Here is a 56,910-nt window from a genome sequence, read left to right on the forward strand (position 1 = left end):
GAGTGGTAGAACTCCTCGAACCTGAACGCCTGACTTCTCGCTACGACGAAGCCCGCGTCGAACAGATCCCGCGCAACCCGCTCCGCCAGGGGTTGCGCCCCCTCACCGCAAGGTGAGGAGGCGCGCCGACGGCTCATTCCGGGCCGTGGGAGCGGCCGGCCGCCTGGGCCCCGACGGGCACCGCGGGGGCGGAGCCACCCTGCTCGGAGGGTCCGCCGCCGGATCTCCCGGTCGGCCGGAAGGCCCACTCCATCCGCGGCTCCATCGCGAACCGGAACATCCGCTGGACGGGTGGTGTGCACAGGGCGGTCACCACGGCCACGGCCACCGCCGTCACCACGATCTCCCCCAGCGGCCGGTGCAGCCACGGGTGGTCGTACCAGTCCCAGAAGCGGGAGCCCTTGGCGAGGAAGCCGTGCAGCAGATAGCCGTACAGCGTCCCGGCGCCGAGCACCGTGAACCACATCCGGCGCCGGGGCACCCAGGCGAGGAAGCACACGGTGAGCACCATGGAGCAGCCGAAGAGGGCGAACGTCATCACCGTGCCGACCCACCACGGCGCACCGAGCTCCTGCGCGCTGTCCCGGCGGTAGAACCACTCCGGGTTCATCCGCGGTACGGCCCAGTAGGCAAAGACCAGCGCGGCGGCGACCACCGGCACCGACAGCCGTCTGACCGCACGCCGCCGGATCATCCGGAAGTGCTCCGGCCGCATATGCAGCCCCACCACGAAGAAGGGCAGGAACTGGAGCACCCGCTGGAGATCGAGGTCGTCACCGATGTTCGGTGAGCAGGCGGCGAGCGCGGCGACACCGAGAGCCAGCGCCACCGGCCACCGCACGATCCGCCACAGCGGTGTCGTCAGCCGCCAGACGAAGAGCGCGATCAGGAACCAGGTCAGATACCAGGGGTCGAGCAGACTGATCGGATAGGACGGATCGTCGTCCGCCCACCGCTTGAAGAAGGTGTACGCGACCTCGAAGAGGACGTACGGGACGGCGATACCCGTGATCAGTCGTTTGAGCCGGTCCGGCCGGAGATCGAAATTCCGGGAGAAGTACCCGGAGATGAGAATGAACGCCGGCATATGGAACGTGTAGACGGTCATATAGAGCGCGGACGCCGCTCTGCTGCCGCCGCGCAGGGGCTCCCACGCATGCCCCATCGCGACCAGCACGATCGCCAGGTACTTGGCGTTGTCGAAGAACGCGTCACGTTGTTTCGGCGCGGGGGACGAGGCCGGTGCGGCCTCGGGGGGCGGGGACGCCGGTGCCCGCCGCGCGGGCAGTAAGGACGAGACGTTCATCACATACAGCCTCCCGGGGAACCTGCGGGGGAAATGCTGCCTCTTTCTAGGTTTCGGCGGAGGGTTGCGGAGTGGAACATTCCATGCACCATAGTGGCGCCCGCCGAGCCTCGCCCCAAAAGGCTCAGCTCTCGCGTACAAGGGTTTACGCCCAGCCCAGCGCATCCGTCACCTCCTCGACTTGGGAACTTGTTTACCTCTCCGGGTAGTTCACAGAGTGACGAAGGGGGCCGATCCGCCCCGCCTTGACCGGCCCCGCCTGCTAGCTTCTACACAACTGTAGATCCTAACCACCGTATGGAGAGTGAGTGGCCATGGCCCTGTGGGACCGCATCAAGGAGTCCGCCCAGACGATGCAGACTCAGCTCGTCTCGAAGAAGAACGACTTGAAGAGCGGTGCGTTCCGCGATGCGAGCATGGCGATGTGTGCCCTGGTGGCGGCGGCGGACGGCTCGGTCGACCCGTCCGAGCGGCAGCGTGTCGCCCAGCTGATCGCCACCAACGAGGTGCTTCAGAACTTCCCGGCCGACGACCTACAGCGGCGCTTCAACGACTACGTCAACAAGCTCACCGCGGACTTCGAGTTCGGCAAGGTGAGCGTGATGCAGGAGGTCGCCAAGGCCAAGAAGAAGCCCGCCGAGGCGCGCGCCGTCGTCCAGATCGGCATCGTCATCGGCGGCGCCGACGGCAACTTCGACAAGAGCGAGCAGGCCATGGTCCGCGAGGCGTGCTACACCCTGGACCTCCCGCCCGCCGAGTTCGACCTGTAAGCCGTAAGGCGGTCCGGTAAACCGTAAGGCGGTCCCGTAAGCCCTGAGGCGGCCTCACCAGCCGTAAGGCGGCCCTCAAGCCGTAAGGCCGCCCCGCAGACCACAAAGCCGCCGGCCGCAGACCGTAGGGGCGCGGCCTAGAGCGGGGTCGCCGCGTGCAGGACGAGGACCAGGGCGACCGCCGCGTTCGCCGAGGACAGCGCGGACGCGGCGGTGCCCACCGCCGCTATCCACAGGGCCAGCCCCGCCGCCGTCCACGTCGGCGGCCAGTGCCGGGGTGGCGGCACCGGCCCCAGCAGCGCCGCGACCCTGCGCGGCACCGGCCCCGGCGCGGCGAACCCCGCGAGCGCCGGCCCCGGTGCGCCCCGCGAGACCAGGGCGGCCTTGCCGACCGCCCGCGCGGTGACCCGGCGGTCGCCGACCTCCCGGGCCGCCTCCTCGTCCGCCCAGCGCTCGGCGCAGTAGTCCACCGCGGCCCGCAGCGGCCGCAGCAGCGGGTTGGCCCGCGCCGCGAGCTGCGCGCCCAGCAGATAGCGGTGGTGGTGCGCGGTCAGATGGGCCCGCTCATGCGCGATCAGGGCCCGCCGCTCGCGGGTGCTGAGGCTGTCCAGCATCCCGGTGGAGACGACGATCCGGCCCGGTTTCCCCGTCCGCCCGGAGGTCCCGGGCAGGGCGTACGCATACGCCCTGTCGTCGGGCAGCACCGCGACCGGCGACTCCGGCAGCCCGGCGAGCGCGAGCCAGGCGTTCCGCCGCACCCGCGAGTGACGCAGACAGGTGGCCGCACAGGAGACGGCCACCGCCGCCAGCGCGCCGATCGCCGCCTTCCCGGCCACCACGTCATAGGGCACCGCGGCCCGTACTTCGGGGTCCGACCAGCTGTCCGGCAGCGGATTGCCCGGCAGCTGCGCCGTGCCGACGACCATCAGCAGCCCAAGGCACAGCGTGGAGCACACCGCGAGGACGGTGCCGACGAGCGTCAGCAGCCGGGTGGCGGTGCGCGGGTGGAGATGCTGTTCGGCGAGCCGGGCGATCGGCAGCGCCGTCAAGGGCAGAACCAGCGGGAGGAAGACGAAGACGCCCATCGGTCAGCCCTCCGGCTCCTCCGCCACGTCGCTCAGCAGGTCGCGCAGCAGCCGCTCGTCGTCCTGGGTCAGCCCGGTCACAAAGCTGGCCAGGACCGCCTCACGGTCGTCCTGGCCGTCCAGCACCCGGCGCATCCGCAGCGCCGCGAGCCCCGCCTCGTCCGACGCCGCCCGCCAGACGAAGGAGCGGCCCGCGCGTTCACGGGTCACGGCCTGCTTGGCGTGCAGCCGGGACAGGATGGTCATGACCGTGGTGTAGGCGAGCTCGCCCTCGATCCGCTCCTGCACCCATGCGGCGGTCACCGGCCCCGGCGCCCGGCGCAGCGCCACGAGCACCTGCGCCTCCAGTTCGCCCTGGCCACGCCGACGGGGGCGGCGGGGCCAGCCGGGCCCGCCGGTCCGGTCGTGGTCCGTCACACCGTCTCCTTCCACACCGCACGCGCCCGGCGCGTGGCGTTTCATGGTAGCGAGCCGTGGACGGCCGCCTCCTTCGCCCGGACCACGGCCGTCCGTTCGCCCCATTGGCCTGGCTGTACGCGCGGCCCCGGGCCGCCTCGCCGATGCTGAGCAGTGGGACGACCCCGACGAAGGAACTCACTCAGCCATGACGCAGACGCAAGGCTCGCTCGTGCGGCAGATCACCGACTACGCGCATCGTGCGGACCCGTACCCGCTCTACGCCGAGCTGCGCAAGACGCCCGTGGCGCACGACGAGGAGGGCCCGTACATCGTCTCCACCTACTGGGAGATCCACGGTCTGCTGCACGACCCCCGGCTCAGCTCCGACGCCCGCAACCTGGACCCCCGGGCCGCCCCGGAGCTGATCGAGGAGGACGGCGAGGAGGACGAGCCGGGGCTGCCGCCCAGCTTCCTGAGGCTGGACCCGCCCGAGCACGACCGGCTGCGCTCCCTCGCCATGGCGCCCTTCGGCCCGCCGAACACCCCGCGCCGGCTCCACACCATGCGCGGTGAGCTCACGCGTATCGTCGGCGAGCTGATCGACGGCTTCGAGGGCCGGGACCGGATCGACCTCGTCGACCACTTCTCCTACCCCTTCCCGGTGACCGTGATCTGCCGGCTGCTCGGAGTACCGCGGGAGGACGAGCCGCGCTTCCACGCCTGGGCCGACACCGTCGCCGCCGGTCTGGACCCCGACCCGGACGCGGACGAGGACGCCGCCGAGCGGCGGCGGATCAGCCGGCAGGCCCGTACGGATCTGGCGGTGTATCTGTCCGAGCTGATCGAGGAGCGCCGCCGCACACCCGGCGACGACATGCTCTCGGCCCTGGTCGGCTGGGAGGGCCCGGAGGGGCGGATGAGCCGTGTGGAGCTGCTGAGCACCGCGGCGCTGCTGCTGGTGGCGGGCCATGAGACCACCGTCAACCTGATCACCAACGGCATGCTGACCCTGCTGCGCAACCCCGAGGTGCTCGCGCGGCTGCGCAACGATCCCCATCTGGTCGTCCCACTGGTGGAGGAGTTGCTGCGGTTCGATCCGCCGGTGCAGATGCTTCCCCGGCGCACCCCGCTCTCCGAGATCGACATCGCGGGCGTGACCATCCCCCGGGGGGCGTCCGTCTGGCTGCTGCTGGCCTCGGGCAACCGCGATCCGCAGCGCTTCCTCGACCCCGATCGATTCGAGCCCCAGCGCAGGGACAACCAGCACCTCGGCTTCGGCAGCGGCGTCCACAGCTGCTTCGGCGCACCGCTGGCCCGGCTGGAGGCGCAGATCGCGCTGACCGAGCTGGCCCGCCGGCTGGACGGGCCCCGGCTGCTGGAGGACCCGCCGACCTACCGGCGCAACGCGGTGCTGCGCGGGCCACGGCATCTGCCGCTCGCCTTCGAGGGGCTGCGGCCGGGCGGATCCCCGAACGGGTCGCGGTGACGGCGGGGCTCAGGATGGCGGCGAAGGGGTCCGCGGCGTGGTTCACCGCGTGCGGACCGCGGGCGCACTCCTCCCGTCCGCGCCCTTCCCGCCCGTTTCCGTCCCGGCCTCGTCCTTCTCGGCCCGGGCGGCGATGTTCCTGGCCATCCCCCCGAAGACGAGGGCGTGGAAAGGCGCGACCGACCACCAGTAGAGATGCCCGGCCAGGCCGCGCGGATGGAACAGCGCCCGCTGCCGGTACACCGTCCGGCCCCGCGCGTCCCCGTCGACCGCCATCTCCAGCCATGCCAGGCCCGGCAGCCGCATCTCGGCCCGCAGCCGCAGCAGCCGGGGCGGCCGGACCTCCTCCACCCGCCAGAAGTCGAGGCTGTCCCCCACTCTGAGCCGCGCCGCGTCCCGGCGGCCCCGGCGCAGCCCGACGCCGCCCACCAGGGTGTCGATCCAGCCGCGCAGCGCCCAGGCGAGCGGCAGCGAATACCAGCCGTTCTCACCACCGATCCCCTCCACCACCCGCCACACGTCCTCCCGCGAGGCGTCCACCGCGCGCTCGCGACGGTCCTGGTAGAGGCTGCCGCCCGCCCAGTCGGGGTCGGTGGGCAGCGGATCGCTGGGCGCGCCGGGGGTGGCGGCGGAGGACCAGCGGGTGGCCACATCCGCGTCACGGATCCGCCGCAGGGCCAGCTCCAGGGCGCGGTCCACGCCGAGCGGCCCGCCCGGCGGATCGGGCACATAGCGGGTGATGTCCCGTTCGGCACACACCACCTCATGGCGCAGCGACTCCACCAGCGGGCGGGCGATGGCGCCGGGCACGGGCGTGACCAGGCCGACCCACAGACTGGACAGCCCGGGGGTGAGCACCGGCACCTGTGCGATGAGGCGCCGCCGCAGCCCGGTCACCTCCGCGTACCGCTGCATCATGGCGCCGTAGGTGAGGACGTCGGGGCCGCCGATGTCGAAGGCCCGGTGCACCTCGTCCGGCAGCGTGGCGCAGCCCACCAGCAGCCGCAGCACATCGCGGACGGCGATCGGCTGGGTGCGGGTGCGCACCCAGCGGGGCGTCACCATCAGCGGCAGCCGCTCGGTGAGATAGCGCAGCATCTCGAACGAGGCCGAACCCGAGCCGATGATCACCCCGGCCCGCAGAACGGCCGTCGGCACCCCGGAGTCCAGCAGCACCCGCCCCACCTCGGCCCGGGACCGCAGATGGGGCGAGAGCGCGCGCTCGGGGACGCCGTACGGGGTCAGCCCGCCGAGATAGACGATCCGGCGCACCCCCGCGGCGCGGGCCCGAGCGCCGAAGATCCGGGCGGCGCGGCGGTCGGTCTCCTCGAAGCCGGGTCCGGTGCCCAGCGCGTGGACCAGGTAGTACGCGACGTCCACGCCCTCCATGGCGGCGCGCAGGGACTCCTCGTCGGTCACATCGCCGCGTACGGTCTCCACCCGCGCCGCCCAGGGGTGGTCGCGCAGCTTCTCGGGGGAGCGGGCCACACACCGGACCTGATGCCCCGCGGCCAGCAGCTCGGGGACCAGCCTGCCGCCGATATAGCCGGTGGCCCCGGTGACGAGGCAGCGGTGCGGCTGCGGCGTGCGGTGCGGCTCGGATGCGCGGTGCGGCTCCGGCGGACGCTCGGGAAGACCCATGACGCCATGGTGCGCGGGCAGGACAAAACCTGCGAGGTGGGCTCCCTTCGGCGGCATTGTCCGTATCAGGTGTTGGAGGTCGCTTTCCGGTCTCCCCGACCTTCCAGCCTCTCAGCCCGGCCATCTAGGAGACACTCCGGGGGACTTACGTCCTCTGTCCTGAGCGTCTCTCCGGTCGAGCTCCCTCGCTCGCCCCGCAGGCTGTTATTTACGTTACTCCGACCCCCCATGAGCGCCTAGCCCTTTTCGAGCATTTTTTCCAGTTTTCCGGGGGCCGCGGGGCCCGCCCCGGGCCCGGCACTAGGGCTCCTTGGCTGCGCCGGGAGGGGCTGGCCCGGTAGGCTTTCCGTGTGATCTTCAAGCGCATCGGAAACGGTCGGCCCTATCCCGACCACGGCCGGGAAAGCACCCGCCAGTGGGCGGATGTCGCCCCACGCCCGGTACGTCTTGACCAGTTGGTCACGACGAAGCAGCAGCTCGACCTGGAGACGCTGCTCGCGGAGGACTCGACGTTCTACGGTGACCTCTTCGCCCATGTCGTGAAATGGCAGGGCGACCTCTATCTGGAGGACGGGCTGCACCGTGCGGTGCGCGCCGCGCTCCAGCAGCGCCAGGTGCTGCACGCGCGCGTCCTGGAGCTCGAGGGCTGACCACGCCCCCGCGCGTCCTCCGGTGACCGATCGCCGCTGATCGACTTCCGATCTTTGTTGGCCCTTTCGGGTTGGTCTGAGCACCAACCATTGATCATTTAGTAGGCATCGCCACCTGGCCGCACTACGCTGCGCACATGAGCATGCTGACCCCTCCCGGCATGGGCGGAAAGTACCGCATTACGGGCGATCGCTACCCGCGGATGAGCCGACCCCGGAGCCGCCGGCGACTGGTGTTCGCCTCGTTCGGCTCGGTCATGGCGCTCGGCCTGGTCGGCTGGGGAACACTTCAGCTCATCGATGTCTTCTCCGGCGACAGCGGCGACCAGAAGGTCCGCGCGGCGAACGGCACCGGGGAGTGCGAGCGCGGCGACAAGGGCCCCGCCGAGAACAACGCGAAGTCCGGCCGGGGCGACAGCGGCCAGGGCGGTCATGGCGGCCGCACGGGCGGGAAGCTGCCGAAGCCCTCGCAGATCACGGTGAACGTCTACAACGCGACCACGCGATCCGGCCTCGCCAAGGACACCGCCGAGGAGCTCGAGAAGCGCGGCTTCAAGATCGGGAAAGTGGGCAACGCCCCGGCCCGGTACGACAAGAAGGTCAAGTCCCCCGGGATGCTGCTCGGCGCCCCCGGCGCCGGCGACGGGGCCTTCAATGTGCTCGGCACCCAGCTCAACGGCGCCCAGACCAAGAACGACGCGCGCGACGGCAAGGACATCGACCTGATCATCGGCAACGGTTTCAAGGACCTGGTCAAGCAGAAGGACGCCGACAAGGCGCTGACCGCCCTGGCCAAGCCTTCGCCCACGCCCTCCGGAACGCCCTGCCACTGACCCGGGCCGCCACTGGCCCGCACCGGGTGGGCGCCCACCTGGCGCGGATCGCTCGGCGCCGGCCAGATCGGCGCCGAGCCGGGCGCCGACCAACCGAGAACCCCCTTCAAGAGGCGCTCAGCCCGCGTCTTGAGAGGCGCTCAGCCCGCGGCCCCGTACATCCGGTCACCCGCGTCGCCGAGCCCGGGCACGATGTACCCCTGCTCGTTGAGCCGCTCGTCGACGGACGAGGTGACCACCGTCACCGGCGCCCCCGCAAGCTCGCGCTCCATGAGCTCGACGCCCTGGGGCGCCGCCAGCAGACACAGCGCGGTCACATCGTCGGCGCCGCGCGATATCAGCTCCCTGATCGCGGCGACCAGCGTGCCGCCGGTGGCGAGCATCGGGTCCAGGACGTACACCTGACGGCCGGAGAGGTCCTCGGGCATCCGGGTGGCGTAGGTGGACGCCTGGAGCGTCTCCTCGTCCCGGATCATGCCCAGGAAGCCGACCTCCGCGGTGGGCAGCAGCCGCACCATGCCGTCGAGCATCCCGAGACCGGCCCGCAGGATGGGCACGACCATGGGGCGCGGATGGGACAGCCGCACCCCGGTCGTGGCCGTCACCGGGGTCTCGATGTCGACCTGCTCGGTGCGCACATCGCGGGTGGCCTCGTACGCGAGCAGGGTCACCAGTTCGTCGGCGAGCCGCCGGAAGGTGGGGGAGTCGGTGCGCTTGTCGCGCAGCGTGGTGAGTTTGTGCGCCACCAGCGGGTGGTCGACGACGTGGATCCGCATGGCAATGACACTAACCGAGCCCCCTGAGCCCGGCTGTCGCCGGTGACCCCCTTCCGCGCGCCCCCGCCGCGCTCGACCGTCTGCCGCCGTACTGGCATCAAACCGCCGATTCGGGGGAAAGTGGGCAGGAGCGCCCGGGCTGCCGCCGGGCGATCACCTCGGCCCCGAGGAGTGATGTGACCATGGCCGACGCGACCGCGATGGAAACCTCCGCGGACCGCCGCCGCCGTCGCGAACGCTTCCTGCGCGCGCTGAACGAGGCCAGGGCGGTACGGAACCAGGTGCGTCCCCGCCAGGCCCGCGCGGCCCGGATGCGCCGTGCGATACACCTGCGGACGTTCTCCTGGTGAGCCCTGGTGAGTTTCCGCCGAACCGCCGGAGACGGTTTCCGCGCGTTTCGATTCCGTCCGCGTGAGCCACATCTCTTTGGACTGGTGCACGACGCAGCGTGGAAGACCTCTCGCGAAGCGACGGTTTCTGCCACGATTCCGATTGGGGCGGGACACTGTCCCGCCCGCCCCCGGCACGCCTATGACCAGTGGGAGAGTCACGGTGTACTTCGCCGCATTGCTCGCGCGCACCGCAGAAGGGTGGGAAGCGAGCGACACAGAGCTCGATGACGTGGAAACCCTGACGGATCTGATCGAACTGGCCCGTCTGGCCGCGAAGGATGACGACACGGTATTGGCGTTCATCGAGCACGAAGACGCGTGGTTCGGCGTCGTCCGCGTGGACGGCGAGGACGACCCGCACATCTATGTATCGGACGCGGCAGCGGCCGCCCGCACCTCGTACGGCTCGATGCTCACCGACGAGTTGCTGGGCCGGGACCCCGACGACGATCTGGACAGCCTGGTCGACCTGGACGGCACCGAGGACGGCGAGCCGGACCGGGACGACGAGGACGCCGACGACGCCCCGGTCCCGATCGGCCCGCTCGGCGACGCCGACATCCTGGCCGACCTCGGCATGGACGAGAAGGAGCTGAAGGCCCTCGACGGGGACGCCCTCGAATCGATCGCCGAGATGCTGGGTTGCAGCATGGAGGGGCTGGAGGCGGTGCGCTGACCGCCGCCGCCCGCCGATCCCGCCCACCCCGTCACCGCACCGATCCGCACGACCCGTACGACCCGTACGACGCGACCCGTACGACCGGCACGACTCGTACGTCCGGCACGTCCGGTACGACCTGAACCGATCCGAACCGCACGAAACGATCCGCACTGACGTCATGAGCGATCCGCTGACCGGCCTCCTGCCCGGCCCCGACCCCGACCCCCTGCGCGACCCCTGGCGCTCCCCTATGCGCCTGGCGCTGGAGGAGGCGGTTCGGGCACCCGAGACGGGAGATGTGCCGGTCGGCGCCGTCGTGCTGGGCCCGGACGGCGCGGTACTCGGCCGCGGCCGCAACGAGCGCGAGGCCCACGGCGACCCCACGGCCCACGCCGAGGTCCTCGCCCTCCGAGCCGCCGCCCGCCGCCTCGGTGGCTGGCGGCTGACCGGCTGCACCCTGGTGGTCACCCTGGAGCCCTGCACGATGTGCGCCGGCGCGATCGTCCTGTCCCGTCTCGACCGGCTGGTCTACGGCGCCGTGGACGAGAAGGCCGGCGCGGTCGGCTCCCTCTGGGACGTCGTCCGCGACCGCCGCCTCAACCACCGCCCCGAGGTCATCGCGGGCGTCCTGGCGGAGGCATGCGCGGCCCCGTTGACCGACTTCTTCCGCAAGCCCTGACGTCCTCGGCCGGGCCCCGATACGGCCCCGATCCGGTCCTGTCCCGGCCCCGTCCCGGAACCGATTTCGGTTACCGGCCGCCCGTCCGCTAGGCTCTCCCTCGGTAGCGTGTCCGAGCGGCCGAAGGAGCGCGCCTCGAAAGCGCGTGAGGGGGCAACTCCTCCGTGGGTTCAAATCCCACCGCTACCGCTCGAAGAACGTAGGGCCCGGCTCATCAGAGCCGGGCCCTACGTGTTGTGTTGCGGGTGTGTGGTCGCCCGGGGACGTTCCTCCCGTCAGGGGCCCGACGGTGGCGGCTGCTGCTGGTTCGGGTCCTGCTGCGGAGGCTGGGGCGGGGGCTGGTTCGGCGGAGGTTGGTTCGGGGGCGGCTGGTTCGGCGGAGGTTGGTTGGGCGGCGGCTGGTTGGGCGGCGGCGGAGGCGGCGGAGGCGGCGGAGGCGGGTTCGGCGGGGGCTGGTTGGGCGGCGGTTGATTCGGGGGCGGCTGGTTCGGGGGCGGCTGATTGGGCGGAGGCTGGTTCGGCGGGGGCTGAGGCTGCTGCTGGGGCTGGTCCTGCGGTTGGTCCGAGGGCTGATCCTGCGGCTGCTGCTGGCCCGGGTCCGACGGCTGGTCCTGCGGCGGCTGCTGACCGGGATCCGAGGGCTGGTCCTGCGGCGGCTGCTGACCGGGGTCCGACGGCTGATCCTGCGGTTGGTCCTGGGGCTGGTCCGAGGGCTGGTCCTGCGGCTGCTGGCCGGGATCCGTCGGCTCGTCGGAGGGCTGGGACTGCTGCGAAGGCGTCCCGGACGGGCGCTCGGTCTCCAGCGGGGTGAACCGGTCGGACGGCTTCATGGTGACCTTCGGCGCTTCCCGCAGCCGGGGGGCGTGCTGCGCGCCCGGCATCGCCAGGTAGGAGGGGTAGTCGGCGCGCGCCAGCACCGTGTCCCGCGGGTTGCTGCTGCCGTCGCCGTCACCGAGCGGGCGCTTCAGCAACTGGGATTTCCCGATCCCCACCAGCACAAGGCTCTTGACGTTCTTCGAGGCCGGCCGGATGACGGTCACCGTGCTCCGGGAGAAGCCGTTCCACTCGGGTCCGGTGAAGGTCGGCTTGGCGTTGCGCGGCGGGGCCGAGGCCCTGACGGGATTTCCGGAGTCGCATTTCACGACGGGCAGACCGCGCTCATCGACGAAAACCGCCGTGCCGGCCTGAAGGACGGCCGACACCGGCTTCACCCCACCGCGGAAACCGTAGGTCTTCGCATAGGTGTCGGAGCGCAGGGTGACGCTCGTGAGCCGTTGGACGAAAGCGGAGATCTGGTCGGGCGAGATGTGCTGGACCTTGCTCCAGGCGGCGCCCCTCCGCTTGTCGGCGTCGAGGTCGTGCGTAAGCCCCTGCCGGTCGCAGGGCTGCCGGTTCCGGATCCCGGCGTAGAGACCCGGGGTGTTGCCGCGGAAGGCCCGGCCTCCATTGGAGGGCGACACCACGTGTTTGCGGTCATGCCCCGCGGAGGAGGTGAAAGCGGGGACCGAGGTCTTTCCGACGGGTTCCCGCCGGTATTCGACCGTCGAGCCGTATCGGGGGGCTTCCCCGGACGTCTCTCCGGTGGCTTCCCCGGACGCCTTTTCGGAGGAGGAGACCATCCCAAGGACCACCACGACGGCGACCACGACGACGAAACCGACGACGACTGCTGAACGACGCGAGGTGAGGTGCCATGAGATCGAGCGCATTTCCCTCTCCTTCCCTTACCTCGGCTCCAATCGTGCGCTCGCCTCGTACACCCCCGCTTCCCCCGAAACCTTGACATCTCACCCCACCTTTGGGGGACTTGGCCCGCGTTTGACCGTCGCCGCTCGCAGAACCGCCCCCGGTCCGGGGTGCACCCGGACCGGGGGCGGTCACTACCCCTCGCGGCCTATCCGCGGCACACCCTCCGACCATGTCGGATGCTCGCCGCATATCTAGACTAAACGGACATGCTCCAGTTGGCAGGGGAACGGACGGGAGAACGGCCGGCGGAACAGCCAGGGCAGCGACCAGGAGAACGTACGGCAGCCGAGGAGGACCGGATGAGCGGCCCGGTCGTGGCGGGGGTCGACGGATCGCGGCGCAGCCTTACGGCGGCCGAGTGGGCCGCCCGGGAGGCGGCGCGGCGCGGGGCCGCGCTGCGGCTCGTGCACGCTTGTCCGCCACTGCCCCGCAGGGTCTCGCCGGTGCCCGGGGTGGACGCCTGGCAGAACGTGGGCGAGCAGATGCTCGGGCGGACGGTCGCCGACTTCCGGGCCCGCCATCCGGAGCTCGGGATCGATGGGGAGCACACCGGCGACGAACCGGCCGAGGCGCTGCTCACGGCCGCCGCGAGCGCCGGGCTGCTGGTGGTCGGGTCCCGGGGCTGGGGCGGCTTCGACGGGCTGGCGGTGGGCTCCGTGGCGCTGCGGGTGGCGGCGACGGCGGACTGCACCGTGGTCACGGTCCCGGAGGCACGGCGTACGGGCGCCGCGTGGGACGGCGCCGATACGGACGAGGTACAGCTCGGTTTCGACGCGCACGCCCCGGCGGAGGCGCCGACCGGCTTCGCGTTCCGCGCCGCCCGGGAGCGGGGCGTCCCGCTGCGGGTGGTGCACGCCTGGGCGCTGCCCCCGGCCGCCCCGTCGGCCTGGATGCTCACGGCCCTGGAGGAGGACCGCGCGATGTGGGAGGACCAGGAGAGCCAGGCGGTCTCCGACGCCCTGCGGCCCTGGCGGGAGAGTTGCCCGGAGGTCACCGTGGTGCCGGACGTCATTCTGCTCAATCCGGCGGAGGCGCTGGTGCGGTCCTCGGAGCGGGCCGGGCTGCTGGTGATCGGGCGCCGCGCTCCCGCCCGGCCGACCGAGCTGCGGCTGGGGCCGGTGGCCCATGCCGTACTGCACCACGCCCACTGCCCGGTGGCGGTCGCACCCCAGCCCGCGCCATGAGCGCCCGGCCTCAGCCGAAGAACACCCCGAATTCGGAGTAGAGCGAGGGATCGACGGCCTTGGTGCCCACCGTGGCCTCGGTGAGCGGTATGCGCACGATATCCGTGCCGCGCAGCGCGACCATCATGCCGAAGTCCTGGTCCTTGACCGTGTCGATCGCGCGCAGTCCGAAGCGGGTGGCCAGCCAGCGGTCGAAGGCGCTGGGCGTCCCACCGCGCTGGATATGGCCCAGGACCGTGGTGCGGGCCTCCTTGCCGGTGTGAGCGGCGATCTCATGGGCCAGCCACTCGCCGATACCGGACAGCCGGACATGGCCGAACGCGTCCAGACTGGAGTCCTTGACCACCATCTGCCCCTGCTTCGGCACGGCCCCCTCCGCCACCACCACGATCGGTGCGTACCGGATCTTGAAGCGGTTCTCCACCCAGGCGCAGACCTGGTCGATGTCGAAGGGCTGCTCGGGGATGAGGATGGCATTGGCACCGCCCGCGATGCCCGAGTGCAGCGCGATCCAGCCCGCATGCCGCCCCATCACCTCGACCACCAGGGTGCGGGTGTGGGATTCGGCCGTGGTGTGCAGCCGGTCGATCGCCTCGGTGGCGATATTGACGGCGGTGTCGAAGCCGAAGGTGTAGTCGGTGCCGGCCACGTCGTTGTCGATCGTCTTGGGCACTCCGACCACCCGGATGCCCTCGCCTCCCAGCGCGGCGGCGACTCCGAGCGTGTCCTCGCCGCCGATCGCGATGAGCGCGTCCACCTCGTGCTCGGCGAGGGTCTCCCGCACCCGGCCGACACCGTCCTCGCTGGCCAGGGGGTTGGTCCGGGAGGAGCCGAGGATGGTGCCGCCACGCGGCAGGATGCCGCGCACGGCCGGGACGTCCAGCGGCACGACGGCTCCTTCGAGCGCACCGCGCCAGCCGTCCCGCACCCCGACGAAGTCGAAGCCGTGGACCTCCACGCCCTTCCGGACGATGCCGCGAATCGCGGCGTTGAGCCCGGGGCAGTCACCGCCGCCGGTCAGCACACCGACACGCATCTCCGCTCCCTCCGCCGACGGCGCGAGCCACCGCCGCCGCTCCTTCCGGCGCCACTCCTGCCACCCCCTCTTCCTCCAGCTTCCTCCAGAATCCACCCATATGTAGCGCGGCGCCCACACCGGCGTAGGGGTGTCCCCACAACACCGGTCTGTTCATCCGACTGATACGACTGATGCGCCAGAGGTGTGGATAGACTCTCGCAACTGCATAAGGGCACAGCGGGGAGAGGCAGCACAAATGGCCCAGGCGAAGAAAATCGCGCTCTATATGCTGATCGTCTTCGTGCTGTACACGATCATCAAGACGCCGGCCCGGGCGGCCGACCTCGTTCAGGTCGGTTTCGAGGGCATATCGGACGCCGCCAAGAGCGTCGGTGAGTTCATGACGGAACTGACCAACTGACCTCGCCCCCTCCCGTCGGCCACCCTCGAACCCCTGCCCCTACCAGCCCCTTATTGAGCGATTCCTCCACCAACACGTGGTAAAGCGGTGCTTGCACACAGTGCACATGTCTTGTGATGCTATGACCGCTTTTGCCGGGTGAGTACATCGTGAAGGGGTGGCGTGACCGTGTCGGCCCGTACCGCGCCCAGAACCCCGCCCCAGGGCGATGGCGGCACCGAAAGCGGCAGAAGCCGCGGGGCCGACGCCAGAGCGCTCACCCAGGTGCTCTTCGCCGAACTGTCGGACCTCACCCCCGGAACCCCCGAGCACGCCCGCGTGCGCGCCGCGCTCATCGAGGCCAATCTGCCGCTGGTCCGCTACGCCGCGGCCCGCTTCCGCAGCCGCAACGAGCCCATGGAGGACGTGATCCAGGTCGGCACCATCGGCCTGATCAACGCGATCGACCGGTTCGACCCGGACCGCGGGGTGCAGTTCCCGACCTTCGCCATGCCGACCGTCGTCGGCGAGATCAAGCGCTACTTCCGCGACAACGTCCGCACCGTCCATGTGCCGCGCCGGTTGCATGAGCTATGGGTGCAGGTCAACGGCGCGACCGAGGATCTGACCGTGCTGCACGGCCGCTCCCCGACGACGGCCGAGATCGCCGAACGGCTCAGGCTCAGCGAGGAGGAGGTGCTCGCCTGCATCGAGGCGGGCCGCTCGTATCACGCCACCTCCCTGGAGGCCGCCCAGGAGGGCGACGGGCTGCCGGGACTGGTCGACCGGCTCGGCTACGAGGACCCGGCGCTCGCCGGAGTCGAGCACCGCGATCTGGTGCGCCACCTCCTCGTACAACTGCCCGAGCGCGAACAGCGTATCCTTTTGCTTCGTTACTACAGCAATCTGACGCAATCTCAGATCAGTGCCGAGCTCGGTGTCTCCCAGATGCATGTGTCCCGGCTGCTGTCCCGGAGCTTCGCCCGGCTGAGATCCGCGAACCGGATCGAGTCCTGATCCTTGCGAGGGACCTCCGCCCGGGGCTTCGAGGCTGTAATGTCGACATGGCGCTACAGCGTGTTGCCGACATGTGACATTCTGCATGAACCGCGTTTGGCGCGGCCCGACCTCCGGTATTCAGGGGGAGGCTGCGTCGGACACGAACCGCGCAGCTGGGATCCGTTCGCGACCTCTAGGGGGTGGCATGTCCGTAGAACTGGGCAGCTCGAAGGTGCTCAACAACGACGCACCGCTCATGCCTGACGACTGCGACGCCATCGACACCCGCACCCTCTCCCGCTCCCTCTTCCTGCGGCTCGCCACACTCGACAAGGACAGTGCGGAGGCCGGCTACGTCCGTGACACCCTCATCGAGCTGAACCTCCCGCTCGTCCGCTACGCGGCGGCCCGGTTCCGCAGCCGTAACGAGCCCATGGAGGACATCGTCCAGGTCGGCACCATCGGCCTGATCAAGGCGATCGACCGCTTCGACTGCGAACGGGGCGTGGAGTTCCCCACGTTCGCCATGCCGACCGTCGTGGGCGAGATCAAGCGGTTCTTCCGCGACACCAGTTGGTCGGTGCGGGTCCCGCGGCGGCTCCAGGAGCTGCGGCTGGCGCTCACCAAGGCCAGTGACGAGCTGTCACAGAAGCTCGACCGCTCCCCGACCGTCACAGAGCTCGCCGCGGCGCTGGGCGTCTCCGAGGAGGACGTGGTCGACGGGCTCGCGGTGGGCAACGCCTACACGGCCAGCTCGCTGGACTCCCCGTCGCCCGAGGACGACGGCGGCGAGGGGTCGCTCGCCGACCGGCTGGGCTACGAGGACACCGCGCTGGAGGGCGTGGAGTACCGGGAGTCGCTCAAGCCCCTGCTGGCCAAACTGCCGCCGCGCGAGCGCCAGATCATCATGCTGCGCTTCTTCGCCAATATGACGCAGTCGCAAATCGGCGAAGAGGTCGGGATCTCCCAGATGCATGTCTCCCGGCTGCTCACCCGCACCCTGGCCCAGCTGCGCGAGGGTCTGATCTCGGACTGAGCCGGACGGGCCGGTTCCGCGCCGGATCCCTGTACACCTGACGGGTCGTCAGCCAAACTGGCCCGATGCGATACGCATGGAGCCGGACAACGGGCCGCCGAGGCACGGCGATCGCCTCCTCGGCGGCCACGCTGTGCCTGGGGGCACTGCTCAGCGGCTGCGGCGGTGGCGGCGACGGCTATGTCGCCGCCGGGGCGGCCGGACCCGACGGCCAGCGGACCGCGAAGGCCGTGCCACCCAAGGGTGACGTCGACCTGGTGCCCCTGGACGAGGACGGCGCACAGAACGATCGCGACGGTAAGGGCCGCACGGGCGGGAAGCGCGATCGGGGCGCGTCCGGACCCGCCGCCACCACGGGCGGAAAGGCGGACGGACCGGCCTCACGGACGCCCTCGGCAGGGGCCCGGGGCCGTACGGACGGCCCGAGCGGCGGACGGAGCGGCTCCGGTGCCCCGGGGCGTACGGACGGCGGCCCCAAGGGCGGCGATGGCCCCAAGGGCGGCGACGGGCCCCGAGGCGACGGATCCGGCGAGCCCTCGCCCTCCGGATCAGGCTCCGGCTCCCCCACACCCACCGGACCGGCCGCCCTCGAGGTCGGCAAGCCGGAGCGCACCGCGACCGATGAGCGCTGGTGCGAAAAGGTGAAGGTCGAGTTCCACAACACCGGAGGAACCGCGGTCACCTCGGGCACCGTCACCTTCGCCACCCATGTGATCGACCTCCTCGGCATCGACTGGGCGACGTTGAAGTCCGAGGAGAAGCTGCCCGCACCGATCGGCGCGGGCCAGAAGAAGGAGAAGACCTGGACGGTGTGCGTGGACGACTGGCGGGTGCCGCTGGGCATGCATATCGAGACACAGGACGTCTCGGTCGCCTGGAAGCCGTAAGGACGGCCCGGCAGCCGTAAGGGGCGCGGGAGCTCACGCCCCCGCTGGAAACGTCGAGTTCGGCGGCCTCAGGCCAGCGCCAGCCAGGCCACCGCGGCGACGATCACGACCGCGGCGATCACACCGACGATCACGCCGACGCGCGGACCGCCGCCGCTCGTCGCGGCGGTGGTCTGAGGCTGCCGAGTGCCCTCGTCGACGAAGGCGCGGAACATCTGGGTGGAGCCCGCCGGGTCGTTGTTTCCGTTGGGGCTCTGGGGGTTGTTCGCCATGAGCCCCGACCCTAGCGAACGAGCGGATTCCGGGACACCCCCGGGTACCAGCGACCCCTCCCGCCCCACCCACCCCGCTTGACCGACTCCGGGTCGACTCTTTAATAGCAATTTACTACCCAGACCACCCTTTCATTTGCCTGTAGCAACTAACTTCTTCTATGGTTGCCTCAAGCAACTGACCAATTTGATCAAACCCTCTGGGGGTGCCGTGGCCACACAGAGCCACTACGAGGAGCTGGCCCGGCAGCTCAGCGCCATCGGCACCGTCAAACGCGGCCTCGGGCGCGTCCTGCCGGCCGACTGCCCATCCGGCTCCGCCGTCGTCCTGATGCTCCTGGACCGGTACGGCGAGATGCGGATGAGCAGGCTCGCCGAGCTGCTCGACATCGACATGTCGGTGACCAGTCGGCATGTGGCGCATGTCGCGAACCGCGGCTGGGTGGACCGCAAGCCCGACCCGCTCGACCGGCGGTCGCGGCTGCTGAGCATCAACACCAGCGGACGGACGCTGCTCGGTCAGGTGTCCGAGCGCTACACGAACGCGCTCGCCAGTTGTCTGAGCGACTGGTCCGACGAGGACGTCGACCGGCTCAACGAACTTCTCGCCCGGTTGCGGACGAGCTTCGGGGACACCCGTACCCGGGCTCTGCCGCAACAGGCGGAGAGCAGCATCACCCGTACACCTTCGCAACGTTAAGGAACTTCATGGCAACGACCACACCGGACGGCGGTGTGCGGGGACCCGCGGGGCACCCCGCCCACGCCAAGCACGGCGGAGGAGGCCACAGAGGCCAGCCCGGCCAGGGCGCGGACTCCCCGGCGCCGATGACCCACCGGCAGATCATGGAGGCGCTCTCCGGACTGCTGCTGGGGATGTTCGTCGCGATCCTGTCGTCGACGATCGTCTCCAACGCCCTGCCCGAGATCATCTCCGATCTCCACGGCGGCCAGTCCGCCTACACCTGGGTCGTCACCGCCACCCTGCTGGCCATGACCGCCGCCACCCCGCTGTGGGGCAAGCTCTCCGATCTGTTCAGCAAGAAGCTGCTGGTCCAGATCGCCCTGCTGATCTACGTGGCGGGCTCCGTGGTGGCCGGTCTGTCGCAGAGCCCCGGCATGCTGATCGCCTGCCGAGTGGTGCAGGGCATCGGCGTCGGCGGTCTGTCCGCCCTCGCCCAGGTCGTCATGGCGGCGATGATCTCCCCGCGTGAGCGCGGCCGCTACAGCGGCTACCTCGGCGCGACCTTCGCCGTCGCGACCGTCGGCGGCCCGCTGCTGGGCGGCGTGATCACCGACACCTCCTGGCTGGGCTGGCGCTGGTGCTTCTACGTCGGCGTCCCGTTCGCCGTCATCGCGCTGATCGTCCTTCAGAAGACCCTGAAGCTCCCCGTGGTGAAGCGGGAGGTCAAGGTCGACTGGGGCGGCGCCTTCTTCATCAGCGCCGCGGTCTCGCTGCTGCTGGTCTGGGTGACCTTCGCGGGCGACAAGTACGACTGGCTCTCGTGGCAGACCTACGCGATGGTCGGCGGTTCGATCGTGCTCGGTCTGATCTTCCTGCTGATCGAGTCCAAGGCGAGCGAGCCGATCATTCCGCTGCGGCTGTTCCGCAACAAGACGATCACCCTCACCTCGCTGGCATCGCTCTTCGTCGGTATCGCGATGTTCTCCGGAACCGTCTTCTTCAGCCAGTACTTCCAGCTGGCGCGCGGTGAGACGCCCACCATGTCCGGCGTCATGACGATCCCGATGATCGGTGGCCTGTTCGTCTCCTCGACCGTTTCCGGCCAGGTCATCACCAAGACCGGTCGCTGGAAGGCATGGCTGGTCATGGGTGGTGTGCTGGTGACGGCGGGCCTCGGGCTGCTGGGCACCATCCGCTACGACACCCCGTACTGGCACATGGCGATCTATATGGCGCTCATGGGCCTCGGCGTCGGCATGATGATGCAGAACCTGGTGCTGGCCAGCCAGAACCAGGTGGCCCCGCAGGACCTCGGCGCGGCCAGCGCCGTCGTCACCTTCTTCCGCTCCCTGGGCGGTGCGGTGGGCGTCTCGGCCCTCGGTGCGGTGCTCGCCAACCGCGTCACCCACTACGTCAAGGACGGCCTGACCGACCTCGGCCCCAAGGGCGCCGCGCTGGGCCACGCCGGCACCGGCGGCGGTGCCATCCCCAACGTCAAGACGCTGCCCGAGCCGCTGCGCACGATCATGGAGAGCGCCTACGGCCACGGTGTCGCGGACGTCTTCCTCTTCGCCGCCCCGGCCGCGCTGCTCGCCCTGCTGCTGACCCTGTTCATCAAGGAGGTAGCCCTGAAGACCAGCTCCGGCTCCCAGCAGGCCGCCGCGGCCGCCTCGGACCCGGCCGCCGACGCCACCCCGGCCGACGCGGTGCCGGCCACCGCCGCCGGGCAGATCTCCGACCTCGAGCCCGCGCTCGTGGGCGCCCCGGCCCCCGAGGTGCACGAGCCGGACTCCGACGGTGCCCTCGCGGCCACCGCCCCGCAGCGCCTGGCGGCCTTCGCCTCCGCCGGGGGCGACGGCGCGGACCACCAGCCCCGCCAGGGTGTGCACGGCTTCGTGCGGAACGCGGACGGCGGCCCCGTCGCCCGTGCCGCGGTCACGCTGATCTCGCTCGCCGGGCGGCAGCTCGGCCGCTCGGTGGCACACCCCGACGGCTCCTACGCCCTGGACGCGCCGGGCTCCGGCTCGTACGTCCTGATCGCGGCGGCCGACGGCCACCAGCCGCAGGCGTCCACGGTCGTGGTCGGGGATGAGCCGCTCGGCTTCGACATCGTCCTGTCGGCCACCAGCGGCCTGGTGGGCAATGTGCGCGGCGCCGCCGACGGCCGCCCGGTCGAGGCGGCGATGGTCGTGGTCACCGATGTCCGCGGTGAGGTGCTGGCCACCGGGAAGACCGGTGAGCAGGGCGACTTCGGCTTCGAGGAGCTGGTCTCCGGGACCTTCACGGTCGCGGTGAACGCGCCGGGCTACCGGCCCGCGGCCCTGCCCGTCGAGGTGGGCGCCCAGGGGCTGACCCGGGTGGAGATAGCGCTCCAGGCCGGCGCCCGGGTACAGGGCATAGTCCGCGCCGGTGCCGACCGGCGGCCGCTGCCCGACGCGCGGGTCACCCTCGTGGACTCGGCCGGGAACGTGGTCGCCACCGCCACCACCGGTGAGGACGGCGCGTACGCCTTCACCGACCTGGACGCGGGCGACTACACGGTCATCGCGAGCGGCTACCCGCCGGTCGCGGGGGCGCTGACGGTCTCCGGGCCCGGCGTCGACGGCCACGATGTGGAGCTCGCCCACCCGGGCGAGTGACGGAACTCCGGGCCGGGGGCGCGCACGAGCGGAGGCGCGCCCCCGGCCCGGACCGGGGCGGCGGATTTTCCGCCGGGTCCGGAACCCGGATCCCGGCGGCGGTGTAGTGAAGGCAGGGGACGGCCTGACGCCGCCGCCCGGATCCGGCGCAACAGACACGACGAGTACGACCGGCACGACCCCGGCACGACCAGCACGACCAGCACGGCGTGCATGACCAGAACGACGAGTGCGACCAGCACGACCAGCACCACGAGTGCGACCAGCACGGCGTGCACGACCAGCACGTCGAGCGGAGCGACACGAGCGACATGAGCAACACGAGCGACACGAGCGACACCCGAGCGGGAGCGAAACGCGGCATGACGACCACAGGAGCAGGAGCAGGCGGGGGAGTGGGACTGCGGGCCCGGATCCACACCCGTGACGGCTGGGCGGTCCAGCACGCCGTGCTGACCGTCACCGATATGACGGGCGCCCAGGTGCTGCGCGCGCAGGCCGACACGGACGGCGCCATTCGGACCGACGAGCCGCTGCCGCCGGGGGCGTACACGGTCATCGCCACCGCGGTCGGCTATGCCCCGGTCGCGTCCACCTCGATCGTCACGGCCTCCGGGCGGGCCGATGTGGGCACGGTGGTGCTGGCGCGCCAGGGCGGAGTGGAGCTTCCCCCGCCGGGTGCGTGGACGATCGACCCGGCGCATTCGACGGTGGGCGCCGTCGCCCAGCATCTGGGGATCTCCAGCGTGCGCGGCCGGTTCACGGAGTTCGGCGGGCGGATCGAGGTCGCCGAGGACATCGAGAAGTCGCGGGTCGAGGCGGTCATCCAGGCCGCCAGCATCGACACCGGCAATGCGATGCGGGACGGCCATCTGAAGTCGCCCGACTTCCTCAATGTGGAGGAGTTCCCGCAGCTGACGTACCGGAGCACGCATCTGAGCGCGGCCGGGGCCGACCGCTGGACGGTCCATGGCGAGCTGTCGATGCACGGCGTCGTCCGGGACGTGGACCTGGACCTGACGTACCTGGGCACGGGCCCCGACCCCTGGGGAGGGGTGCGGGCGGCCTTCCGGGCCGTCGCCGAGCTGCGCCGCGAGGACTTCGCGATGAACTACAACCAGGTCGTCGCGGCAGGCATCGCGGCGATCGGCACGACCCTGCGGGTGGAGCTGGACATACAGGCGGTGCAGGGCGAGGACCTTCCGGCGGCCTGACCCGCGGCGGCCCGGCCTCCCCGCGGCCTGAGGCCCGGCCCCGGGTCAGGCCGCCCACCGCCGCCTCGCCCCTGGCCCGCCGCCGGGGCGACGAGGGCCCGTCGCAAGCCCGTCGCAGAAGGCCCGTCGCTGAAAGACCCGTCGAGGGCCCTCGAACGGCCCGCCACCGCGCGCTATCGCTCCTTCAGGGCCTCGATACCGGCGATCGCGAGGTCCAGGGCGAAGGTGAAATCGCGGTCGTGCATCTCCTGGACCGTGGTGCCGCCGCGAGCCTTCATGAACTGCCGGGCCTCGTCGTACTCCAAACGGTCCTCGACCGAGCTCATCATCTCGTGGAACAGCTCGTCCTGGGTGACTCCCTCCGCCCGGCAGCGGGCGGCGAAGCGGCCCTCGATCGTGCCGAAGCCGTAGACGAACTGGTAGACGAGGGACAGCGCGCTGGTGATCCTGTCGTCCGGCAGTCCGCTGTTGCGCATCACGGCCAGCGCGGCCTTCTGGAAGACCACCGCGTTGGGCCCGATGTTGAGGTACTCCCCCAGCAGCGCGGGCAGCCAGGGGTGGCGGACCAGCACCCGCCGGTACTCGGTGGCGACCTGGCGCAGCTGCTCGCGCCAGTCCCGCGGCTCGGCCGGGGGACCCGCGAAGCCCTCGACGGGGCCGACGGCCTCGATGGGCAGCGCTATCTCGCCCATGACGGCGTCGAGGGCGAGTTCCAGCAGATGGTCCTTGGTCTCCACGTACCAGTAGACCGACATGGCGGTCACCCCGAGCTCCGCCGCGAGCCGCCGCATCGAGAAACCCGACATGCCCTCGGCGTCCAGCAGCCGCATCGTCGCCGCGACGATCTTCAGATGGTCGAGCCCGACCGGCTGCTGGTCGCCCTTGCGCTTGGGGGTCTTGCGCTCGGAGAGCCAGACGCTGGACCGCGGGCGGACGGTACGGCTGCCGGTTGCCATGGCGGCGCCTCTCTTTCTCCGATGCGCTGGCACCACATGTGCCCCAGGATCCGGCACGCGGCACCTCACTACCTGAAGATGCTATGCCGCCTGGGCCTCCCGTGAAGATCGTTCGGCCCTGCTGAGCAGCAGGGCGGCCACCACTCCGCCCGCCAGTACGGCGGCCGCGCCGACCAGCTGGCTGGTCTGGACACCGGAGGCGAAGGCGTCCGCGACGGCCTTACGGTCCTCAGGCGTACGAGCCGCCGCGACGGCGGCCGGAAGCGAGCCCGCCCCGGCGGCGACCGCGGGCAGCAGCGCGGCGAAGCGGGAGTTCAGCACCGCGCCCAGAATGGCGACGCCGAGCCCGTTGCCGCATTCGGTGAGCGTGCCGTTGACCCCCGCGCCCACACCCGCCTTCTCCGGCGGGATGGCCGACATGATGGCGGTCGCCATCGCGGGCATCGCCAGCGCGATACCGGACCCCATCACCGCCAGCCCGAAGAGCATCCCGCCATAGCCGTGCGCCCCGAGCGTCGCGATGATGGCGAGACCGGCCGCGAGCAGGCCCATCCCGCCGACGATCGTCACCGGGGTCCCCAGTCTGAGCAGCAGCCGAGCCCCGACACCGGTGAGATTGAGCGCGACGATCACCAGCGCGAGCGGCGCGGTGCGCAGCCCGGCGTCCAACGCGTCATAGCCGAGCACGAATTGCAGATGCTGGGTGAGCAGGAAGAGCGAACCGCCCATCCCGAAGGCGACGAGGATGCCGCCCGCCACCGCGCCCACGAACCGGCGGTCGCGGAAGAAGTGCATGTCCAGCATGGGATGCGGGATATGACGCTCCCACAGCGCGAAGCCGGCCATCACGGTGACGCCGATGAAGGCCGACAGCAGCACCCGGCCGGAGGTCCAGCCGTGCTCCGGCCCGGAGATGATCGCGAAGACGATGCCGGTCATGCCGACCGTGGACAGCAGCGCGCCGAGCAGATCGGGGCGGTCGCTGGTCGGCGCCTTCGACTCCGGCACCATCCAGACCACGGCGACCAGCCCGACCAGCGCCACCGGGATATTGATCAGGAAGATCGAGCCCCACCAGAAGTGCTCCAGCAGTGTGCCGCCGATCAGCGGCCCCGCGGCGAAGCCGAGGGAGCTGACCGCGCCCCACAGCCCGATGGCCTTGGCCCGCTCGCCCTCCTCGAACACCTGCACCACGACGGCGAGCGTGGTGGTCATCAGCAGCGCCCCGCCGATCCCCATGCCCGCGCGGGCGGCGATCAGCTGACCCGGGTCCTGCGCCATCGACGCGGCGAGCGAGCCGATGCCGAACAGGGCGAGCCCGGCGATCAGCATCTTCTTCCGCCCGTAGCGGTCGGCGGCGCTGCCCGCGGTGAGCAGCAGGCCCGACTGGACCAGCGAGTAGGCGTTGATCATCCACTGGATATCGGCGGTGCGGGCATCCATCTCCCTGGTCAGGGAGGGGATCGCCACATTGAGGATCGTGTTGTCCAGCAACACGGTGAGCTGGGCCAGGCAGATGACGGCGAGAATCAGCCACCGCTGGGGGTGGCCGCCGGAGGACTGTTCGGGCAGGGCGTCGGGCGCGGTATTGGTGATCGGGGCCGGCATGAAGGTCTCCAGACGCACGCTTGTACGGTGTATGGCAATCGGTTTGCCATACACCGTACAAGGGCTGCCGCGCGACGTGCAGCGAATTTCCCCGCGCCCGCGTTTCAGCTGGTCAACCGAGTTCAGCCGGTCTGTCGACCAGTCGGTCAGCCGGTCTTCTTCTGTGTCAGGTCGTAGAGCGTGGCGCTTCCCACGGTGACCTTCTTGTAGGTGGACTCGATCCAGGAGGTGATCTGGGACGAGGTCCCCTGGCCGCCGCCCGGCCCGCCGCCCATCCCGGTGCCCGAGGAGATGAAGTAGTGGATCTTGTCCTGCTTCACATACTCCTTGAACTGGGCGAGCGTCGGGGACGGGTCACTGCCGTTGAATCCGCCGATGGCCATCACGGGCTTCTGGGTGGCCAGCTGATAGCTCGCGGCGTTCTGGGAGCCGATCGCCGCGGCCGCCCAGGTGTAGTCGTCGGCGTTCTTCTTCAGCTTCGCCGCCACCTCGGCGTCGACCTGCTGGCCGTTGAGCAGTCCGCCCATACCGCCGCCGCGCCGGCCACCCTCGCCCATACCCCCGCCGGGCAGCATGCCCGGCGTGCCGTTCTGCCCCTGGCCGCCCTGGGCGTTGCCCTGACCGTTCCGCGGGGACTGGCCGCCACCCGGGAAGCCGCCACCGGGGAAGCCGTTCTGGCCGCCCGGCTGACCGCCGCCGGTGCCGCCGGTGCCGCCGGTGCCGCCGCCCGGCGTACCCTGCCGACCGCCCTGGCCCTGCCCCTGCTGATTGCCCTGGCCCTGACCTTGCTGACCCTGCCCCTGCTGGCCTTGACCTTGCTGGCCTTGACCTTGCTGGCCCGTGCCCTGGCGTCCGTTTTGCATCCCGGGCGGACCGCCCATCCGGCCGCCGCCCGGGAACCCTCCACCCGGACCGCCCATACCGCCCGCCACCGACGGGCCCGCCGTCACGATGGAGCCCTGCTTCGGGGTGTCCACCGTGTTGAGCGTGTACGCGACCGGCCCGGCCAGCCCCGCCGCGAGGCCGAGGCCCGCCGCGGCCAGCGCCGCCTTCCGGCCCAGCCGCCCCGTCGCCAGCAGCCCGGTCAGCAGCAGCCCGGCCGCCGCCGCGAGCCCGCCGATCAGCACCGCCCAGCGCAGCCAGGGGTGCCAGTCCGGCGAACGCCCCAGCAGGACGTACGACATATACGCGGTGACCGCGACCGTGAGGGCGAGCACCGCCGATGCCGCCGCCCCCGCCCGGCCGCCCTCGTTCCGCCGCTCCCACAGCAGGGCCGCGCCCATGCCCACGAGCGCCGCGATGTAGGGGGCCAGTGCGATGTTGTAGTACTGGTGGAAGATCCCGGACATGAAGCTGAAGGTGGCGAACGTCATCAGCAGCGCCCCGCCCCACACCAGGAAGGCCGCGCGCCGGGTGTCGGTGCGCCTCGCCCGCCAGGTCAGCCAGATCCCGGCCGCCAGCAGGATGAACGCCGCGGGCAGCAGCCAGGCGATCTGACCGCCCATGTCGGAGCCGAAGAGCCGGTCGAGCCCGGTATCGCCCCACCTGCCGCCACCGCGACCGCCGCCGCCCGGACCGCCCCCGCCGACGCTGCCGGTCTCATTGCCGTTGATCCGGCCCAGACCGTTGTAGCCGAAGGTCAGCTCCAGGAAGCTGTTGTGCTGCGAACCGCCGATGTACGGACGCGAGGACGCCGGCCACAGCTCGACGATCGCGACCCACCAGCCGCCGGAGACCACCATCGCGAGCCCCGCGAGCAGCAGCTGCCCGATCCGCCGGCCGAACTTCGCCGGGGCGCACACCGCATACACCACCGCGAGCGGCGGCAGAATCAGCCATGCCTGGAGCGTCTTGGTGAGGAAGCCGAGGCCGAAACAGACCCCCGCGAGCACCAGCCACTTGGTGCGGGCGTCCTCCAGCGCGCGCAGCACGCAGTAGACCGCCGAGACCATCAGCAGACAGAGCAGCGCATCGGGGTTGTTGAAGCGGAACATCAGCGCCGCGACCGGGGTGACCGCGAGCGCCGCGGCCGCGATGAGCCCGGCGGCCGCGCTGAACCTGCGGCGTACGGCCGCGTACAGCACCCCGACCGTCGCGACGCCCATCAGCGCCTCGGGGACCAGGATCGCCCAGGAGGAGAGGCCGAAGAGCCGCACCGACAGCGCCATCGGCCACAGCGAGGCCGGGGGCTTGTCGACGGTGATGGAGTTCGCGGCGTCGGAGGAGCCGAAGAAGAACGCCTTCCAGCTCTCGCTGCCCGCCTGCGCGGCCGCCGAGTAGAACTGGTTGGCGTAGCCGGACGCGCCCAGGCTCCACAGATAGAGCACGGTGGTCACGGCCAGCAGGGCCCACAGGGCGGGCCGCGCCCAGCGCGGGTCACCCGGCCGTCCCCGCCGGACCCACGCCAGACGTCCCCCGTCCGAAGCGGCGGAGGCGGCGGAGGCCACGGAGGCCGCAGGTGCCGCAGGTGCCGCAGGTGCCGCAGGTGCCGCAGGTGCCATAGGACCCGCCGGAGCCATGGTGGGAGCCTCCGAAGCCGCCGGGGCCGCGGAAGCCATCGGAACCGCAGGGTCCGCCGGGGGCTGCGGGGGCTGGGGAAGGGGCGGTCCTGCGTCCCGGGTGCCGTGGTCGTGCGTCGTCATCGGTTGTCGTTCCTCGAGTCGTCGGTGATGGCCCCGCTGTCCGACGGGAAGACCCAGGCCCGGAAGAGCAGGAAGCGCAGAACGGTCGCGGCGAGGTTCGCCGCGACCAGCACGGCCAGTTCGGTGCCGTGCGAGGCGGTGCCGGGGACGGCGTCCAAGGCGGCGAGGGAGCCGCTGGTCAGCACGAGGCCGATGCCGAAGACGACCAGCCCCTGCGCCTGGTGGCGCACCGCGCGGTCCCGGCCGCGTACGCCGAAGGTGAGCCTCCGGTTGGCCGCGGTGTTGCCGAGCGCCGACAGCAGCAAGGCCAGCGCGTTGGCCACCTGCGGTCCTGTGCCCAGCCGGAAGAGGGAGTACAACAGCAGATAGACCAGGGTGCTCAGAGCGCCGACCACACAGAACCCGACCAGCTGGCGGGCCAGGCCCTTCGGCACCCCGCTCAGCTCGCGGTCGCGCGGATCGTCGCCGAACGGACGGCGCACCCGGTCGAGCGGCAGCGCGCCGGTGGCCAGCGCGCGCCCCACCCGCCACACACCCTTGAGGTCCTCCGTGGCCGTCTTGAGGATGTGGACCGTGCTGTTGGGGTCGTCCACCCAGTCCACCGGCACCTCGTGGATGCGCAGCCCGGCCCGCTCGGCCAGCACCAGCATCTCGGTGTCGAAGAACCATCCGGTGTCCTCGACCAGCGGCAGCAGCCGCTCCGCGACGTCCTTACGGATCGCTTTGAAACCGCACTGGGCATCGGAGAAGCGGGCGGCCAGGCTGCCGCGCAGGATCAGGTTGTACGCCCGCGAGATGAACTCGCGCTTGGGCCCGCGCACCACGCGTGAGCTGCGCGCCAGCCGCGAGCCGATCGCCAGGTCGGAGTGACCGGAGATCAGCGGGGCCACCAGCGGCAGCAGCGCCTTGAGGTCCGTGGACAGATCGACGTCCATATAGGCGAGCACGGGTGCCTCGGACAGCGACCACACGGTGCGCAGCGCCCGCCCGCGCCCCTTCTGCTCCAGCCGGACCGCCGTCACCTCCTCGATGGTCTCGTCCAGGCGGGCCGCGAGTTCAGGCGTACGGTCCGTGCTGGCGTTGTCGGCGATGGTGATCCGGAAGGCGTACGGAAAGGTACGGGCCAGATGGTCATGCAGCCGTCGCACGCACCGCTCGAGGTCCGCTTCCTCGTTGTAGACGGGGATGACGACGTCCAGCACCGGACGGCCGCGCTCGGCCACCACCGGCCCGCGCACGGGCAAGGTCTGTAGAGGTGTCTCGGGCGGAACCCCGAGAGGGGTGTCGATTCGCATGAGGTCGACGGTCGCGAGCCGCGCTGTCACGGCTGTGTGGTCAGCCTGTGGCCTGCCTGTGAGTCCGTTACGGCCTGGTGAACGCCGCGGTGGACGACCCGGTGAACGACCCGGTGGACGGGCAGATGGACGCCGAACACGGTGCGCCCGGGCACACTGTCCACCGTCACCTTCCCGTCGTGCGCGGCGACGACCGCGTGCACGATGGCCAGGCCGAGCCCCGTACTGCCCGCGGCGCGGGAGCGCGAGGCGTCACCGCGCGCGAACCGTTCGAAGACATGCGGCAGCAGCTCGGGCGGGATGCCGGGACCGTCGTCCTCGATCTCCAGCGAGATGTACGCGGGCGGCCGCGGTGGGCCGAAGGACCCGGCGGCGCGGGCGGCGGCGTACGGCGAACCGTAAGGCGGGGCGTACGGCGAACCGCCCGCCTTACGGTGCCCATGAGCGCCACCGGTCCGGCCACCGGCCCCGACGGTCCCACCGGCCCCGACGGTCCAAGGGACGCCGACGGTCCCAGGGGCCCCGGACGGCGCGACCGGCGTACCTGGCACGCCTGGTCCGCCTGGTCCGCCTGGTCCGCCTGGCGTCGCCGCGGGCGCCCCATGGGGCAGACCGTACGGCGCCGGATACCGCGAGGGGCGCGGCGACGCCTGCGGCCCGCCCCACAGCACCCGCGCCGTGACCGTGGTGCCGGCCGGGGTGTGCGTACGCGCGTTGGCGAGGAGGTTGACCAGCACCTGGCGAAGCCGGGCGTCGTCACCGTGGACGACCGCGGGTTCATCGGGCAGCTCAAGCCGCCACTCGTGGTCGGAGCCGACCGCCCGCGCGTCGCTGACCGCGTCGACGACCAGCGGGGACAGATCGACCTCCGCGCATTCCAGGGGCCGGCCCGCGTCCAGGCGGGCCAGCAGCAGCAGATCCTCGACCAGCCCGGTCATCCGCCCCGCCTCGGACTCGACCCGGCAGAGGGCATGCCGGGTGTCGGGCCCGATCTCCTCCCGGCCGCGCCGGGTCAGCTCCGCGTAACCGCGGATCGAGGCGAGCGGCGTACGGAGCTCATGGCTGGCGTCGGCGACGAACTGCCGCACCCGCGTCTCGCTCTCCTGGCGGGCCGCGAGCGCCGACTCCACATGGCCGAGCATGCGGTTGAGCGCCGCGCCCACCTGGCCGACCTCGGTGCGCGGATCGGCCTCCGAGGCCGGGACGCGCTCGCGCAGCGCCACTTCGCCGCTGTGCAGGGGGAGTTCGGAGACCCGGGTCGCGGTCGCGGCCACCCGGCGCAGCGGGCGCAGCGAGATGCCGACCATCGCGGCCCCGGCGATCCCGGCCGCGACCAGCCCGGCCGCGGTCACACAGACCTCGACGAGGATGAGGGTGTTGACGGTCTCCTGGGTCTGGTCGAGCGGGAAGGCGAGGATGATGCCGCCCTCGCGGTGGTCCCACTGGGCCACGGCCCGGAAGCCGCCGAGGCCGGGCAGATCGATGGTGTGCACCTGCCCGTCGCGGGGGACGGCGGTGAGCGCCTTCAGCTGATCGCCGGACAGGGGGTCCACCCGGCTCTCGGCGTCGGCGTCGTTCGTCATCGGCGAGTCATTGCTCTTGCCGGACGCGGTGATCTCCCCGCCCTGGCCGAACCGCGCCCCGACCGTGCCGATGGGCTGGCCGGGTGAGGCGACGAAGAGCACATCGTCCCGGGGGAGTTCGCGCGCCGGGCCCGGCTTGTTCAGGAACCGCCCTACGGAACCGCGCAGATCGCCGTCCACCTGGCCCTGGAGATACGACTGGAGGGCGAGGGTCGTGACCGTGCCGATCACCGCGCAGACCACCGCGATCAGCGCGACGGCCGAGACGACCAGGCGGGTGCGCAGGGACCAGGGGCGGCGCCCGGGCCGCTGAGCGCGCCGGGCGTGCGCACGCCGCTGCGCCGCGCCCGCTCCTCCCGGGCTCTGGGCCGCTCCCGGGCCCTGTGGCGCTCCCGCGCCGCTCGGCGCCGCCCCCGGGCTCCGCACCGCTCCCGGGCTCGGCTCCGCCCCAGCGCCGCTCGGCGCGGCGCCCGCACCCCGCGGCACCTCCGCGCTCCGGGGCGCTCCCGCGCCCTGAAGCGACTCGGGGGCGCCGCGCGTCACGTTGGTGTGGGACGGCTCGGACGCGCCGGGCGGCTCGGGGGCCCGGGACGGCCGGGGCGGGGGGTGCGCCACGGTGTCTACTCCCCGGGCTTGATCAGATACCCGGCACCACGCCGGGTGTGGATCATCGGAGTGCGCCCAGCGTCGATCTTGCGCCGCAGATACGAGATATAGAGCTCGACGACGTTGGCCTGGCCGCCGAAGTCATAGCTCCACACCCGGTCGAGGATCTGCGCCTTGCTGAGCACCCGGCGCGGATTGCGCATGAGATAGCGCAGCAGCTCGAACTCGGTCGCGGTGAGATGGATCTCCGCGCCCCCGCGCGACACCTCATGGCTGTCCTCGTCCAGGATCAGATCGCCCACGGCAAGCACCGACTCGCTGCGCGCGGCCGCCGCCCCCGACCTGCGCAGCAGGCCCCGCAGCCGGGCGACGACCTCCTCCAGGCTGAACGGCTTGGTCACGTAGTCGTCGCCGCCCGCCGTCAGCCCCGCGATCCGGTCCTCCACCGCGTCCCGCGCGGTCAGGAACAGCACCGGGACATCGGGCAGCTCCCGGCGCAGCCGCCCCAGCACCGCGAGCCCGTCCATATCGGGCAGCATGATGTCCAGGACCACCGCGTCCGGGCGCAGTTCACGGGTGATCCGGATCGCGTCCGCGCCGTCACCGGCGGTGCGCACCTCCCACCCCTCGTAGCGCAGGGCCATCGACAGCAGGTCGGCGAGCGCCGACTCATCGTCCACAACCAGCACCCGGACGGGGCTCCCGTCGGGGCGCAGCAGCTCGGTACGCCCATGAGGCGAGGTCGGCATCATGTCCATCACCCTCCGCGCGGGGCCTGAGAGGTCCCTTTCGGCCGCCTGTGAATTACCTGAGAATCCTGTGGAGCCCGGCGCAACCGGCCAGAGCCGCGGAACGACGGGACGCGGGAGACGACGTCCCCAGGCACGGAATCGACACCCCGGACGCGGAATGACCGCACACGGAATGACCGGACACGGAATAAGCGGAAGGACTCCCGGGCTTCCCACTGCATGACTTCTCGTCCCGCACTTGGCAAGATCGGCATCTGGACCGGAGCCCTGAAGGCGAGCGTCGCGCCATCAGAGCAGGTCAGCGAGATGGCGGCGGAACTGGACGAGCTGGGGTACGGCACCATCTGGCTCGGTGGCAACCCCAGCCCCGATGAGGCCGGTCTCCTCCTGGACGCCACCCCACGGATCACCATCGCGACCGGCATCCTCAGCATCTGGGACCACGAGGCGCCCTATGTCGCCGAGCGGCACACCGCGCTCAACGCCGCCCACGACGGCCGCTTCCTCCTCGGCCTCGGCGTGAGCCACAGCGCGCTCGCCGGTGAGCGCTACAGGCGCCCGTACACGGCGATGAAGGAGTACCTGACCGCGCTGGACTCCGCCCCGACCCCGGTCCCCACCTCCGAGCGCGTGCTGGCCGCCCTCGGCCCGAAGATGCTGGAGCTGTCCCGCGACCGCGCGGCCGGCGCGCATCCGTATCTCGTCACCCCCGAGCACACCAGCGAGGCCCGCGACATCCTGGGCAAGGACGCCGTGCTCGCACCGGAGCTGAAGGTCGTCCTCGACACGGACCAGGCCCGCGCCCGCGACGTCGCCCGCGGCTACCTCGGCCGCTACCTGGCGCTGCCCAACTACACCAACAACTTCCGGCGGCTGGGCTTCGAGGACGCGGACTTCGTGGACGGTGGCAGCGACCGCCTCCTCTCCGCCATGTACGCCTTCGGTGACGCGGAGGCGATCCGGGCGCGCGTCGACGAATTCCTGACCGCGGGCGCCGACCACGTGGCGATCCAGGTGGTGACCGCCGACCCGATGAAGGACATCCCCCGCGAGCAGTGGCGCACCCTGGCCCAGGCACTGCCGCTGGACAAGGGCTGACCCTGACCCCGGCCCCTGCCCCCGCCCGGCACCCCCGGCACCGGGCGAGGCGGGGGCGGGGGCGGGCGGACGCCATCGCAAGCCCTCTGTCCCGAGCAGGACCTCATATCCCGAACAGCCGCGCCGCGTTCCCGTAGCAGACCGCGCGCAGCCACTCCTCGTCCTGGCCGATCCGCGTCAGCGCGTCCAGCGCATGGCGATACCCGTACGGGATGTTGGGGAAGTCGCTCCCGAACAGCACCCGGTCCCCGAGGGCGGCCAGCCTTCCCCGTTCCGCCCGCGGAAACGGCCACCGGCTCTCGGTGAAGTCGGTGAAGGCCATCGTGGTGTCCAGGTGGACGCCGTCGTACCGCTCCGCCAGCCCCAGGAAGTCCGCGTACTCCGGCAGCCCCATATGCGCGATGATCAGGCGCAGCCGGGGATGGCGGGCGAGCACCCGCCCCACCGGCTCGGGGCCGGTGTACTTCCCCGGGCCGGGCCCCGAGCCGCAGTGGATGACGATGGGCGTCCCGCTCTCGGCGAGCGTGCCCCACACCGGGTCGAGCAGCGCGTCACCCGGGTCGTACGCCCCCACCTGCACATGGGCCTTGAACACCCGCGCCCCGCCGTCGAGCGCCGCGCGCACATATCCCTCCACACCGGGCTCGGGGAAGAAGGTCGCGGTGTGCAGACAGTCGGGCGTACGGGCGGCGAACCCGGCCGCCCAGTCGTTCAGCCACCGCGCCATGTCCGGCTTGTGGGGGTAGAGCATCGCGGTGAAGGCCCGTACCCCGAACGCCCGTAGCATCGCGAGCCGCTCGGTCTCCTCCTCGCGGTAGGTGATGGGCCAGCGGGGCTCGACGGCGTCGAAGTAGGCCCAGACCTTGTCCAGTACGCGCTGGGGCATGAAGTGGGTGTGCACATCGATGAGTCCGGGCAGCCCGAGCTCCTGCCAGAACCGCTGCACCAGCACCACGGCGGGATCGTCCATGCCGATCACGGTAGTTGGCCGCGGGCGTATTGCTACAGCCTCGTCTCAAGCTCTCGCCTCGAGTTGATCACAGCCCCAACCAGTGGTTTTGTCACGGGCATGATGATCCGCCCCGCCGCAAGATCATCACAACGGGAACCGATGAGGTGAACTGACGCCCCGTGACCGGCGTATCCATCCAAGACCACCGCCGCCCGCTGGACGTCCTCACCGACCGCCATCAACCACGGGGGACCGCTTCATGCCCAACCGCCTGCCTCGCACCGCCCGATCAGGCACCGCCCGATCAGGCACCGCCCGATCAGGCACCGCTCTGCTCTGCGCCCTCGGCGTCACCCTCCTCGGCCTCGCCACCACCGGCTGCGAGGACGACACCGCCGCCGCGTCCGGCCGACGGCAGCCCGCGACCCGCGCCGACCTGGCGGCCGACAGCGACGGCGGCAAGACGCTCCGGCTCGGCGAGCCCACGTCGATCACCTACAAGAGCGGCTCGGACCATATGCGGGGCGCCCTGCGGGTCACCGCGGTGAAGGTACGCAAGGGCACACACGCCCAGCTGAGGACGGCGGGCGTGGACGCGTCCGACGTACGGACGACCCAGCCGTACTACGTCACCATGACCTTCGAGAACATCGGCGAGAACTCCCTCCACTACCCCTTCCTCAACACCCCCACCGGACTCGAGGACACAGGCGGTGTGGACGACCAGCCCCTCATCACCGGCGACACCGAGGAGGCGGTGTGCCGGGGCAAGGATCCGGACGACTTCGCGGTGGGCGCGAAGGTCTCCCTGTGCAAGGTGTTCCTGGTGCCGAACGGCATACGGCCGTCGGTGGTGACGTACAGCACGGGCGACGACACCAAGCGCCCGGTGAGCTGGAAGGCCACACGCTGACGGCGGCGGGGCGGGGGGATCTCGACGCGGCCCCGGGCCACGAAGTGGCCGAACGACCGAGGGCCCGGCACTGAAGAAGTGCCGGGCCCTCGATATCCGAGTAGCGGGGACAGGATTTGAACCTGCGACCTCTGGGTTATGAGCCCAGCGAGCTACCGAGCTGCTCCACCCCGCGTCGATGAACGTAACTCTACGTCATTCTCCCCGCTAAGGGAAATCCACCATCGGGGCGGACGGCTCGGAGCGGAATCCCACCCCTTCCGGGACGGCGCCGACGACTCCGGGACGGCGCCGACACCGCCCCGTACCCGAGGACCGATGGTCCACGTCGGGCGTTAGCGGGGCGTTAGCCGTACAGCGACGGAGCATCAGCGGCGGCCGACAGCCTTGTTGTCACGAGCCCGGAACACCATTTCGCGAGAACGGGAAACCCCATGTCGAACCGCACCGCACTCCGCCACACCCGCAAGGCCGCCGCCGCCATGATCATCGCCGTCGCCGCGCTCGGGCTCACCGCCTGCCAGGACAGCGAGGCCGACACCTCGTCCTCGCCCTCGTCCCCCTCCGCGAGCGCCCCGCAGTCCCCCACGGCCAAGACCCCCGATGACTCCGCCAACACCACACCGTCGGGCACACCGAAGAAGTCCGACGGGCGCTGCACCAACCAGATCAACTACGCGGGGGACCCCAGGTCCAACGCCGAAATCAACAGCATCGGCGAAGAGACGGGCCACTGCCCGAAGCCGCAGAAGGCCGACACACCGTCCGGCACCCCCAAGAAGCCCGGCGTGAGCTGCACGAACCAGATCAACTACGCGGGCGACCCCCGGCCCAACGCCGAAATCAACACCATCGGAGAGAAGACCGGCTACTGCCCGCCGGTCCAGCACCAGTAAGCCCGATCGTCGCCCGTTCGCCCGTACGCCCGCACCCCGAAAGCCCAGCGGCCGGCTCTCCGGCGCCCTCCCGCCGACCGTGTGACGACGCCACGGGGCCGTGACGACACCAGGGGGCTGTGGACGACACCATGGACCCGCCGCGCCCAGCAGCACAGGGACCGACCGGTGGAGCACTTGTCCGGCTCCGACCAGGTGACACCGCACGCGAACGGGTGATTCAGGCACTTTTCCCGTTTCCAGGTGGAAGAAAAACAGTGGCATTCATGCGCGAATGGCACGCATGAACACCTGGGAGGAAACATGCCGATACAAGCGAGCGCGCTCGTGCGCGGCAGCTCGGTGCTGATCACCGCCGCGGCGACCGTCGCCATGCTGGCTGCCCCTGCCGAACCCATCGAAGCCAAAGCCCACGGCGGGCGGCCGAGCGACGGACGAGCGGCCGAAACCAGGCAGATCGCGTCCTCGGTCCTGGACGCCGACAAGAACGTCAAGTTCACCCTGACCGCGATCCGGTCCACTGTCGACCCGCTGAGGGCCACCGTCCGTCTGAAGGCATTCGCCCGGGAGCACGGCCGGTTCGTGCTGTCGGACGAGGTACGGGTCGGCGCGGTGGACAGCTGGTTCTGGTTCCCGGTCACCGGACGCGGCGCGATCTGCGAGTTCTCGACGGCGAGCACCAACCCCGCGCCCATCACCACGAGCCTGCTGATCACCCCGGCGATCGGCTGCTCGCCACCCCAGCGCTTCGAGCTGCGGGACGGCAAGTTCAAGGCCGACGGCCACGGCACACGGACCCCGCGCGGCGGAGTGAGCACCGGCGGTGGCGGCATGGCCGACCGGACCGCCGCCCGGAAAACTCCGGCCGCCGTATAGGCCATTGAACCGAGGTCCGGCTCGGTAGCCCCGCCACCGAGCCGGACACGTAGGTGCCCCTCTGGGCACCGGCCTGCCAGACTCATCGATCCAGCCGGATCGGGCCGACGATCCAGCAGGGCAGCGTCGGCGCTCCAGCCGGACAGGGTCGGCGCTCGAGCCGGACAGGGCTGGCGTGGCGTGACTTCGGAGGTCTCCAGGGTGAGTGACTGCGCCTTCTGCCGTATCGGGCAACGCGAGATGGACGAGGACTTGGTCGCCTACCGCTCGGAGAACGTCTTCATCGTCCCCGCGCTCAAGCAGCGGCCGAACAACCCCGGCCACGCCCTCGTCCTGCCCGTGTCACATCTGACCGACCTTCATGACGTCCCCCCTGATCTCCTGCATGAGCTCATCGAGGTCACGGCGAGAGTGACCTCAGCGGTGAAAGACGCCTACGGGGCGACCGGAAGCACGGTCACGCAGAACAACCACATCCCAGGTCAGGCACTTCACCACGTCCACATCCATGTCATCCCCCGCTTCGAGGACGACGCGTTCCGCATGCCGGAGACGGAACTGCACGAAGCGCCACGAGACATACGCCTCGCCCGAGCGGCCGCCCTGCGCAAGGCATTGCGGCCGAGAGCTTGAGACCGACGACCGTCGATTGACGCGATCCCCCTCGGCCGTCCGAACGGGGCGCAGACAGCGACCAGGTACGCCGCCAGGAGCCCCAAGAGGTACAGCGGAGCCAAGACCCGTAGCCGTACCGCCCGCGCGGAGCTTCCTGGCTGCCGGGGTCGCCGACCGCGCTACGGACCACGCATCCTCCGGCGGCCCACCCCCACAAGAGCGGACGACCGGCCGGAGCGATCGAGATACCTGAGCCAAGTGACCGTCACCGTGGCGGCCTCAGCCGGCGGCTGACGAGATCTACTCGTCCCGGGCGAAGAGCTTGATCACGTCCTCGAGCGTGGGATTGTCAGGGTCTTCGGCCGTCGCGAGCTGCGCGGCACTGCGAGGGAACATCGCTTGCTCATATGCGGACAGAGCGGTCTCGATGTCGCCGGGGTGCGTGACGAGGGCCTCGCCGAGTTCGGCGCCGTCCAGCATGGCCAGGTTGGCGCCCTCGCCGTTCGGGGGTATGAGGTGGGCGGCGTCGCCGACCAAGGTCACCCCTGGCACCCGGTCCCACCGGTGCCCGGCCGGCAGCGTGTAGAGGGGGCGCAAAACCGGTGCGGTGTCGCTGTCGGTAATCAGGGCGGTGAGTTCCGGCGCCCAGCCGTCGAACGCCTGCGCGATCTGTGCGGCGGCCGCGGCGGGATCGGCGAAGTCGATACCGCCGAACCAGTCCAGCGGCTCGGACAGCATCGCGTAGACGTGAAGGGTCCCGCCTTTCTCTCGTTGAGCCCCGATCTGCCTCTTGCCCTGATCGCCTGCGAACATCGACCCGCCACCGACCGCCTTCGCGGCAGCAGGGTGCCGCGTGTCGGCGTCGAACAGGTAGGTCTCGACGAACGACGTACCGGCGTACACGGGGCTGGCGGTGGAAAGCACCGGCCGGACCCGAGACCACGCGCCGTCCGCGCCGACCAGCAGGCTCGTGACGACGGTGCTGTCGTCCGCGAAGGTCACCTCATGGCGGCCGTCGCCAAGGCCACGAACACCGCTGACCTTGTGCCCCCACCGGACGGTGCCCGCCGGGAGCGAGTCGAGCAGCATCTGCCGCAGTTCGCCGCGCTGCACCTCAGGGCGTCCGCCCGCACCGTCGTCGGGTTCGTCGACCAGGACGTTTCCCTCCTGGTCGAGGCCCCGCACCGCCTGACGGCCCTCCAGGACGATGCTACGGAACTCATCCATCAGACCGGCCGCCCGCACAGCCAGTTGGCCGTTGTAGTCGTGGATGTCGAGCATCCCGCCTTGCGAACGCGCCGTCGGAGAGACCTCCGCCTCGTAGACGGTGGCCGGGATGCCGTGGACGTGCAGGACGCGGGCGAGCGTGAGGCCGCCAAGTCCGGCACCGATGATCGTGACGTGAGTGGTCATGCTGTTTCCTTGCCTGTCGCACGCCTGCCGGACGGGCACCCGACAGGCTCTCCGGCAAGGCTCCAGCCCCTCCCCCGACAATCCACCGGCACCGGCCCGACCACCCCGACATATCACTGACACCGCGTCTCCGCGCCCGAACGTTCCGGGTCTGCCGTTACTGTCACCACACACGCCAGAGGCCCCGTTCCATGAATGGAACGGGGCCTCTGAGCTGGTGCGCGCTCGGCAGGATTCGAACCTGCAACCTCTTGATCCGCAGGTTCGGGCAGGGGGCTGGCAGGGCTCCGCGCAACCTCCCCGACAGCCAGTCACGGCGAGCGGCTGACCGGTTGTGTGTGCCCTCGTTGATGTCAGCGTTGATGTCAACTGCGGCTACCAGTGGCCCGAACTGCATGCAGTCCTGGCCGCTCAGAGATTGGGGTACAACCCAGCCTGAGCGATCCAATCTTCTCTGCCTCTTCAAGACCTGCTGCGCTCCGCTCCGCCGGACGGGCTCCCGGCTCCGCCGCCCTTCGCGCTCATGCCTTCGGCCCGCGCTACGGGCGCTGCGCCTACGCCCGCCAGGTGTGGCTGGACCGGGCAGTGAAGCGGGCGATCGCACTGCCCAACTCGCCGTCAAAGACGATGCCTACGGTGGGGGATCGGTCGGCCCCGGGAGCCGGGGGAGCGCTGCCGGATGCGGATCCGTGGGTGGTTGCGAGGAGCTCCCATCCCGTCCGCCATCGACCCACACGCATGTGGAGCGGGCGTGGTCCATGGCGGACGGGATGGGAGCTGGGGCGAGTCGTGAGCGGGTCGCCCCGCCTTGCCCTTTTCCTGGATCCTCACCCCGCAAGCCCAAAACAAACCTTAACCTGGCTAGGTACCAAAAGAGGAAGGCGAGCAAAAAGCAACCGCCAGGAGGATAAAAAATGGCTGACCCTACCGAGTTGATGCTGACCGACCTCTCGAATTCTTATGCAGACACGAAAGTTTCGAATTCTTTCCTCCGCCTGTATGTGAGTGATCCTCGATTCGGCCGCGCCTTCGCCAGCCTTCACGAACAGCTAAACGAGCATTTCGAATCCATCAACAACAGAGCGGAGACGACCCACCACTACTGGGCCGAGCAAAGCAGGGAAATGCTCGCACTCATCAAGGAAGTCACCAATTTCCTTGATTCTCTCAAGCATGCCGGAATACAGGTACACCTCGCAGAGTCCTACATAGGTGCAATAAAGAGGTGCCAGCCTTGGCTAGCGCGCAGCGGGGGCAGCACCATCCCGGACGACTTCGAGCAAATTGCAATCACCAAATACGAGCCAGTTTTTTCTCGCCCAGACACCGAGATCAAACTGAAGAAGTCCAGCCAGCGCACTCAGTTGCAGCTGATAGGCGAAGGCTCGTACGCCAAGGTGTTCTCGTTCACCGATCCTGACTACGGAATCAAATTCGCCGTCAAGCGCGCCAACAAGGACATGAGCGAACGGGATCTTCATCGGTTCCGGCAAGAATTCGAGATCCTCAAGCGCCTAAGATTCCCGTACATAGTTGAGGTATTCCAGTACGACGCAACTCGCAATGAATACCTGATGGAGTTTTGCGAGTCCACGCTCCGCAAGTATATCAAGAAGCGCAACAACACGTTGCCATTTTCGTCACGGAAGAGAATTGCGCTGCAATTCCTGTACGGCGTCAATTACATCCACAGCGAAGGCTTACTTCACCGCGATGTCAGCCTCCAAAACGTTCTGGTGAAGACCTTTAACGGTGGGGCCGTCCTTGTAAAGCTGTCAGACTTCGGCCTCGCCAAGGACAAGAATTCCGAGTTCACACGAACAAAGACAGAGATGCGGGGAACCTATCGGGACCCCCTCCTGGCGAACTTCAAAGACTACGGCGTACGCAATGAAATCTACTCGATCGGCTGGGTGCTTTCCTATATCTTCACTGGAAGAGAGGCTCTGATGTCCCAAGATGATGCGCCGAGCCAGATCGTGCGGAAATGCGCGGCACATGATGTTGCCCATCGGTACGGGAGCGTGCGCGAACTAATTGGTGACGTCGAGAGACTGGAATCCACCCCGCCGCCCACGGATGCTCCGGCATAACACTTAGGGGTGAAGCCCTCTGACATCCACGGCTGACATCAGCGGTGTTGGACGGGCATGTACAGCAACACCCCCGCCTGCCCGTCACACCGACCATCAGCAGCACCTGGAACGGGCTCGGATCGAACTCCTAATGCGGTGCTCACACACGAGCGCCCTCCCGGGCAGTGCTGGGGCCGTGGAAGGGCGCTCGTTGGCGACTAACGCTGACAACTGGCGACAGCTGCACGGCAGTTCAGAGCAGTGATCCAGAAGACGGCCGCAGGTCACGGCCGCCAATGATCAGTTGTGGCTGTTCTGAGGAGCGAGGAACTGTGGCCTCCCGTGGCCAGATCGCCCTCTTGTGTCCCCTTCATGTACGTGTCACATACTTGAAAACGGGGTGATCGGGCAGAGGGGGACGCATTGTCTGTATCGGGTGCTCATGCGGTGGGGCCGTCGGCCTGGACCATCGAACGATTTGGGCAGCATGCCGGCGCGGTCGCCGCTGCCGTCCCGGTGCAGCTGACTAAAGCGCACGCGAAGGCTCATGCTGCGCACCTCGCGGCAGGGCTGAAGAAGCGGAGTCCATACGGTGTCGCCCTGGCAGGGCTGGTACGGAAGAACCTGGCGGAGACAGCGCGGAAGCTGAGGGAGTCCGTGCGGGACGTGCGCGGATATGAGTATGCGGTGATCAACGATCACGCGATCTTCCCGTTCCGGTACGCAGACAGGCCGAGGTCTCTGGACCGTGCCCGGTTGCCCGCCAACGTGTCGCCCACTCGCCGTCGGTTGTTCCAGGCACACGGGCCGCAGTCCCCGGACGGCCTGTTCGAGGTCGACGGCGGTCTGGCGACGGAGGAGTACCTGGGGCTGCACGAAGCCTTCGAGGAGCTAGGAGCTTCTACAAGGCTCGTCTGCGTGTTCTTCACTGCGGACGCCGAGAACAGCATTCACGTCATCCACTGGGGAGAGGCCCACCTTGAACCGGACCGCACCTTCACATGGCCCTATAGGGAACAGCTCCCAGCCGTTCCCGTGCCGCTTGAGTGACGAGAAGCGGCGCTGGCGATGGGGTGCTTCGCTCCGTGTTGGCTGAGTCCTGGGTCGTCCCTGGACCGTCCGAGGTCGCTCAGCGACGACCGGTGACGGCTACTAACGACGGTCGTAGCAAGCGCAGCCGCAGGCCACCCGTTTCGATCTGCGGCACTGGACCACCATGCCCAAGCCCGGAGAACTTGGCTTTAGAGGTGCACGCCAACAGACTTGATTTGATGGCAGCCACCCCTGAGTGAACCGAGGCTCCTCTGCGAGGCTGGCTGAGCTGGGACTTTGCCAAGTCGATCGCACGCAATGCAGATGACCCTCGGGCGAACGCAGCGGGTGACCATATCGGCCATGAGCAAGATCCGCTAGGAGGTCGTCGCCATGGCCTGAGGGATCATCTGGGAACTGCCAGCCCGCAGGTCTGCACAGGAGAAACCGTCCCTCCAAAGGAGCCACACCCAGCTCTAATTTCCCTCAAGTTCCGCGCCTGGGCGGCGAGCCGCGTGGTGTTCTGTCTGTATGGTCAACAAAGTACGGGGGTGGCGCAGCCGAGCGGCGATGCTCCGCGCGGCCGGGGCGACCGTCGCTGTCGGGGTTCTAAGCGCAATTCTGTGGTGGTGGGGTGGGGCCCTGATACGTGCCTTAGTCCCGATGACTCGGCCCGAGTGGGATCACTTAACGGCGGAGACACGAACACAAGCTGAGGGGCAGTATCGGCTAGCGATCGTGCAGATCACCGCAGCGCTTGGTGGTGTCGTAGCGCTGCTGTACACCGCACGGAACTACCGGCTTGCCCGCCACGGCCAAGTCACCGACCGATTCACCAAAGCCCTTGAGCGGCTGGACTCGGAGCAGATGTACGTACGCCTCGGCGGGGTCGTGGCGCTGAAACAGATTGTGCAGGACTCCCCCGGTCAGGCTCCCCAAGCCGCCCTCGTCTTGAACGCCTTCATCCGTGACCGCGCCCCTCGCACTCAGCCCAAGCAACGCCCCGCCTCAAAGGGCGAGCTGGGTGCTGCTGCACTCCGCACAGCACTTGAGCAGACCACCCGCAGACGCGAGATCCCGCTTGGCATGCCCGAAATTGACGAGATTCCCGAGGCCGACGTACAGGCTGCCTTGACTGCACTCACCTGCCCCGCATCCCGTCTTCACGCCGATCGCACCCAGCCAATCAGCCTTGAATATCTGCACCTCAAGGGTGCGGATCTTTGCAATGCGGATCTCACTGGAGCCGTCCTCTGCGGTGCAGACCTCACCCATGCGGTCCTTGGCGGCGCCGACCTCCGCGACGCAAACTTCTCCAGCGCGGTCCTCGTTGGCGCGATATTGTCCGACGCGAGGCTTTACGGCGCGGCATTCCACGACGCGATTCTCACCGGAGCGGATTTCCACAGCGCGAACCTCGCCGGAGCGGATTTCGACGGTGCCATAGACCTCCACCGCACGGAGCCGCCTGTTACACACCCCAACGCCCTCGGCGTCGATATCTTAGCCTGGCGTGGTTCTTCTGGAGGGATTGGTTGAACTGGGACTTTGCCAAGTCGATCGCACGCAATGCAGATGACCCTCGGGCGAACGCAACAGGTAACCGTATCGGCCATGAGCAAGATCCGCTAGGAGGTCGTCGCCATAGCCTGAGGAATCATCTGGGAGCTTTCGGCCCGCCGGCCTACACGGGAGAAACCGTCCCTCCAAAGGAGCCACACCCTTTTGAGTATGCGTACTCAGGTGTGCGAGGGCTGTGGTGTGAAAGGTGAAGCCATGTTGAGTAGCAGGCTATGCCGTTGGATAAAGGGCGGCGGCGTCACGGCAGCCGCTGCCCATGCGACTTACTGGATCTGGGAGTCCGCCAAGGAGTGGGAGTTAGAAGCGCAACAGGCCAAACCGGAAGGAGGCATCGGTGCAGGGTTCATCGAGGGCGTGCTGGCCACACTCGCCTGGTTGACGCTGGTGCCACTGCTGCTGTGGGTAGGGATGCGGCTGCTACGGGAGCGAGACAATCACCTACTGGTTTCCATGGGATCGGCGACGTGGATCGTTCTCGGGACTCAGGTGGCCGAAGGCGGCGTCAGCAGGGTAGAAACGGAGCTGTTCCTTTTCGCGTTCGCTCTGCTTGGCGGCTTCCTGGCGCTGTACCGCCCCGCCGTACCAGAAGAGTGATCGATCAAAGGGCGAGGAAGTATCCAACGGAAAGGCCGTCATCTCCGGGAGAGCCCCCGGTGAGAACGGTCTACGAGTGCTGCCGCGACTTCAGTTCAGCGACTTCCCGCTTGAGGGTCTGGACCTCCGCGTTCAAGGTGCGGAGCTGGTCCCGGACCTCTAGAAGTGCTTCGGTGAGGGTTCCGGTGGGTTCTGTGCTCGTCGGAGCCTCGGCCGTTCCGGCCGTCTTCTGGGGAGACGTGTAGCGCTTGGCCTCGATCACCTCACCGCTGGGGCCGATCGCGTCGACTACATAGCTGCCGCGCCCCTGCACGGTGTAGATGAAGCCCTCTTCCCGGAGCACGCGAAGAGCGCTGCGGGCGGTCATGTTGGCGATGCCGAATCGCTCTTGCAACTCGCGGTGCGAGGGGAGCTGTTCCCCCGGCTTGAGCTTGCCCGCCTTGATCTCGCTCCGGAGGGCATCGGCCGCCTGCTGATACGGCGGACGGGCGTCGTGCGTCGACGGCGTCATGGTCCAAGGGTAGCCGTGTTAGCCCACCTAAACACACCCAAACCCTCGCCATTCCCATGGCTAGCTCGCTTGACCTAGCCAGCCTGGCTGGGTCATAGCTGGTGCCCCGGCCGCACAAGCGGTCGGCCACGAAAGGGAGTCCGAGCATGGCTATGACCCGTATCCGCGTGGGGCTGCTGCCCTCCACTCAGTTCATCGCTGGCACCCTCCCGGTGCCGAAGGTCAAGAACCCCGACACGGGTGAGGTCGCCACCGATCTCGACACCGGGGAGACACTGCACATCCTGACCGTCTTCCTCATGGAGGAGGGTCGCGCGGAGCAGATGAAGATCACCGTGCCGGAGAGCGGTCTGTCGGGTGGGCTTCAACCAGGGATGCCGGTGCGGGTGGCGGAGCTGTTCGCCACTCCGTGGGCGCGGGTCTTCAACGGTCAGCTGTCCAACGGCGTGGCCTACCGGGCGGCGGCGCTGGAGCTGGTCAAGTGAAGGCCGCCGCCCCTGAGCCCGTCTATCCGGTCGCGCCGGAGAGCGGGGATGACGACTCGCGGTTCACGAACGGCTTGGCCTTCGACGTGGCCAAGGCGATCGAGTCGCACGGCTATCCCAAGCTCGCATCTGGACCGTGACCTGCTGGAACTCCGGCAATCCCTGTAGCGATTCCTCTACATGAACAAGGAGAACGCGAACGGCGGGGGAAGCATCTACCAGCGCAAGGATGGGCGTTGGGAGGGCATCGCGTACGTCCTGACGGCCGACGGCACGCACAAGCGACGCAGTGTCTACGGGAAGACCTGCGATGACGCCCACGACAAGCTGACCAGGCTCAAAGGCCGAGTCCAACAACGGGCTCCCCGTCGCCACGAGCAAACAGAGTCTGGGCGACTTCCTGACGTACTGGCTGGCCAACGTCGCACGCATCAAGGTCCGTCCGGCCACGTACGCCGCTTATGACTCCCTCGTGCGGAACTACCTCGCTCCGGGCCTCGGGAAGAAGAAGCTGACGCGGCTCACCGCGCGGGACATCCGGGCCTTCCTCGCCACCACGGCCCGTAGGTGCCAGTGCTGCGCTCAGGGGAAGGACAAAGCACGCCCGGAACGGAAACGCCGCTGCTGTGCGCTGGGCAAGTGCTGCAAGGCGTACCCGTCCGATCGGACCGTGCGGTTCCTCCTGGTGCTACTGCGGGCCGCGCTGGAGCACGCTGTGCGGGAGGACGAGTTGCCGCGCAACGTGGCCAAGAACGTGGAGCTGGGCATGGGCACCAAGCGCGAGATAGAGCCGCTGACCGTGAGGGAAAGGCGTCAGCTCCTGACGGCGGCACGGGGCAACCGGCTCTGGGCGGTGTACGAGTTGGCCGTACGGATTGGCCTGCGGCGCGGTGAGGTACTCGGCCTTCGGTGGAAGGACGTAGATCTGGTGGGCGGCTCGCTCACTATCCGCCAGACGCTCCAGCGCGTGAATGGGGAGCTGCTGATCTCGGCCCCGAAGACTCAGAGGTCCGCCCGGCGGGTGGCGCTGCCCGCCGAGTGTGTGACGGCGCTCCGGGCTCGCCGTGCCCAGCAACGCGGGGATCGGCTGGTGGCGGGAGAGAAGTGGAAGGGCGGCAGCAGCGATCTCGTGTTCACCACGAAGAACGGGACACCGATCGAGCCGCGCAACCTGAACTGTGCCTTCGCTCTCCTGTGCGACAAGGCAGGCGTCCGACGCGTCCGGTTCCATGATCTCCGCCATACCTGTGCGTCTCTGCTCCACGAGCAGGGGCCGACGCCCGGATGATCATGGAAATGCTCGGGCACAGTTCGATCCGCGTGACGATGGACGTCTACACCTTCGTCCGGCTGGACTCGCAGCGCTCCGCTTTCGACCGCGTCGGGGATGCCCTTCGTGACGGCGACGGCCCGGACGACGATGACGGCGCGGGTGACGCTCTGGTCGCCGTCCGATCGAGGCGCGCGGCGGTTGCCGTCAACGACCGCCGTCAACGGGTAACGCAAGAGGCCCCTTCCATCACTGGAAGGGGCCTCTGAGCTGGTGCGCGCTCGGCAGGATTCGAACCTGCAACCTCTTGATCCGTAGTCAAGTGCTCTATCCGTTAAGCTACGAGCGCTTGGCTTCCCGGCGGTTTTTCTTGCCGGTCGGCGTTGCGGGGACAACATTACATGACCTGCGCCGTCAGGCGAAATCCGTTTCCCATACCCCTACTGACCTGCGGAAACGCCATTTTCAGGGGGCGCCGGGACGGCCGTTGCAAGGCGCCGGAGAGCTGGGTTCCGCGTCGCGCGACGCTTGCGTAGCGAGGGCGGGTGCCACCGAGGGATACCGATCAGTCACGCTACGTCGTCACCGCCGAAGGCTTGGCGTCCATCTGGTCCGGGGCGGCTGGGCGGGGTCGTTCGCAGCGGCCGGAGTAAAGGGGGAGAGCGGGGCCGTCGGCGTCGCTCCGGTCCGCTCCAGCCCGGTCCCAGCCCAGTCCGGTCCGCTCCAGTCCGGTCCCGGCCCAGTCCGATCCGGTCTGTTCCAGTCCGGCGCCGGTCCGGTCCCGCGATCATTCACAGTTCCCGCCGGAACGACACAGGGAGCCCGGGCCATCGGCACGGGCTCCCTGATCGGAGAGCGGAGGCTGAGGGATTTGAACCCTCGATGGGCTTTAGGGCCCAAACCGCATTAGCAGTGCGGCGCCATAGACCAGACTAGGCGAAGCCTCCAGCACACCGGTCGCTCGCGCGAGCGCGAGGCGGTGTGTGCAGATGATGTCACAGCCCAGTGGGATGTCACCAATCGCGGACCACGGTACTCGGCGGGCGGGGCCCATCGCAAAGCCCTTGTGGGGGCGCGGCCCGTACGGCGGCGTGCGGGCCGTACGGCCGCGGGGAGCCTTATGGCCCGCGCGGCCCTTACGCCGAGCGGCGCCCTTACGGCCGGCACAGCCCCGTACACAGCCCCCGTACGCAGCCCCTTATGGCGGCGCAACGCGCGCCTCGGCGGCGCGTTAGAGGGGGCAGGGGCAGCGCGCCCCCTCTGATCACCACCAGGAGTGCCTCCATGCCCCTGCTGCACCGCCTCGCCGTCACCGCCGCCCTGACGACCGCCGCCACCGTGGGTGCGCTGGCTCCCGCCGGGGCCACGCCGCTGCCGTTGCCCCTGCCGTTCGACGGGGAGAGCGCGGACCGGCTCGTGATCACCGTGAGCGAGACCGGTGATCCCGATGACGCCGCGACCTATGTGCTGGACTGCCACCCGACCGGCGGTACGCATCCCCGGGCGCGGGCCGCGTGTGCACAGCTGGATTCGCAGACCGTGTGGGGCCGGGATCCGTTCGCGCCGGTGCCGCCGGACGCGATGTGCACCGGGCAGTACGGCGGGCCGATCACGGCTCGGGTGACCGGCCATTGGGCGGGGCGTCCCGTCAACGCCTGGTTCAACCGCACCAATGGATGTGAAATCGCCCGGTGGAACCGGTTCTCGGTCGTTTTGCGCACTCCTGGGAGCTGACCTGGGGATTGGGTCTGGAGTGAGAAGAGGAGAGCTCGGTGAAGTTTGTCCGGGCGTGCGCCGAGACGCGTACGTCGCGCTGCGACCTCCCTCTCATCCGCCGTCGCGCCTGGCCCTGGTGCCCGTAGACTCCCCTAGAGACACTCCGCAGATGGGACGGCAAAATGACCGCGGGTGTCAGCAAGGTGCGGTAGCCAGGGAGGAAGCGTCGTCGTGAGCAGCAGGCCATCCCGAGGCGCTGCTCGCCTCGCGGCGATACTCGACGCCCTGCCGGACGCGCTGTTGCTCGTCAACTGCAACGGCACGATCGTCAACGCCAACCACATCGCGCTGGAGTCCTTCGAGGCTCCGGGCACTGCCCTGGTCGGCCGTGGTCTGCTCGATCTGCTTCCCTCCTTCGATCCCAATCGCATTCCCGGGTCGATGCGGCGCCCCGACGAGGCACAGCGGGACGGCATCAAGCCCACCCGGATGATGGCCCGGCGCACCGACGGGGCGCAGTTCCCCGTCGAGGTGACCAGCGCGAATCTGGAGGACGGGCGGACTCCTTACGCCGATCAGTACAGCTACACCGGCGATGAGCTGCTGATGCTCATCGTGCGCGACCTGACCGGGACGCTCGACACCGAGGCCGAACTCGCCCGTCAGCAGCGCCAGACCGAGATGATCCTGCGCGCGGCGGCGGAGGGCGTGGTCGGCGTGGACACCGAGGGCAAGGTGGTCCTCGTCAACCCGTCCGCCGCGCAGATCCTCGGCTACCGGGCCAGCGACATGGGCGGTCAGGAGCTTCACTCTCTTGTACACCACTCGCGCCCGGACGGTTCCCCCTTCCCGTACGAGGAGTCGCCCCTCGCCGACACCCTGCGCTCCGGCCGCAAGCACCGGGTGCGTGGCCAGGTGCTGTGGGCGAAGGACGGCGGCGAGGTCCCGGTCGATCTGACCACCGCGCCCGTCCGCGACGGCGAGCAACTCGTGGGCGCCGTGCTGACCTTCACCGACCGGCGTCCCGAGACGGCCATGGCGGCCCAGCACGCCGAGGAGGTCGAGAGCCTCACCACCCGGCACACGGAGGAGGTGGAGAGCCTCACCGCCCGGCACGCCGAGGAGGTGGAGGAGCTCACCACCCAGCACACCAAGGCCCTGGAGGAGCTGCAAGCGCAGCTCGCCGAGGAGCGCGCGCGGTACGCGGCACAGCTGGAGTCCGTCACCGCCCGGAACGGCCAGCTGCTCGCCGTGCTGGACCAGTCGCTGCGCGGACCGCTGCTCCAGCTGCGCCATGAGCTCGGTGTGCTCGCCGACGACCCGGCCGGGCAGCTGTGGCCCGAGGCCAACCAGATCCTGCACCACCTCGCCGCCGGCTACACCCGGATGACCACGCTCGTCGACAACGTCCTGAGCTATCAGCGGCTCGACGCGGACGGCGAGGAGCTGGCCCGCCGTACGGTCTCGATGGACGAGGTCGTATCGGCCGGTGTCGAGGGCGCGGTCGAGCTGATCGGCCCGGGGCGCGCGCAGTTCGCCGTGCACGCGCCGCCGATCGACACCGAGGTGGACCCGGAGCGGCTCGCCCAGGCGCTCGCGCATCTGATCGCGGACGTCGCCGGGGTCGACTCCACCGGCAACACCGCAGCGGGCGCCTCGGCGAGCGACTCCACGATCGTGGTCGCGGCGGCCCAGCGCGGCGATGTCGTACGGATCGAGGTCCGCGGACCGTACGCGGGCGGCGACCCGGTGCACGAGCCGATCGTGCGCGGGATCGTGCGCCAGCACGGGGGCGTGCTCCAGACCCATGAGATGCCGGGCATGGGCGGTCACGCCTACGTCCTGGAGGTGCCGATCTCGGCGGCGGCCGCCGCGGAGCAGGAGCGCGTGGACGGCAACGCCGCCGGACAGGGCGACGGTACGCGGGGGCAGGGCACCTCCGGTACGGGCACCGGAGTGGGTACGGGCGCGGGTGCCGGTACGGGTGCAGGCGCCGGTACGGGCACCGCGGGCGGCAACCCCAGCGGCCAGATCCCGGCCGCACGCCACGGCCGGCACGGCACGGCCCCCAGCGGCGCACCAGGCGACACCAGCGGCGGCGGTACGCAGGGCAACGGCACACAGGGCGGCGGCACACAGGGCGGTACGCCTCCGCCCAACCTCCGTAAGGCCGACCCGAACACAGCTGACCCTCGTACGGCCGATCCCCGTACCGCCGACCCGCGCACCGCCGCCCAGCAGGGCGCCCCGGGCGCGCCCGCCGCGCTGCCCGCGGTCGTCGGCGACAACACCGCGGGCCAGCAGGGGAGCGCGGTCGAGCCCGCGGACGCCCCACGGCCCACCGGGCGGCGCCGGGCGCGCCCCCACCCGGACGAGGACCCGTCGGCGGTCGCGGCGGCGAACCCCGCCCAGAACGCCGAGGGAGCCCCCACCGGCAGTCATCGCCACGCTCGCGGCGGTGCACCGGAAGCGGCCGGTCCGCAGCCGACGGGCCCCGCCGCCATGGGCGTTGTGCCGCCTCAGGGCATTCCCGCCCAGCAGCAGCCCCAGGGCCGCCGAGCCCGGCGCGGCGCCCCGGCGCAGGAGCAGGGCGGCCCTCCGGCCGCCGGTGCCCCCGCGCAGGGCGCGGGCGGCCGACCCGCCCTCGCCCTGCCCGCGGCGCCCTCCGACACGCCTCAGCAGCCCGCCCAGCCGGCCGCGTCGGGCATGCCCGCGCTCCCCCCGGCCCGCACCCCCCAGGAACAGCAGCCCAACTGGGGCCAGAACACCAGCGGCGGCCAACCACCGGAAACCCCGCCCACCGGACGACGCCGCGCCCGCCGCGCACTGGCCGATGCGCCGGAGTCGCCGACGCCCGACCAGGCCCAGGCGCAGGCCCCCGGCCAGCCACAGCCCCAACCACAGCCACAGCCACAGCAGGCCCAGCCACAACCGCAGCCGCAGGCAGCCGGGGAGCCCGGTCTCGTCCGCTCCCCCTTCGCGCTGCCCCCGGCCGCCGCCGACCGGGCGCAGCCCGGCGCGATGCCGCCGGAGCTCGGCCCGGCCGGGCTCGTCCCCGCACAGCACGGCACCCGCGACGGGCGGGGCGCGCCCCAGCCGCAGCAGGGCGGGGGCCTGGCCGTACGAGGCGAGCCCGTACCGCCCAACGGCGCCGCGCGGCCCGGGGGCTGGCCGTCCGACCCCGCCCAGGCGCAGGGCCAGGACCCGCGTCGGCCCCAGCCGCAGGCCCAGGGCTCCGGCCCCGCCCAGCCGGCCGCGTCGGGCATGCCCGCACTCCCCCCGGCCCGCACCCCCCAGGAACAGCAACCCAACTGGGGCCAGAACACCAGCGGCGGCCAACCACCGGAAACCCCGCCCACCGGACGACGCCGCGCCCGCCGCCCGCTCGCCGAGGAGCAGCCGGAGGCGGCACAGGCCGGTCCGCAGCCCGCGGAGACGGGCGGGCACCCACCGACCCAGCCACCCGCCCAGCAGCCGGCGCAGTGGCCGGACGCGCCCGCGCAGCCCCGTCCGCAGCCGCTGCCCGCCGAGGCCCCGCCGAGCGCGGACACCACCCAGGGGCGCTCGATCAGCGTGCGCACCCTGGGCCAAGGGGTGCCGTTCGCCCAGCAGGTGGGGGAGCACCCTCAGGGCCAGGCTCCGCAAGGCCAGCCGCAGGGCCGCCCGCCGCAGGGCCAGCCCCAGACTCCCTCCGGAGGCACCAGCACCGGGGGCGGCAGGCGCCGCAAGCTGGCCGCCCGCCCGGAGATGACGGACCAGGGCGCCTCGGCCGAACTCCAGCCGGCCGGCAGCCGGGCGCATCCCCACACCGGGCCGCATGCGCACGGCGGCCAGCAGCCGCACACCGGACCGCAACCGCACCCCGGGCCGCAGACCGGCGCGCAGCCCCGCCCCCAGCCGGGGCCGGGGGCGCAGCCGCAGCGTGCGGCGGGCCCGTCGCAGAGCTCGGGCCGTACGTTCGCCATCGGCGCGCCGGACGAGGGCGCCGAGGGGCCGGAGCCGCTGGACGGGCCCAATGGCGCCGTCGAGATCGTCGACGACCGCACCCCGCCGCCCGACGACGAGCTGCCGCCCGAGCCGCTGGACAACCCGCGCCGCCTCCTCGTGTGGCCCGCGCCGGACATGTCCACCCAGCAGGCGCTGAGCGACCGCGGCTACCGTCCGGTGATCGTGAACTCCCGTGAGGAGGTGGACGCGCAGATCGCCGCGTACCCGGCGGCGCTGTTCGTCGACCCACTGACCGGGCCGATCACCCGGACCGCGCTCCAGTCGCTGCGTACGGCCGCCGTCGCGGCCGAGGTGCCGGTGCTGGTGACCGCGGGGCTCGGCCAGGCGACGCGGGAAGCGGCGTACGGCGCCGACCCGGCCGTCCTGCTCAAGGCGCTCGCCCCGCGCGACAGCGAGCAGCATCCGCCGCGCGTTCTGCTGATCGAGGAGCACGAGCCGATCGCGGCGGCGCTGACGGCGACGCTCGAACGGCGCGGTATGCACGTCGCCCGCGCGGCGACGGACGCGGACGCGGTCTCGCTCGCGGGGCAGATGCGGCCGAACCTGGTGGTCATGGACCTGATGCAGGTACGCCGCCGCAGGGCCGGGATCGTCGACTGGCTGCGCGGCAACGGGCTGCTCAACCGCACCCCGCTGGTCGTCTACACCTCCGCGGACATCGATCCGGCGAATCTGTCGCGGCTGGCATCGGGCGAAACGGTGCTGTTCCTCGCGGAGCGCTCGACGAGCGCGGAGGTGCAGGCGCGGATCGTGGACCTGCTGGCGAAGATCGGCACCAACTGACGCCCGCGGGCCTTACGGAGGCGTGCGGACCGTAAGGGGACACTCAAAGCTCCTCAAGGGGACGCTCAAAGCTCCTTACGGTGGTGCGCGGCCCGCGATCCTTACGGTCCTTACGGTGCTGCGCGGCCACCGTAAGGAGACGCCCGCCTCCTTACGGTGGCCGCGTTGCCGACGGTGGGGCCGGGGCGTCGGTCGCCCCGCGCCCCCCCGGCCCCACCGTCCCTCAGCCTCGGCCCAGCGTGGTCACATCCAGCTCCCCGTCCGCGTACCGCTTGCGGATGACCTTCTTGTCGAACTTCCCCACGCTCGTCTTCGGCACCGCCGGGATCAGCGCCCAGTGCTCCGGCAGCTGCCAGCGCGCGACCCGTTCGGCGAGAAAGGCCCGCAGGTCCGCGTAGTCGACCGTGGCGCCGTCCGTCAGCACCACCGTGGCCAGCGGCCGCTCTCCCCACTTCTCGTCCGGCACGGCCACCACCGCGGCCTCGGCGACCTCCGGGTGGCCCATCAGCTGGTTCTCCAGCTCGACCGAGGAGATCCACTCGCCGCCCGACTTGATGACGTCCTTGGCCCGGTCGGTCAGCGTCAGATAGCAGTCGGGGGTGATGGTGCCGACGTCGCCGGTCTTCAGCCAGCCGTCCTCGGTGAACTTGTCCTCGGGGCGGAACGGCTCGCCGTCCGCCCCTCCGTAGTACGCGCTCGCGACCCACGGCCCGCGCACCTCCAGCTCCCCCGGCGTCTTCCCGTCCCACGGCACGAGTTCGCCGTCCGCCGAGATCAGCCGGCATTCGACGGACGCCGGGAAGCGGCCCTGCGACAGCCGGTACGGCCAGGCGTCCTCCGCCGAGAGGCCGCCCGGCGGATGGGCCACCGAGCCGAGCGGAGAGGTCTCCGTCATGCCCCACGCATGGACGACGCGGATGCCGTGGCGCTCCTCGTACGCCTTCATCAGGGAGGGCGGGCAGGCGGAGCCACCGATGAAGACGTTCCGCAGACAGCTCACCTCCCGCGGCTTCGTGTCGAGTTCGGCGAGCAGCCCCTGCCAGACGGTGGGGACGGCGGCGGCGATGGTGGGGCGCTCGCGCTCGATCATCTCGGCGAGCGGCTCGGGCTGGAGAAAGCGGTCGGGCATGAGTATCGAGGCGCCCGCCATGAAGGCGGCGTGTGCGGTGCCCCATGCGTTGGCGTGGAACATGGGCACCACCGGCAGCAGGGTGTCGCCCCCGGACATCCCGAACGACTCGGCGGTGTTGACCTGCATCGAGTGCAGATAGATGGACCGGTGGCTGTAGGCCACGCCCTTGGGCTCCCCCGTCGTCCCCGAGGTGTAGCAGAGCGCGGCGGCCTGGCGTTCGTCGATCTCCGGCCAGGCGTACTGCCCCGGCCGGCCCTCGATCAGCTCCTCGTAGTCATGCACCCGGGCGGTGCAGCCGTCCAGGACGGAGCGGTCGCCGGGGCCGGTGACCACGATGTGCTTCACGGTGGTGAGGCCGGGGAGGATCGGGGCGAGCAGCGGCAGCACGGAGCCGTTGACGATGATCACGCGGTCGGCGGCGTGGTTCACGATCCAGCCGAGCTGATCGGCGGGCAGCCGGAGGTTCAGGGTGTGCAGCACCGCGCCCATGGACGGGACGGCGAGATACGCCTCCAGATGCTCCGTGTTGTTCCACATCAAGGTGGCCACGGCCTGCCCCGGTTCGACCCCGAGCTCATCACGCAGCGCGTTCGCCAACTGGGTCGACCGCACACCCACTTCGTGGAAGCTGCGGCGCCGCGGCTCGCCCTCGCCGGTCCAGGTGGTCACATGGGCCGTACGGCCGTGCACGAGTTGCCCGTGCACGAGGATGCGGGTCACGGTCAGCGGTACGTCCTGCATCGTGCTGAGCACCGGGGCCTCCAGGGTTCCGGTTACGCGCGGTCAGAGGTTCCGCCGATTGTGCAGCCGACCAGCCGGTATGTCACTACCTCCCGGGGCCCGTCTCGTCCCGCCCTGTCGAGTCGCGCCTCCCGGCCGGTGGGGGTCACGTCCCCTGCCCGGCCGGGCTGGACCGCCCGCTCGGCCGGGCTAGGCCGCCCGCCGGGTCGGAATCGCGTCTACCGGCCCGTCGGGTCACGCCGCGTGGCCGGGATCCGTCACATGGCGTGGCCCAAGTCCGTCATGCGGTGCGGCCCAAATCCGTCACGCGGTGTGGCCGAGCTCCGGGTCCTCGCGGAGCTTGCCGAGGGCGCGTGAGACCGCGCTCTTGACGGTGCCGACCGATACCCCGAGGACCTCCGCCGTCTGCGCCTCGCTCAGGTCCTCGTAGTACCTGAGGACTACCATCGCCCGCTGACGGTCCGGCAGCCGCAGTACGGCGCGCCACAGCGCGTCGCGGACGACCTGCCGTTCGGCCGGGTCCGGGGCGGGCACCGTCTCGGGCTCGGGCAGCTCATCGCAGACGAATTCGTCGATCTTGCGCTTGCGCCACTGCGAGGTCCGGGTGTTGACCAGGGCGCGCCGCACATAGCCGTCCAGCGCGTTGTGGTCCTCGATACGCTCCCATGCCAGGTACGTCTTGGTCAGCGCGGTCTGGAGCAGATCCTCGGCGTCGCAGACGTTGGAGGTCAGCGAGCGGGCGGTGCGCAGCAGCACGGGCCCCCGCGCCCGTACGTACGAGCTGAACGACGGGAACGCGGCCGCGGATACGCCTGTGCACACGGTCGTGGTCATGGCTCAACGCTAGAAGCGAGCAGGTCGAAGCGGATCGGCCATAAGTGCCGAAGGCGGATCAGCCTCAGGGTGTACGGGTGGGGCTGGCACCACCTACTGCGGGGGGAGGGGGCGGGTGGAGGGTCAGGGTTCTTCCCGGGGATTCTCCGGGTCGGCCGGGCCGTCCGGGTCCTGCGGACTCTGCGGGCTCTTCGAGTTCTCCTGGCTTTCCGGGAGTCACGCTTCCGGAGGCCGGGGCGTGCTGGCGCCCACCGCGGCTCACTTGATGATTGCGACCGGCGCGTCCACCTTGTTGCGGTCGATGCGCAACTTCCGGCCGCCGTGCGTCACATCCACATTGCCCTTGTACTGGTGGACGCGGCGGTGCGGATTCCACGCGCTCCCGGCCAGCGTCGGCTCCCCGTAGAGCGACGCATTACCACTCCAGCGCGCGAACCACATCACGGAGGGCAGGTCATGGACCCCGGCCCGGCGGGCCTGCTCCATATGGCGCACCCCGGACTCGGCGCTGCTGTAGAAGCCGGGGAAGAAGCCGCGCGAGCGGACCTCGCGGTTCCAGCCGCGGACGAAGGAGAGCGTCTTGGCGGCGCAGCTCGTCTTCTTCAGGTCGTACGCCTCCATGTCGAGGTAGAGCGCGCTGCGCTTCTTCAGGGACAGCGCCTTGGCGCGCGCCACCGCGTCCTTGCCCTCCGTCTGCCCCTGGGAGAAGGGCTTGCCGCCGATGGGCACATGCTTCTTGTTGGTGTTGCGGACGCAAGGGGACTGGGATCCGACGAAGATGGGCAGCACCCGCCACTTCATGCTCTTGACGCCGCGCATCCAGGAGACGGTGAGGTTCGGCTGGCTCGCACAGGCCCGGCCACGGCCGGCGTAATAGACGCCGACGGCGCGGTAGCGGGAGCTGTTCCACGCGCGCAGGGTGGCGAGGGAGGGCGTATGGCAGGTGTCGAAGGCCCAGCCCTCGTAGACCTCGGCGCCCAGGGGGCGGGGGTCGGGCAGGACCTCCGCCGAGGCGGCGGGGGTGGCACCGGCGATCGCGGAGGCAAGTGCCGCGGCCAGACCGGCGGTCCAGCCCGTGACCTGCCATCCGCTCTGCCTGCTTCGAGTCATACTTCGGGTCATACGACGAGTGAAGGTGGAGCTCGGCGGCCCGATACCGCCGACACGCGCGCGGTTCAGCCG

Annotated in this window: 49 protein-coding genes, 4 tRNA genes and 1 pseudogene (1 of these 54 only partly in view); 30 read left to right on the forward strand and 24 right to left on the reverse strand. The window is 70.3% G+C overall.

Translation table 11 applies throughout. The features are described 5' to 3' along the window. Nucleotides 1-133: 133 nt before the first annotated feature. Complete coding sequence (locus tag AB0E24_RS11865; RefSeq protein ID WP_069861019.1) at nt 134-1,306, reverse strand: acyltransferase family protein; 1,173 nt, start codon at nt 1,304-1,306, stop codon at nt 134-136. A gap of 314 nt (nt 1,307-1,620) precedes the next feature. On the opposite strand from AB0E24_RS11865, the gene AB0E24_RS11870 reads away from it, so the two are divergent. Then, nucleotides 1,621-2,076, forward strand: coding sequence for a tellurite resistance TerB family protein (locus tag AB0E24_RS11870; protein ID WP_069861020.1), 456 nt, complete (start codon nt 1,621-1,623; stop codon nt 2,074-2,076). 137 nt (nt 2,077-2,213) lie between these two features. Here AB0E24_RS11870 and AB0E24_RS11875 read toward each other — a convergent pair whose 3' ends face one another. Together AB0E24_RS11875 and AB0E24_RS11880 are read right to left on the reverse strand one after the other, a co-directional pair. Continuing rightward, entirely contained in the window at nt 2,214-3,161 is a 948-nt protein-coding gene (locus AB0E24_RS11875) for a M56 family metallopeptidase (protein ID WP_359376392.1), read from the reverse strand. Between the two features lie 3 nt (nt 3,162-3,164). Beyond that, complete coding sequence (locus tag AB0E24_RS11880) at nt 3,165-3,578, reverse strand: BlaI/MecI/CopY family transcriptional regulator (protein WP_069861022.1); 414 nt, start codon at nt 3,576-3,578, stop codon at nt 3,165-3,167. 187 nt (nt 3,579-3,765) lie between these two features. On the opposite strand from AB0E24_RS11880, the gene AB0E24_RS11885 reads away from it, so the two are divergent. Next, nucleotides 3,766-5,046 (forward strand): cytochrome P450, encoded by a 1,281-nt coding sequence (locus AB0E24_RS11885; RefSeq protein ID WP_347236378.1) that lies wholly within the window; start codon nt 3,766-3,768, stop codon nt 5,044-5,046. A gap of 42 nt (nt 5,047-5,088) precedes the next feature. On the opposite strand, the gene AB0E24_RS11890 is transcribed toward AB0E24_RS11885, so the two are convergent. Beyond that, nucleotides 5,089-6,687 carry an SDR family oxidoreductase gene (locus AB0E24_RS11890; protein WP_359376396.1) on the reverse strand — a complete coding sequence of 533 codons (1,599 nt, stop codon included), beginning with the start codon at nt 6,685-6,687 and terminating at the stop codon, nt 5,089-5,091. 350 nt (nt 6,688-7,037) lie between these two features. Between AB0E24_RS11890 and AB0E24_RS11895 the strand changes: the two genes are divergently transcribed. Together AB0E24_RS11895 and AB0E24_RS11900 are read left to right on the forward strand one after the other, a co-directional pair. Next, on the forward strand, nt 7,038-7,337 hold the full coding sequence (locus AB0E24_RS11895; protein ID WP_014061825.1) for a type II toxin-antitoxin system VapB family antitoxin: 300 nt from the start codon (nt 7,038-7,040) through the stop codon (nt 7,335-7,337). 137 nt (nt 7,338-7,474) lie between these two features. Then, nucleotides 7,475-8,170, forward strand: a complete 696-nt coding sequence (locus AB0E24_RS11900; RefSeq protein ID WP_232639763.1) for a LytR C-terminal domain-containing protein — start codon at nt 7,475-7,477, stop codon at nt 8,168-8,170. A 140-nt stretch (nt 8,171-8,310) separates the two neighbouring features. On the opposite strand, the gene upp is transcribed toward AB0E24_RS11900, so the two are convergent. After that, nucleotides 8,311-8,946: a uracil phosphoribosyltransferase gene (gene upp, locus AB0E24_RS11905; protein ID WP_020870138.1), complete on the reverse strand. Its 636-nt coding sequence runs from the start codon at nt 8,944-8,946 to the stop codon at nt 8,311-8,313. Nucleotides 8,947-9,128: 182 nt separating this feature from the next. On the opposite strand from upp, the gene AB0E24_RS11910 reads away from it, so the two are divergent. From AB0E24_RS11910 to AB0E24_RS11925, 4 genes are all read left to right on the forward strand, one after another. Next, entirely contained in the window at nt 9,129-9,296 is a 168-nt protein-coding gene (locus tag AB0E24_RS11910) for a hypothetical protein (protein WP_167459926.1), read from the forward strand. A gap of 202 nt (nt 9,297-9,498) precedes the next feature. Further along, nucleotides 9,499-10,014 carry a tRNA adenosine deaminase-associated protein gene (locus AB0E24_RS11915; RefSeq protein WP_069861025.1) on the forward strand — a complete coding sequence of 172 codons (516 nt, stop codon included), beginning with the start codon at nt 9,499-9,501 and terminating at the stop codon, nt 10,012-10,014. Between the two features lie 163 nt (nt 10,015-10,177). Next, nucleotides 10,178-10,678 carry a tRNA adenosine(34) deaminase TadA gene (tadA, locus tag AB0E24_RS11920; protein WP_069861026.1) on the forward strand — a complete coding sequence of 167 codons (501 nt, stop codon included), beginning with the start codon at nt 10,178-10,180 and terminating at the stop codon, nt 10,676-10,678. A gap of 102 nt (nt 10,679-10,780) precedes the next feature. Next, nucleotides 10,781-10,867, forward strand: a tRNA-Ser gene (locus AB0E24_RS11925). A gap of 86 nt (nt 10,868-10,953) precedes the next feature. Here the strand turns inward: AB0E24_RS11925 and AB0E24_RS11930 are convergent. Further along, a complete protein-coding gene (locus AB0E24_RS11930) occupies nt 10,954-12,387 on the reverse strand; it encodes a DUF6777 domain-containing protein (protein ID WP_359376402.1) in 1,434 nt (477 codons plus the stop codon). A gap of 339 nt (nt 12,388-12,726) precedes the next feature. On the opposite strand from AB0E24_RS11930, the gene AB0E24_RS11935 reads away from it, so the two are divergent. Then, nucleotides 12,727-13,611: a universal stress protein gene (locus tag AB0E24_RS11935; protein WP_359376405.1), complete on the forward strand. Its 885-nt coding sequence runs from the start codon at nt 12,727-12,729 to the stop codon at nt 13,609-13,611. Between the two features lie 10 nt (nt 13,612-13,621). Here the strand turns inward: AB0E24_RS11935 and AB0E24_RS11940 are convergent, their stop codons facing one another. Beyond that, nucleotides 13,622-14,647 carry a 6-phosphofructokinase gene (locus tag AB0E24_RS11940; protein ID WP_069861029.1) on the reverse strand — a complete coding sequence of 342 codons (1,026 nt, stop codon included), beginning with the start codon at nt 14,645-14,647 and terminating at the stop codon, nt 13,622-13,624. 238 nt (nt 14,648-14,885) lie between these two features. On the opposite strand from AB0E24_RS11940, the gene AB0E24_RS11945 reads away from it, so the two are divergent. The 4 genes from AB0E24_RS11945 to AB0E24_RS11960 all read left to right on the forward strand — a co-directional run bounded on the left by AB0E24_RS11945 (nt 14,886) and on the right by AB0E24_RS11960 (nt 17,951). Beyond that, entirely contained in the window at nt 14,886-15,050 is a 165-nt protein-coding gene (locus tag AB0E24_RS11945; RefSeq protein WP_165556256.1) for a hypothetical protein, read from the forward strand. 162 nt (nt 15,051-15,212) lie between these two features. Beyond that, entirely contained in the window at nt 15,213-16,046 is an 834-nt protein-coding gene (locus AB0E24_RS11950) for an RNA polymerase sigma factor SigF (protein WP_069861030.1), read from the forward strand. A gap of 187 nt (nt 16,047-16,233) precedes the next feature. After that, complete coding sequence (locus AB0E24_RS11955; protein WP_069861031.1) at nt 16,234-17,064, forward strand: RNA polymerase sigma factor SigF; 831 nt, start codon at nt 16,234-16,236, stop codon at nt 17,062-17,064. 65 nt (nt 17,065-17,129) lie between these two features. After that, nucleotides 17,130-17,951, forward strand: coding sequence for a hypothetical protein (locus AB0E24_RS11960; RefSeq protein WP_359376410.1), 822 nt, complete (start codon nt 17,130-17,132; stop codon nt 17,949-17,951). A 68-nt stretch (nt 17,952-18,019) separates the two neighbouring features. On the opposite strand, the gene AB0E24_RS11965 is transcribed toward AB0E24_RS11960, so the two are convergent. Next, on the reverse strand, nt 18,020-18,223 hold the full coding sequence (locus AB0E24_RS11965) for a hypothetical protein (protein ID WP_069861033.1): 204 nt from the start codon (nt 18,221-18,223) through the stop codon (nt 18,020-18,022). A 211-nt stretch (nt 18,224-18,434) separates the two neighbouring features. Between AB0E24_RS11965 and AB0E24_RS11970 the strand changes: the two genes are divergently transcribed. The 3 genes from AB0E24_RS11970 (at nt 18,435) to AB0E24_RS11980 (ending at nt 22,761) form a co-directional block, all read left to right on the forward strand. Further along, nucleotides 18,435-18,923: a MarR family winged helix-turn-helix transcriptional regulator gene (locus AB0E24_RS11970; RefSeq protein WP_069861034.1), complete on the forward strand. Its 489-nt coding sequence runs from the start codon at nt 18,435-18,437 to the stop codon at nt 18,921-18,923. A gap of 128 nt (nt 18,924-19,051) precedes the next feature. Further along, a complete protein-coding gene (locus AB0E24_RS11975) occupies nt 19,052-21,547 on the forward strand; it encodes an MFS transporter (protein ID WP_459117468.1) in 2,496 nt (831 codons plus the stop codon). A 362-nt stretch (nt 21,548-21,909) separates the two neighbouring features. Then, nucleotides 21,910-22,761 carry a YceI family protein gene (locus AB0E24_RS11980; RefSeq protein WP_359377003.1) on the forward strand — a complete coding sequence of 284 codons (852 nt, stop codon included), beginning with the start codon at nt 21,910-21,912 and terminating at the stop codon, nt 22,759-22,761. A 173-nt stretch (nt 22,762-22,934) separates the two neighbouring features. Here AB0E24_RS11980 and AB0E24_RS11985 read toward each other — a convergent pair whose 3' ends face one another. The 6 genes from AB0E24_RS11985 to AB0E24_RS12010 all read right to left on the reverse strand — a co-directional run bounded on the left by AB0E24_RS11985 (nt 22,935) and on the right by AB0E24_RS12010 (nt 32,203). Then, on the reverse strand, nt 22,935-23,717 hold the full coding sequence (locus tag AB0E24_RS11985) for a TetR/AcrR family transcriptional regulator (RefSeq protein WP_069861036.1): 783 nt from the start codon (nt 23,715-23,717) through the stop codon (nt 22,935-22,937). Between the two features lie 81 nt (nt 23,718-23,798). Next, nucleotides 23,799-25,325 (reverse strand): MFS transporter, encoded by a 1,527-nt coding sequence (locus AB0E24_RS11990; protein WP_359377005.1) that lies wholly within the window; start codon nt 25,323-25,325, stop codon nt 23,799-23,801. Nucleotides 25,326-25,471: 146 nt separating this feature from the next. Beyond that, the gene (locus AB0E24_RS11995; protein ID WP_435865267.1) at nt 25,472-27,967 is read right to left on the reverse strand and encodes an ArnT family glycosyltransferase; all 2,496 of its coding nucleotides are present in this window, start codon (nt 27,965-27,967) and stop codon (nt 25,472-25,474) included. Beyond that, nucleotides 27,964-29,262: a bifunctional glycosyltransferase family 2/GtrA family protein gene (locus AB0E24_RS12000; RefSeq protein WP_102935595.1), complete on the reverse strand. Its 1,299-nt coding sequence runs from the start codon at nt 29,260-29,262 to the stop codon at nt 27,964-27,966. The genes AB0E24_RS11995 and AB0E24_RS12000 overlap by 4 nt, the downstream gene beginning before the upstream one ends. A gap of 26 nt (nt 29,263-29,288) precedes the next feature. Next, nucleotides 29,289-31,118, reverse strand: a complete 1,830-nt coding sequence (locus tag AB0E24_RS12005) for a sensor histidine kinase (RefSeq protein ID WP_435865277.1) — start codon at nt 31,116-31,118, stop codon at nt 29,289-29,291. 347 nt (nt 31,119-31,465) lie between these two features. Beyond that, nucleotides 31,466-32,203, reverse strand: a complete 738-nt coding sequence (locus tag AB0E24_RS12010; RefSeq protein WP_069861405.1) for a response regulator transcription factor — start codon at nt 32,201-32,203, stop codon at nt 31,466-31,468. A 219-nt stretch (nt 32,204-32,422) separates the two neighbouring features. Between AB0E24_RS12010 and AB0E24_RS12015 the strand changes: the two genes are divergently transcribed. Next, a complete protein-coding gene (locus tag AB0E24_RS12015) occupies nt 32,423-33,301 on the forward strand; it encodes an LLM class F420-dependent oxidoreductase (protein ID WP_069861041.1) in 879 nt (292 codons plus the stop codon). Between the two features lie 103 nt (nt 33,302-33,404). Here the strand turns inward: AB0E24_RS12015 and AB0E24_RS12020 are convergent, their stop codons facing one another. Then, nucleotides 33,405-34,271, reverse strand: coding sequence for an amidohydrolase family protein (locus tag AB0E24_RS12020; protein WP_359376421.1), 867 nt, complete (start codon nt 34,269-34,271; stop codon nt 33,405-33,407). A 241-nt stretch (nt 34,272-34,512) separates the two neighbouring features. Here AB0E24_RS12020 and AB0E24_RS12025 point away from each other — a divergent pair, with 241 nt between their 5' ends. Next, nucleotides 34,513-35,166: a hypothetical protein gene (locus AB0E24_RS12025; protein ID WP_359376423.1), complete on the forward strand. Its 654-nt coding sequence runs from the start codon at nt 34,513-34,515 to the stop codon at nt 35,164-35,166. 101 nt (nt 35,167-35,267) lie between these two features. On the opposite strand, the gene AB0E24_RS12030 is transcribed toward AB0E24_RS12025, so the two are convergent. Continuing rightward, a tRNA-Met gene (locus AB0E24_RS12030) sits at nt 35,268-35,341 on the reverse strand. A gap of 259 nt (nt 35,342-35,600) precedes the next feature. Here AB0E24_RS12030 and AB0E24_RS12035 point away from each other — a divergent pair. The 3 genes from AB0E24_RS12035 to AB0E24_RS12045 all read left to right on the forward strand — a co-directional run bounded on the left by AB0E24_RS12035 (nt 35,601) and on the right by AB0E24_RS12045 (nt 37,571). After that, a complete protein-coding gene (locus tag AB0E24_RS12035) occupies nt 35,601-36,062 on the forward strand; it encodes a hypothetical protein (RefSeq protein ID WP_359376426.1) in 462 nt (153 codons plus the stop codon). A gap of 303 nt (nt 36,063-36,365) precedes the next feature. After that, complete coding sequence (locus tag AB0E24_RS12040; RefSeq protein ID WP_359376429.1) at nt 36,366-36,938, forward strand: hypothetical protein; 573 nt, start codon at nt 36,366-36,368, stop codon at nt 36,936-36,938. A 201-nt stretch (nt 36,939-37,139) separates the two neighbouring features. After that, entirely contained in the window at nt 37,140-37,571 is a 432-nt protein-coding gene (locus AB0E24_RS12045; protein WP_359376432.1) for an HIT family protein, read from the forward strand. A 282-nt stretch (nt 37,572-37,853) separates the two neighbouring features. Here AB0E24_RS12045 and AB0E24_RS12050 read toward each other — a convergent pair whose 3' ends face one another. After that, nucleotides 37,854-38,966: an FAD-dependent oxidoreductase gene (locus tag AB0E24_RS12050; RefSeq protein WP_359376435.1), complete on the reverse strand. Its 1,113-nt coding sequence runs from the start codon at nt 38,964-38,966 to the stop codon at nt 37,854-37,856. A 914-nt stretch (nt 38,967-39,880) separates the two neighbouring features. Here AB0E24_RS12050 and AB0E24_RS12055 point away from each other — a divergent pair. The 4 genes from AB0E24_RS12055 to AB0E24_RS12070 all read left to right on the forward strand — a co-directional run bounded on the left by AB0E24_RS12055 (nt 39,881) and on the right by AB0E24_RS12070 (nt 44,248). Continuing rightward, on the forward strand, nt 39,881-41,059 hold the full coding sequence (locus AB0E24_RS12055; RefSeq protein ID WP_283885848.1) for a protein kinase family protein: 1,179 nt from the start codon (nt 39,881-39,883) through the stop codon (nt 41,057-41,059). Between the two features lie 639 nt (nt 41,060-41,698). Then, on the forward strand, nt 41,699-42,091 hold the full coding sequence (locus tag AB0E24_RS12060; protein ID WP_359376439.1) for a hypothetical protein: 393 nt from the start codon (nt 41,699-41,701) through the stop codon (nt 42,089-42,091). Between the two features lie 720 nt (nt 42,092-42,811). Beyond that, nucleotides 42,812-43,612: a pentapeptide repeat-containing protein gene (locus AB0E24_RS12065; RefSeq protein ID WP_359376442.1), complete on the forward strand. Its 801-nt coding sequence runs from the start codon at nt 42,812-42,814 to the stop codon at nt 43,610-43,612. Nucleotides 43,613-43,804: 192 nt separating this feature from the next. Then, nucleotides 43,805-44,248: a hypothetical protein gene (locus AB0E24_RS12070; protein WP_232564591.1), complete on the forward strand. Its 444-nt coding sequence runs from the start codon at nt 43,805-43,807 to the stop codon at nt 44,246-44,248. Nucleotides 44,249-44,318: 70 nt separating this feature from the next. Here the strand turns inward: AB0E24_RS12070 and AB0E24_RS12075 are convergent, their stop codons facing one another. Next, a complete protein-coding gene (locus AB0E24_RS12075) occupies nt 44,319-44,759 on the reverse strand; it encodes a GntR family transcriptional regulator (RefSeq protein WP_283885844.1) in 441 nt (146 codons plus the stop codon). A 146-nt stretch (nt 44,760-44,905) separates the two neighbouring features. On the opposite strand from AB0E24_RS12075, the gene AB0E24_RS12080 reads away from it, so the two are divergent. From AB0E24_RS12080 to AB0E24_RS46165, 3 genes and pseudogenes are all read left to right on the forward strand, one after another. After that, nucleotides 44,906-45,244 (forward strand): SCO3933 family regulatory protein, encoded by a 339-nt coding sequence (locus tag AB0E24_RS12080; protein WP_359376446.1) that lies wholly within the window; start codon nt 44,906-44,908, stop codon nt 45,242-45,244. Beyond that, nucleotides 45,241-45,384 carry a hypothetical protein gene (locus AB0E24_RS12085; RefSeq protein ID WP_232564592.1) on the forward strand — a complete coding sequence of 48 codons (144 nt, stop codon included), beginning with the start codon at nt 45,241-45,243 and terminating at the stop codon, nt 45,382-45,384. Before AB0E24_RS12080 ends, AB0E24_RS12085 begins: the two co-directional genes overlap by 4 nt. 40 nt (nt 45,385-45,424) lie before the next feature. Beyond that, nucleotides 45,425-46,783 (forward strand): annotated as a pseudogene (locus AB0E24_RS46165) (site-specific integrase). 7 nt (nt 46,784-46,790) lie between these two features. On the opposite strand, the gene AB0E24_RS12100 reads toward AB0E24_RS46165, so the two are convergent. Then, nucleotides 46,791-46,863 (reverse strand) — tRNA-Arg (locus tag AB0E24_RS12100). A 507-nt stretch (nt 46,864-47,370) separates the two neighbouring features. Then, nucleotides 47,371-47,461, reverse strand: a tRNA-Ser gene (locus AB0E24_RS12105). A 337-nt stretch (nt 47,462-47,798) separates the two neighbouring features. On the opposite strand from AB0E24_RS12105, the gene AB0E24_RS12110 reads away from it, so the two are divergent. Beyond that, complete coding sequence (locus tag AB0E24_RS12110) at nt 47,799-48,248, forward strand: SSI family serine proteinase inhibitor (RefSeq protein ID WP_069861047.1); 450 nt, start codon at nt 47,799-47,801, stop codon at nt 48,246-48,248. 213 nt (nt 48,249-48,461) lie between these two features. Beyond that, complete coding sequence (locus tag AB0E24_RS12115) at nt 48,462-53,021, forward strand: PAS domain-containing protein (RefSeq protein WP_359376454.1); 4,560 nt, start codon at nt 48,462-48,464, stop codon at nt 53,019-53,021. Nucleotides 53,022-53,244: 223 nt separating this feature from the next. On the opposite strand, the gene AB0E24_RS12120 is transcribed toward AB0E24_RS12115, so the two are convergent. The 4 genes from AB0E24_RS12120 to AB0E24_RS12135 form a co-directional block, all read right to left on the reverse strand. After that, nucleotides 53,245-54,906, reverse strand: coding sequence for a long-chain fatty acid--CoA ligase (locus tag AB0E24_RS12120; protein WP_069861048.1), 1,662 nt, complete (start codon nt 54,904-54,906; stop codon nt 53,245-53,247). Between the two features lie 291 nt (nt 54,907-55,197). Next, entirely contained in the window at nt 55,198-55,728 is a 531-nt protein-coding gene (locus AB0E24_RS12125) for a SigE family RNA polymerase sigma factor (RefSeq protein ID WP_069861049.1), read from the reverse strand. 258 nt (nt 55,729-55,986) lie between these two features. Continuing rightward, nucleotides 55,987-56,838, reverse strand: a complete 852-nt coding sequence (locus AB0E24_RS12130) for a DUF1906 domain-containing protein (protein WP_359376456.1) — start codon at nt 56,836-56,838, stop codon at nt 55,987-55,989. A 65-nt stretch (nt 56,839-56,903) separates the two neighbouring features. Further along, nucleotides 56,904-56,910 carry the final stretch of a lipid-transfer protein gene (locus AB0E24_RS12135; RefSeq protein WP_359376459.1) on the reverse strand. Its footprint extends 1,160 nt past the window's final position, so the window shows 7 of its 1,167 coding nt (coding positions 1,161-1,167); the start codon falls outside the window, past its right edge — the gene reads right to left on this strand; it ends in the stop codon at nt 56,904-56,906.

The organism is Streptomyces malaysiensis subsp. malaysiensis (assembly GCF_040653035.1).
In the GTDB taxonomy this organism is placed as follows: domain Bacteria; phylum Actinomycetota; class Actinomycetes; order Streptomycetales; family Streptomycetaceae; genus Streptomyces; species Streptomyces malaysiensis.

Coding starts and splice junctions, on each gene's coding strand:
- AB0E24_RS11865 (WP_069861019.1), bottom strand. CDS start 1,306: ATGAACGTCTCGTCCTTACTGCCCGCGCGGCGGGCACCGGCGTCCCCG.
- AB0E24_RS11870 (WP_069861020.1), top strand. CDS start 1,621: ATGGCCCTGTGGGACCGCATCAAGGAGTCCGCCCAGACGATGCAGACT.
- AB0E24_RS11875 (WP_359376392.1), bottom strand. CDS start 3,161: ATGGGCGTCTTCGTCTTCCTCCCGCTGGTTCTGCCCTTGACGGCGCTG.
- AB0E24_RS11885 (WP_347236378.1), top strand. CDS start 3,766: ATGACGCAGACGCAAGGCTCGCTCGTGCGGCAGATCACCGACTACGCG.
- AB0E24_RS11890 (WP_359376396.1), bottom strand. CDS start 6,687: ATGGGTCTTCCCGAGCGTCCGCCGGAGCCGCACCGCGCATCCGAGCCG.
- AB0E24_RS11900 (WP_232639763.1), top strand. CDS start 7,475: ATGAGCATGCTGACCCCTCCCGGCATGGGCGGAAAGTACCGCATTACG.
- upp (WP_020870138.1), bottom strand. CDS start 8,946: ATGCGGATCCACGTCGTCGACCACCCGCTGGTGGCGCACAAACTCACC.
- AB0E24_RS11910 (WP_167459926.1), top strand. CDS start 9,129: ATGGCCGACGCGACCGCGATGGAAACCTCCGCGGACCGCCGCCGCCGT.
- tadA (WP_069861026.1), top strand. CDS start 10,178: ATGAGCGATCCGCTGACCGGCCTCCTGCCCGGCCCCGACCCCGACCCC.
- AB0E24_RS11930 (WP_359376402.1), bottom strand. CDS start 12,387: ATGCGCTCGATCTCATGGCACCTCACCTCGCGTCGTTCAGCAGTCGTC.
- AB0E24_RS11935 (WP_359376405.1), top strand. CDS start 12,727: ATGAGCGGCCCGGTCGTGGCGGGGGTCGACGGATCGCGGCGCAGCCTT.
- AB0E24_RS11940 (WP_069861029.1), bottom strand. CDS start 14,647: ATGCGTGTCGGTGTGCTGACCGGCGGCGGTGACTGCCCCGGGCTCAAC.
- AB0E24_RS11945 (WP_165556256.1), top strand. CDS start 14,886: ATGGCCCAGGCGAAGAAAATCGCGCTCTATATGCTGATCGTCTTCGTG.
- AB0E24_RS11955 (WP_069861031.1), top strand. CDS start 16,234: ATGTCCGTAGAACTGGGCAGCTCGAAGGTGCTCAACAACGACGCACCG.
- AB0E24_RS11960 (WP_359376410.1), top strand. CDS start 17,130: ATGCGATACGCATGGAGCCGGACAACGGGCCGCCGAGGCACGGCGATC.
- AB0E24_RS11965 (WP_069861033.1), bottom strand. CDS start 18,223: ATGGCGAACAACCCCCAGAGCCCCAACGGAAACAACGACCCGGCGGGC.
- AB0E24_RS11975 (WP_459117468.1), top strand. CDS start 19,052: ATGACCCACCGGCAGATCATGGAGGCGCTCTCCGGACTGCTGCTGGGG.
- AB0E24_RS11980 (WP_359377003.1), top strand. CDS start 21,910: ATGACGACCACAGGAGCAGGAGCAGGCGGGGGAGTGGGACTGCGGGCC.
- AB0E24_RS11985 (WP_069861036.1), bottom strand. CDS start 23,717: ATGGCAACCGGCAGCCGTACCGTCCGCCCGCGGTCCAGCGTCTGGCTC.
- AB0E24_RS11990 (WP_359377005.1), bottom strand. CDS start 25,325: ATGCCGGCCCCGATCACCAATACCGCGCCCGACGCCCTGCCCGAACAG.
- AB0E24_RS11995 (WP_435865267.1), bottom strand. CDS start 27,967: ATGACGACGCACGACCACGGCACCCGGGACGCAGGACCGCCCCTTCCC.
- AB0E24_RS12000 (WP_102935595.1), bottom strand. CDS start 29,262: ATGCGAATCGACACCCCTCTCGGGGTTCCGCCCGAGACACCTCTACAG.
- AB0E24_RS12010 (WP_069861405.1), bottom strand. CDS start 32,203: ATGATGCCGACCTCGCCTCATGGGCGTACCGAGCTGCTGCGCCCCGAC.
- AB0E24_RS12015 (WP_069861041.1), top strand. CDS start 32,423: ATGACTTCTCGTCCCGCACTTGGCAAGATCGGCATCTGGACCGGAGCC.
- AB0E24_RS12020 (WP_359376421.1), bottom strand. CDS start 34,271: ATGGACGATCCCGCCGTGGTGCTGGTGCAGCGGTTCTGGCAGGAGCTC.
- AB0E24_RS12025 (WP_359376423.1), top strand. CDS start 34,513: ATGCCCAACCGCCTGCCTCGCACCGCCCGATCAGGCACCGCCCGATCA.
- AB0E24_RS12035 (WP_359376426.1), top strand. CDS start 35,601: ATGTCGAACCGCACCGCACTCCGCCACACCCGCAAGGCCGCCGCCGCC.
- AB0E24_RS12040 (WP_359376429.1), top strand. CDS start 36,366: ATGCCGATACAAGCGAGCGCGCTCGTGCGCGGCAGCTCGGTGCTGATC.
- AB0E24_RS12050 (WP_359376435.1), bottom strand. CDS start 38,966: ATGACCACTCACGTCACGATCATCGGTGCCGGACTTGGCGGCCTCACG.
- AB0E24_RS12055 (WP_283885848.1), top strand. CDS start 39,881: ATGGCTGACCCTACCGAGTTGATGCTGACCGACCTCTCGAATTCTTAT.
- AB0E24_RS12070 (WP_232564591.1), top strand. CDS start 43,805: ATGCGTACTCAGGTGTGCGAGGGCTGTGGTGTGAAAGGTGAAGCCATG.
- AB0E24_RS12075 (WP_283885844.1), bottom strand. CDS start 44,759: ATGACGCCGTCGACGCACGACGCCCGTCCGCCGTATCAGCAGGCGGCC.
- AB0E24_RS12080 (WP_359376446.1), top strand. CDS start 44,906: ATGGCTATGACCCGTATCCGCGTGGGGCTGCTGCCCTCCACTCAGTTC.
- AB0E24_RS12110 (WP_069861047.1), top strand. CDS start 47,799: ATGCCCCTGCTGCACCGCCTCGCCGTCACCGCCGCCCTGACGACCGCC.
- AB0E24_RS12125 (WP_069861049.1), bottom strand. CDS start 55,728: ATGACCACGACCGTGTGCACAGGCGTATCCGCGGCCGCGTTCCCGTCG.
- AB0E24_RS12130 (WP_359376456.1), bottom strand. CDS start 56,838: ATGACTCGAAGCAGGCAGAGCGGATGGCAGGTCACGGGCTGGACCGCC.